This is a genomic window from Citrobacter sp. Ce129 (assembly GCF_030334545.1).
In the GTDB taxonomy this organism is placed as follows: domain Bacteria; phylum Pseudomonadota; class Gammaproteobacteria; order Enterobacterales; family Enterobacteriaceae; genus Citrobacter; species Citrobacter europaeus.
The window spans coordinates 1-46,919 of sequence record NZ_JAOWDS010000066.1 but is presented as its reverse complement, the minus strand read 5'-3'; the positions used below and the strand labels follow the sequence as shown (position 1 = coordinate 46,919).

General features: G+C 52.4%; 36 protein-coding genes, 1 other RNA gene, 2 pseudogenes and 1 other annotated feature. Of the genes and pseudogenes, 21 read left to right on the top strand and 18 right to left on the bottom strand.

The window, feature by feature from the left end:
* Positions 1 to 193: 193 nt before the first annotated feature.
* From clpB to rluD, 3 genes are all read right to left on the bottom strand, one after another.
* Positions 194 to 2,767 carry an ATP-dependent chaperone ClpB gene (gene clpB / locus OGV77_RS17245; RefSeq protein WP_043017231.1) on the bottom strand — a complete coding sequence of 858 codons (2,574 nt, stop codon included), beginning with the start codon at positions 2,765 to 2,767 and terminating at the stop codon, positions 194 to 196.
* Positions 2,768 to 2,896: 129 nt separating this feature from the next.
* Complete coding sequence (yfiH, locus tag OGV77_RS17240; protein ID WP_080626219.1) at positions 2,897 to 3,628, bottom strand: purine nucleoside phosphorylase YfiH; 732 nt, start codon at positions 3,626 to 3,628, stop codon at positions 2,897 to 2,899.
* Entirely contained in the window at positions 3,625 to 4,605 is a 981-nt protein-coding gene (gene rluD / locus OGV77_RS17235) for a 23S rRNA pseudouridine(1911/1915/1917) synthase RluD (RefSeq protein ID WP_043017233.1), read from the bottom strand. Before rluD ends, yfiH begins: the two co-directional genes overlap by 4 nt.
* A gap of 131 nt (positions 4,606 to 4,736) precedes the next feature.
* On the opposite strand from rluD, the gene bamD reads away from it, so the two are divergent.
* The 4 genes from bamD to pheA all read left to right on the top strand — a co-directional run bounded on the left by bamD (position 4,737) and on the right by pheA (position 7,493).
* Positions 4,737 to 5,474, top strand: coding sequence for an outer membrane protein assembly factor BamD (gene bamD, locus OGV77_RS17230; RefSeq protein ID WP_043017234.1), 738 nt, complete (start codon positions 4,737 to 4,739; stop codon positions 5,472 to 5,474).
* Positions 5,475 to 5,743: 269 nt separating this feature from the next.
* On the top strand, positions 5,744 to 6,082 hold the full coding sequence (gene raiA, locus OGV77_RS17225; RefSeq protein WP_003031244.1) for a ribosome-associated translation inhibitor RaiA: 339 nt from the start codon (positions 5,744 to 5,746) through the stop codon (positions 6,080 to 6,082).
* Between the two features lie 102 nt (positions 6,083 to 6,184).
* Positions 6,185 to 6,310: a sequence feature (Phe leader region), on the top strand.
* On the top strand, positions 6,186 to 6,233 hold the full coding sequence (gene pheL, locus OGV77_RS17220) for a pheA operon leader peptide PheL (protein ID WP_101706155.1): 48 nt from the start codon (positions 6,186 to 6,188) through the stop codon (positions 6,231 to 6,233). (Overlaps the previous feature by 48 nt.)
* 22 nt (positions 6,311 to 6,332) lie before the next feature.
* Positions 6,333 to 7,493, top strand: coding sequence for a bifunctional chorismate mutase/prephenate dehydratase (gene pheA, locus OGV77_RS17215; protein WP_075145815.1), 1,161 nt, complete (start codon positions 6,333 to 6,335; stop codon positions 7,491 to 7,493).
* A 97-nt stretch (positions 7,494 to 7,590) separates the two neighbouring features.
* Here pheA and tyrA read toward each other — a convergent pair whose 3' ends face one another.
* Together tyrA and aroF are read right to left on the bottom strand one after the other, a co-directional pair.
* The gene (gene tyrA, locus OGV77_RS17210; protein ID WP_003826456.1) at positions 7,591 to 8,712 is read right to left on the bottom strand and encodes a bifunctional chorismate mutase/prephenate dehydrogenase; all 1,122 of its coding nucleotides are present in this window, start codon (positions 8,710 to 8,712) and stop codon (positions 7,591 to 7,593) included.
* A gap of 10 nt (positions 8,713 to 8,722) precedes the next feature.
* The gene (gene aroF / locus OGV77_RS17205) at positions 8,723 to 9,793 is read right to left on the bottom strand and encodes a 3-deoxy-7-phosphoheptulonate synthase AroF (RefSeq protein ID WP_016154067.1); all 1,071 of its coding nucleotides are present in this window, start codon (positions 9,791 to 9,793) and stop codon (positions 8,723 to 8,725) included.
* Positions 9,794 to 10,008: 215 nt separating this feature from the next.
* Between aroF and OGV77_RS17200 the strand changes: the two genes are divergently transcribed.
* The 4 genes from OGV77_RS17200 (at position 10,009) to OGV77_RS17185 (ending at position 12,774) form a co-directional block, all read left to right on the top strand.
* Positions 10,009 to 10,383 (top strand): DUF2799 domain-containing protein, encoded by a 375-nt coding sequence (locus tag OGV77_RS17200; RefSeq protein ID WP_043017971.1) that lies wholly within the window; start codon positions 10,009 to 10,011, stop codon positions 10,381 to 10,383.
* A 158-nt stretch (positions 10,384 to 10,541) separates the two neighbouring features.
* Positions 10,542 to 11,060 (top strand): regulatory sequestration protein YfiR, encoded by a 519-nt coding sequence (yfiR, locus tag OGV77_RS17195; protein ID WP_047409405.1) that lies wholly within the window; start codon positions 10,542 to 10,544, stop codon positions 11,058 to 11,060.
* Positions 11,053 to 12,279, top strand: coding sequence for a diguanylate cyclase DgcN/YfiN (gene dgcN, locus OGV77_RS17190; RefSeq protein ID WP_087050830.1), 1,227 nt, complete (start codon positions 11,053 to 11,055; stop codon positions 12,277 to 12,279). Before yfiR ends, dgcN begins: the two co-directional genes overlap by 8 nt.
* 12 nt (positions 12,280 to 12,291) lie before the next feature.
* Entirely contained in the window at positions 12,292 to 12,774 is a 483-nt protein-coding gene (locus OGV77_RS17185; protein WP_075145813.1) for an OmpA family protein, read from the top strand.
* A gap of 130 nt (positions 12,775 to 12,904) precedes the next feature.
* Here OGV77_RS17185 and rplS read toward each other — a convergent pair whose 3' ends face one another.
* From rplS to ffh, 5 genes are all read right to left on the bottom strand, one after another.
* Positions 12,905 to 13,252 (bottom strand): 50S ribosomal protein L19, encoded by a 348-nt coding sequence (gene rplS / locus OGV77_RS17180; RefSeq protein WP_002914145.1) that lies wholly within the window; start codon positions 13,250 to 13,252, stop codon positions 12,905 to 12,907.
* Positions 13,253 to 13,291: 39 nt separating this feature from the next.
* Positions 13,292 to 14,059, bottom strand: coding sequence for a tRNA (guanosine(37)-N1)-methyltransferase TrmD (gene trmD / locus OGV77_RS17175; protein WP_003031232.1), 768 nt, complete (start codon positions 14,057 to 14,059; stop codon positions 13,292 to 13,294).
* Positions 14,060 to 14,103: 44 nt separating this feature from the next.
* Positions 14,104 to 14,652: a ribosome maturation factor RimM gene (rimM, locus tag OGV77_RS17170; RefSeq protein WP_003031230.1), complete on the bottom strand. Its 549-nt coding sequence runs from the start codon at positions 14,650 to 14,652 to the stop codon at positions 14,104 to 14,106.
* A gap of 18 nt (positions 14,653 to 14,670) precedes the next feature.
* The gene (gene rpsP / locus OGV77_RS17165) at positions 14,671 to 14,919 is read right to left on the bottom strand and encodes a 30S ribosomal protein S16 (protein ID WP_003031228.1); all 249 of its coding nucleotides are present in this window, start codon (positions 14,917 to 14,919) and stop codon (positions 14,671 to 14,673) included.
* Between the two features lie 253 nt (positions 14,920 to 15,172).
* A complete protein-coding gene (gene ffh, locus OGV77_RS17160; RefSeq protein ID WP_003031226.1) occupies positions 15,173 to 16,534 on the bottom strand; it encodes a signal recognition particle protein in 1,362 nt (453 codons plus the stop codon).
* A 165-nt stretch (positions 16,535 to 16,699) separates the two neighbouring features.
* On the opposite strand from ffh, the gene OGV77_RS17155 reads away from it, so the two are divergent.
* Together OGV77_RS17155 and OGV77_RS17150 are read left to right on the top strand one after the other, a co-directional pair.
* A complete protein-coding gene (locus tag OGV77_RS17155; protein WP_043017239.1) occupies positions 16,700 to 17,491 on the top strand; it encodes a cytochrome C assembly family protein in 792 nt (263 codons plus the stop codon).
* An 18-nt stretch (positions 17,492 to 17,509) separates the two neighbouring features.
* Positions 17,510 to 18,799 carry an HlyC/CorC family transporter gene (locus tag OGV77_RS17150; protein ID WP_008324538.1) on the top strand — a complete coding sequence of 430 codons (1,290 nt, stop codon included), beginning with the start codon at positions 17,510 to 17,512 and terminating at the stop codon, positions 18,797 to 18,799.
* 50 nt (positions 18,800 to 18,849) lie between these two features.
* Here OGV77_RS17150 and grpE read toward each other — a convergent pair whose 3' ends face one another.
* A complete protein-coding gene (gene grpE / locus OGV77_RS17145; RefSeq protein WP_043017972.1) occupies positions 18,850 to 19,443 on the bottom strand; it encodes a nucleotide exchange factor GrpE in 594 nt (197 codons plus the stop codon).
* A 123-nt stretch (positions 19,444 to 19,566) separates the two neighbouring features.
* Here grpE and nadK point away from each other — a divergent pair, with 123 nt between their 5' ends.
* From nadK to bamE, 3 genes are all read left to right on the top strand, one after another.
* Positions 19,567 to 20,445, top strand: a complete 879-nt coding sequence (gene nadK, locus OGV77_RS17140) for an NAD(+) kinase (protein ID WP_032944608.1) — start codon at positions 19,567 to 19,569, stop codon at positions 20,443 to 20,445.
* Between the two features lie 85 nt (positions 20,446 to 20,530).
* The gene (gene recN, locus OGV77_RS17135; RefSeq protein ID WP_043017240.1) at positions 20,531 to 22,192 is read left to right on the top strand and encodes a DNA repair protein RecN; all 1,662 of its coding nucleotides are present in this window, start codon (positions 20,531 to 20,533) and stop codon (positions 22,190 to 22,192) included.
* 149 nt (positions 22,193 to 22,341) lie between these two features.
* On the top strand, positions 22,342 to 22,686 hold the full coding sequence (gene bamE / locus OGV77_RS17130) for an outer membrane protein assembly factor BamE (protein WP_003826401.1): 345 nt from the start codon (positions 22,342 to 22,344) through the stop codon (positions 22,684 to 22,686).
* 49 nt (positions 22,687 to 22,735) lie between these two features.
* On the opposite strand, the gene OGV77_RS17125 is transcribed toward bamE, so the two are convergent.
* Positions 22,736 to 23,032 carry an RnfH family protein gene (locus OGV77_RS17125; RefSeq protein ID WP_003839823.1) on the bottom strand — a complete coding sequence of 99 codons (297 nt, stop codon included), beginning with the start codon at positions 23,030 to 23,032 and terminating at the stop codon, positions 22,736 to 22,738.
* Positions 23,016 to 23,459 (bottom strand): type II toxin-antitoxin system toxin RatA, encoded by a 444-nt coding sequence (gene ratA, locus OGV77_RS17120; RefSeq protein WP_003031213.1) that lies wholly within the window; start codon positions 23,457 to 23,459, stop codon positions 23,016 to 23,018. The genes OGV77_RS17125 and ratA overlap by 17 nt, the downstream gene beginning before the upstream one ends.
* A gap of 154 nt (positions 23,460 to 23,613) precedes the next feature.
* Here ratA and smpB point away from each other — a divergent pair, with 154 nt between their 5' ends.
* The 6 genes from smpB to ssrA all read left to right on the top strand — a co-directional run bounded on the left by smpB (position 23,614) and on the right by ssrA (position 41,236).
* Positions 23,614 to 24,096 (top strand): SsrA-binding protein SmpB, encoded by a 483-nt coding sequence (gene smpB / locus OGV77_RS17115; protein ID WP_043017973.1) that lies wholly within the window; start codon positions 23,614 to 23,616, stop codon positions 24,094 to 24,096.
* Positions 24,097 to 24,677: 581 nt separating this feature from the next.
* The gene (locus OGV77_RS17110) at positions 24,678 to 35,936 is read left to right on the top strand and encodes a BapA/Bap/LapF family large adhesin (protein WP_087050831.1); all 11,259 of its coding nucleotides are present in this window, start codon (positions 24,678 to 24,680) and stop codon (positions 35,934 to 35,936) included.
* 100 nt (positions 35,937 to 36,036) lie between these two features.
* Positions 36,037 to 37,446: a TolC family outer membrane protein gene (locus OGV77_RS17105; RefSeq protein WP_043017242.1), complete on the top strand. Its 1,410-nt coding sequence runs from the start codon at positions 36,037 to 36,039 to the stop codon at positions 37,444 to 37,446.
* Positions 37,443 to 39,629 (top strand): type I secretion system permease/ATPase, encoded by a 2,187-nt coding sequence (locus tag OGV77_RS17100; protein ID WP_043017243.1) that lies wholly within the window; start codon positions 37,443 to 37,445, stop codon positions 39,627 to 39,629. The genes OGV77_RS17105 and OGV77_RS17100 overlap by 4 nt, the downstream gene beginning before the upstream one ends.
* Positions 39,630 to 39,636: 7 nt before the next feature.
* Complete coding sequence (locus OGV77_RS17095) at positions 39,637 to 40,800, top strand: beta-barrel domain-containing protein (RefSeq protein WP_087050841.1); 1,164 nt, start codon at positions 39,637 to 39,639, stop codon at positions 40,798 to 40,800.
* Positions 40,801 to 40,872: 72 nt separating this feature from the next.
* Positions 40,873 to 41,236, top strand: a transfer-messenger RNA (tmRNA) gene (ssrA, locus tag OGV77_RS17090).
* 116 nt (positions 41,237 to 41,352) lie between these two features.
* Here the strand turns inward: ssrA and OGV77_RS17085 are convergent.
* Entirely contained in the window at positions 41,353 to 41,571 is a 219-nt protein-coding gene (locus OGV77_RS17085) for an ogr/Delta-like zinc finger family protein (RefSeq protein ID WP_072033358.1), read from the bottom strand.
* A gap of 68 nt (positions 41,572 to 41,639) precedes the next feature.
* Positions 41,640 to 41,729: pseudogene (locus OGV77_RS17080) on the bottom strand (hypothetical protein); the annotation flags it as partial.
* A 175-nt stretch (positions 41,730 to 41,904) separates the two neighbouring features.
* Between OGV77_RS17080 and OGV77_RS17075 the strand changes: the two are divergent.
* Positions 41,905 to 43,044, top strand: coding sequence for an acyltransferase family protein (locus OGV77_RS17075; protein ID WP_170928012.1), 1,140 nt, complete (start codon positions 41,905 to 41,907; stop codon positions 43,042 to 43,044).
* A 42-nt stretch (positions 43,045 to 43,086) separates the two neighbouring features.
* Here OGV77_RS17075 and OGV77_RS17070 read toward each other — a convergent pair.
* Positions 43,087 to 43,282, bottom strand: a pseudogene (locus OGV77_RS17070) (tail fiber assembly protein); the annotation flags it as partial.
* A 456-nt stretch (positions 43,283 to 43,738) separates the two neighbouring features.
* On the opposite strand from OGV77_RS17070, the gene OGV77_RS17065 reads away from it, so the two are divergent.
* Positions 43,739 to 44,095, top strand: coding sequence for a KPN_00521 family repetitive protein (locus OGV77_RS17065; RefSeq protein WP_213733806.1), 357 nt, complete (start codon positions 43,739 to 43,741; stop codon positions 44,093 to 44,095).
* 58 nt (positions 44,096 to 44,153) lie between these two features.
* Here the strand turns inward: OGV77_RS17065 and OGV77_RS17060 are convergent, their stop codons facing one another.
* Together OGV77_RS17060 and OGV77_RS17055 are read right to left on the bottom strand one after the other, a co-directional pair.
* Positions 44,154 to 45,587 (bottom strand): EAL domain-containing protein, encoded by a 1,434-nt coding sequence (locus OGV77_RS17060; RefSeq protein WP_170928013.1) that lies wholly within the window; start codon positions 45,585 to 45,587, stop codon positions 44,154 to 44,156.
* 117 nt (positions 45,588 to 45,704) lie between these two features.
* On the bottom strand, positions 45,705 to 46,919 hold a 1,215-nt coding region (locus OGV77_RS17055), incomplete at its 5' end, for an autotransporter outer membrane beta-barrel domain-containing protein (protein ID WP_286502807.1).

The window sequence follows — 46,919 nt, the reverse complement described above, 5'->3', positions numbered from 1 at the left end:
CCCCGCTGACCCGGCGGCTTGTAATCCGTTGTTCCGTGTCAGTGGAGGCGCATTATAGGGAGTTATTTCAGGCTGACAAGTTAAAAATACAAAAAACTTATCAAGCGATTACTTTTCAATCAATAGTTCAATTTTCGCCTGGTTTTTAAACAAAAACGAGCCCCGTAGGGCTCGTTTATTGTCGTTTTGTGACTTACTGCACTGCCACAATACGATCGTCATTCACTTCCAGGCGAATCGTTTTGCCTGGAATCAGCTCACCAGACAGGATTTGCTGCGCCAGAGGGTTTTCGATCTGTTGTTGGATAGCGCGTTTTAATGGACGTGCGCCATACACCGGATCGTAACCATTCGCACTCAGTAGCTTAAGCGCCTCGTCAGAGATATGGATTTCATAGCCACGCTCTTCCAGACGTTTGTACAGACGCTGCAGTTGGATCTGAGCGATAGAAGCAATGTGCTGCTCACCCAACGGATGGAATACAACAACCTCATCTATACGGTTGATGAATTCCGGGCGGAAGTTATGGCTCACGACGCCCAGCACCATATCCTTCATGTGGCCGTAATCCAGCTCACCAAAGCGTTCCTGAATCAGATCCGACCCCAGGTTCGAGGTCATGATGACAACCGTATTACGGAAATCGACCGTTCTCCCCTGCCCGTCAGTCAGACGACCATCGTCAAGCACCTGCAACAGAATGTTGAATACATCCGGGTGCGCTTTCTCCACTTCATCCAGCAGGATGACAGAGTAAGGACGACGACGTACCGCTTCCGTCAGGTACCCCCCCTCTTCATAACCGACATATCCCGGAGGCGCGCCAACCAGACGAGACACCGAGTGTTTCTCCATAAACTCGGACATATCGATACGCACCATTGCATCATCACTGTCGAACATAAAGTTTGCCAGCGCTTTGCACAGCTCAGTTTTACCGACACCGGTTGGGCCAAGGAACAGGAATGAGCCAATCGGACGATTCGGATCGGACAAGCCCGCGCGGCTACGACGGATGGCGTTAGAAACGGCTTCCACCGCTTCATTCTGGCCAATCACGCGGCTGTGCAGCTCCTGCTCCATACGCAACAGTTTTTCCCGTTCGCCTTCCAGCATGCGAGCAACAGGGATCCCGGTCCAGCGCGCCAGCACTTCCGCAATTTCTGCGTCCGTGACTTTGTTACGCAGCAGACGCATGGTTTTGCCTTCAGACTGGGTGGCTGCTTCCAGCTGTTTTTCCAGTTCAGGAATTTTGCCGTACTGCAATTCAGACATCCGCGCCAGGTCGCCGACGCGACGCGCCTGTTCGATGGCAATTTTTGCCTGCTCCAGCTCAGCCTTGATAGTTTGCGTTCCCGAGAGGGATGCTTTTTCAGCTTTCCACTCTTCTTCCAACTCAGAATACTGGCGCTCTTTGTCGTCCAGCTCTTCGTTGAGCATATCGAGACGTTTTTTACTCGCCTCATCAGACTCTTTCATTAATGCCTGCTGTTCCAGTTTGAGCTGGATAATACGGCGGTCGAGCCTGTCGAGTTCCTCCGGCTTGGAGTCAATCTGCATACGAATGCTGGATGCCGCCTCATCAATAAGGTCGATAGCTTTATCCGGCAACTGACGATCGGCAATGTAGCGGTGAGACAGCGTTGCTGCCGCAACAATCGCCGGGTCAGTAATCTGCACATGGTGGTGCAGCTCATAACGCTCTTTCAGGCCGCGCAGAATCGCGATGGTATCTTCAACGCTTGGCTCAGCCACAAACACTTTCTGGAAACGACGTTCCAGCGCCGCATCTTTTTCGATGTACTGGCGATATTCATCAAGCGTTGTTGCGCCTACGCAGTGCAGTTCCCCACGCGCCAGCGCCGGTTTCAGCATGTTCCCGGCATCCATGGCGCCATCGGCTTTACCTGCACCTACCATGGTATGCAGCTCATCAATAAACAGAATGACATTGCCTTCCTGTTTCGAGAGATCGTTCAGCACACCTTTTAAGCGTTCTTCAAACTCACCACGATATTTAGCCCCAGCCACCAGCGCGCCCATATCCAACGCCAGCACGCGGCGGCCTTTTAAGCCTTCCGGCACTTCACCATTGATGATACGTTGGGCCAGACCTTCCACGATAGCGGTTTTACCGACACCGGGTTCCCCGATTAACACCGGGTTATTTTTAGTACGACGTTGCAGCACCTGAATGGTGCGGCGAATTTCTTCATCACGCCCGATTACCGGATCGAGTTTGCCCTGTTCGGCACGTTCGGTCAGATCGACGGTATATTTTTTCAAGGCCTGACGTTGGTCTTCAGCCCCCTGATCATTCACGCTTTCACCTCCACGCATTTGTTCAATTGCCTGAGTGATATTGGCGGTCGAAGCACCTGCTGATTTTAATAAGTCGGTCAGCGTACCGCGTGACTCAAGCGCCGCCAGAACGAACAGTTCTGACGAAATAAAGTTGTCCCCACGTTTTTGCGCCAGCTTGTCGCAAAGATTCAGTACACGCACCAGATCCTGAGAAGGCTGAACGTCACCGCCGGTACCTTCTACCTGCGGCAACCGGCTCAACGCCTGGTCTATGGCTGTACGTAACTGGCCAGCATTAATGCCGGCAGACGTTAATAAAGGACGTACCGATCCCCCTTCCTGATTCAGCAAGGCGCTCATTAGATGAAGTGGTTCGATGAATTGATTGTCGTGCCCCAATGCGAGTGACTGGGCATCGGCAAGAGCAAGCTGGAATTTATTAGTAAGACGATCCAGACGCATAACTCCTCCCATAACAGGCCAAAATTGCTACTGGAGATTAAATGAGGTCATCCCTCAATTATTCAAGGTGAATGACCTGAATTATGTGAAAAGAAAATTACGCGTACCGGATCGTCTTGATTCTTTAGGTTATATCAGCCAAATAAAACTTGCCATACGACCCGTGGTATTGTCGCGACGATAAGAGAAGAACGTCTCACTTTCGCTGAAGGTGCAGCGGTCGCCGCCGTGGACGTTCTCTACGCCGACATTTGCCAGCCGCTGGCGCGCAAGCTGATAAATATTCGCCAGGTATTTGTCGCCATGCGGTACAAATGCAAGGTCCGCTTGCGGATCTTTCGCCATGAACGCTGCGCGAACTTCTGGCCCCACTTCAAACGCGTTCGGGCCAATCGCCGGGCCTAACCAGGCAATAATGTTTTCAGGTTTATCGGCAAAACACGCTACCGTCTCTTCCAGTACGCCGGCGCATAATCCGCGCCAACCCGCATGTGCCGCCGCGACTTCCGTTCCCGCGCGATTACAAAACAGCACCGGCAGACAATCGGCCGTCATCACCGCACAGACGGTGCCCGGCGTGTTGCTGTATGAAGCATCTGCACGTTTGGAGGCGTAAGGCCCGCCGGTCAGTTTCAGGACATCCTTACCGTGGACCTGCTCCAGCCAGACAGGCTTTGACGGCAGATTGCCCGCAGCAAACAGTCGTTTGCGGTTCTCTTCAACATGCTCCGGGTTATCGCCGCAATGGGCGCCCAGATTCAGCGAATCGTAAGGCGGCATACTGACACCGCCAATACGGGTAGAACTACACGCCGCAACACCTTGCGGTATCGGCCACTGCGGGACAATTAGCTTACTCATAGCCAGGCAATATCATCCTTATGTTCTTCGAAATCAGCGCGCATCACTGCAATCAATTGCACCATATCTTGTGGTATAGGCGCGTGCCATTCCATTTCGATACCGGAAATTGGGTGATACAGGCGCAGCATAGTCGCGTGCAGCGCCTGGCGGTCAAATTTACGCAGCACGGAGATAAATTCGTCTGAAGCGCCTTTCGGTGGACGCGGACGGCCGCCGTAGACCTGATCGCCTACCAGCGGATGGGTGATATGCGCCATATGCACGCGGATCTGGTGCGTACGTCCGGTTTCCAGACGCAACCGCAGACGCGTGTGCACACGGAAGTGTTCCATAATGCGATAGTGCGTCACCGCCGGTTTACCCATTGGATGCACCGCCATGTGCGTACGTTTGGTCGGGTGACGGCTAATCGGTTCCTCAACGGTTCCGCCTGCCGTCATGTGACCAATCGCCACGGCTTCGTACTCACGAGTGATTTCACGCAGCTGCAGCGACTCCACCAGACGTGTTTGCGCCGGAACGGTCTTTGCCACCACCATTAATCCGGTCGTGTCTTTATCCAGACGATGTACGATACCCGCACGAGGAACATCCGCGATTGGCGGATAGTAATGCAGCAACGCATTCAATACCGTACCATCAGGATTCCCGGCGCCCGGATGCACTACGAGGTCACGGGGTTTGTTGATGACAAGAATATCGTCATCTTCATAAACGATATCCAGTGGGATATCCTGAGGCTCAAAACGAACCTCTTCATCAATTTCTGCATTGATGGAGACGCGCTCTCCGCCCAACACTTTTTCTTTCGGTTTATCGCAAAGATTGCCATTTACCAGTACGCGCTGGTCGAGGATCCATTCTTTTATGCGCGATCGCGAATAATCAGGGAACAATTCGGCCAAAGCCTGATCTAAGCGTTGACCGAGCTGATTTTCGGAGACTGTTGCGGTGAGTTCTACTCGTTGTGCCATAAACTGCTTCTTCGTTTAACGTTGGGTTTTACGGCTTTGCCGTTTAATATAGTGTGCTATTGTAGCTGGTCTTAACCGGGAGCAGGAACAGAGAATCTCCCGTAAAACATTTTGAGGAAAGTCAAAACGTCATGACGCGCATGAAATATCTGGTGGCAGCAGCCACGTTGAGCCTGTTTTTGGCGGGTTGCTCTGGTTCAAAGGAAGAGGTGCCCGATAATCCGCCAAATGAAATCTACGCGACTGCTCAGCAAAAGCTGCAGGACGGTAACTGGAAACAGGCAATAACGCAATTGGAAGCGTTGGATAACCGTTATCCATTTGGACCGTATTCTCAGCAGGTGCAATTAGATCTCATCTACGCCTACTACAAAAACGCCGATCTGCCACTTGCTCAGGCTGCCATCGATCGTTTTATCCGTCTTAACCCGACACACCCTAACATTGATTATGTCATGTATATGCGTGGCCTGACCAATATGGCGTTGGATGATAGCGCACTGCAAGGATTCTTTGGTGTTGATCGCAGCGATCGCGATCCGCAACATGCCCGAGCTGCGTTTAATGACTTTTCCAAGCTGGTACGTGGCTATCCGAACAGCCAGTACACCACTGACGCCACTAAACGTCTGGTGTTCCTGAAAGATCGTCTGGCGAAGTATGAATATTCCGTTGCGGAATATTACACTGCCCGCGGTGCATGGGTTGCCGTGGTAAACCGTGTGGAAGGCATGCTGCGTGACTTCCCTGATACTCAGGCAACACGTAATGCTCTGCCGTTGATGGAAAACGCTTATCGCCAGATGCAGATGAATGCGCAGGCAGAAAAAGTAGCAAAAATTATTGCCGCCAACAGCAGCAACACCTGATTTACCTCAGAATGCAAAACGGCAGCCCAACGGCTGCCGTTTTTTTATCCATTAACGTCATCACTGAAGCGGTTTAGCTTCGACGCATCTCATCAAATATGGCCTGCTTTCAGGTATTCCTCAAGTAAAAAATCGCTTGTTCCTGCGATGCCTCACAAAAAGGTTTTCTTGACAAAAAGCGACAAAATAATGTGATTTAGATCACACATTTTGACATTAGGAACGGTATGCTGGAATCACCAAGACGGGAAAGACAAGAGGTAAAATTTATGACAATGAACATTACCAGTAAACAAATGGAAATTACTCCGGCAATTCGCCAGCATGTCGCAGACCGTCTCGCCAAACTAGAAAAATGGCAAACTCATCTGATTAATCCACATATCATTCTGTCTAAGGAGCCACAGGGTTTCATTGCTGATGCCACCATCAATACACCGAACGGACATCTGGTCGCCAGCGCAAAACACGAGGATATGTACACCGCAATTAACGATTTGATCAACAAGCTGGAACGGCAGCTCAATAAAGTGCAGCACAAAGGCGAAGCCCGTCGTGCCACAACTTCAGTCAAAGACGCCAACTTCGTCGAAGCAGAAGAAGAGTAGTCCCTTACATTGAGTGTATCGCCAACGCGCCTTCGGGCGCGTTTTTTGTTGACAGGGTGAAAACAGTACGGGTACTTTACTGACGTAGCCAAAGGAAAATTACATGAAACTTATCCCGTTCTTCTTCGCATTCTTTTTTACCTTCCCCTGAATGGGAGGCGTTTCGTCGTGTGATAAAGAATGCGAAGACGAACAATAAGGCCTCCCAAAACGGGGGGCCTTTTTTATTGATAACAAGAAAGGCAACACTATGACATCGGAAAACCCATTGCTGGCGCTGCGCGATAAGATCAGCACGCTGGATGAAAAATTACTGGCCCTGCTGGCTGAGCGACGTGGACTGGCCGTAGAAGTTGGCAAAGCTAAACTGCTTTCTCATCGTCCGGTTCGTGATATCGACCGTGAACGTGATCTGTTGGACCGACTCATTCAGCTTGGCAAAGCACATCATCTCGATGCTCACTACATTACTCGCCTGTTCCAGCTCATCATCGAAGACTCCGTCCTGACTCAACAGGCACTGCTGCAGCAGCATCTGAACAAAATTAACCCGCACTCGGCGCGCGTAGCTTTCCTCGGACCAAAAGGGTCATATTCCCATCTCGCCGCACGTCAGTATGCTGCCCGTCATTTTGAGCAATTTATTGAAAGCGGCTGCGCGAAATTTGCCGATATCTTTAATCAGGTTGAAACCGGACAAGCTGACTACGCAGTGGTTCCGATTGAAAACACCAGTTCCGGTGGGATTAACGACGTTTACGACCTGCTACAGCACACCAGCCTGTCTATCGTTGGCGAAATGACCATTACGATAGACCACTGTGTCCTGGTGTCTGGCACGACGGATCTCGAGACCATTGAAACGGTATATAGCCATCCGCAGCCGTTCCAGCAGTGCAGCAAGTTCCTGGGTCGTTACCCACACTGGAAGATTGAGTACACCGAAAGCACCTCTGCGGCGATGGAAAAAGTTGCGCAGGCTAACTCACCCCGCGTGGCGGCGCTGGGGAGCGAAGCCGGAGGCGTACTGTATGGTTTGCAGGTGCTTGAACACATTGAAGCTAACCAGACGCAAAACATCACCCGCTTCGTGGTACTGGCGCGCAAAGCAATCAATGTTTCCGACCAGGTTCCGGCGAAAACAACGCTGCTGATGGCGACAGGACAACAAGCCGGTGCACTGGTTGAAGCGCTGCTGGTACTGCGTAACCATAATCTGATTATGACTAAACTGGAGTCACGCCCAATTCACGGCAATCCGTGGGAAGAGATGTTTTATCTTGATATCCAGGCCAACCTGGAATCCCCGCAGATGCAAAAAGCGTTGAAGGAGTTGGGTGAGATTACGCGTTCGATGAAAGTACTGGGCTGCTATCCGAGCGAGAACGTGGTGCCGGTGGATCCGAGCTGACAATCTTAATTTTCCGGATGGCGCTACGCTTATCCGGCCTACAATTCATGCGACTTTTGTAGGCCAGAAAAGGCGAAGCCGCCATCCGACATCTTACTTAAGGACGGCTGTCATTCGCCTGGCGCAACAAAGTACGGCTTTCACTCTGGAAGCGTTTGGCATAATCGCCGAACCAGTGCTCCACCTTACGGAAGCTGTCGATAAACGCTTGCTTATCGCCCTGCTCCAGTAAACCGATCGCCTCGCCAAAACGTTGGTAGTAGCGTTTGATCAGCGCAAGGTTGCTCTCAGACGACATAATGATATCGGCATAGAGCTGCGGATCCTGGGCAAACAAACGTCCGACCATCGCCAGCTCAAGGCGGTAAATCGGAGAAGATAGCGCCAGCAACTGCTCAAGCTGAACATTCTCTTCCGCTAAATGCAGACCATAAGCAAAGGTCGCAAAGTGACGCAATGCCTGAATAAACGCCATATTCTGGTCATGTTCAACGGCGCTGATCCGATGCAGACGCGCGCCCCACACCTGAATCTGTTCCAGAAACCACTGATAAGCTTCCGGCTGGCGTCCGTCACACCAGACAACGACCTGCTTGGCCAGACTGCCGCTATCCGGACCAAACATTGGGTGTAATCCCACCACCGGGCCGTCGTGCGCCGCCAGCATCGCCTGCAAAGGACCGTTTTTCACCGAAGCCAGATCCACCAGAATACAGTCGGACGGCAGACGCGGTAATTTGGCGATCACCTGCTCGGTGACGTGGATCGGCACACTGACGATCACCATGCCGGCATCAGAGACGATCTCCGGCGCGCGATCCCAGTCCTGCTGTTCCAGGATCCGTACCTGATAACCTGACAGGGTGAGCATTTTTTCAAACAGACGCCCCATCTGACCGCCGCCGCCGACAATCACCACCGGTCGCAGAGAAGGACAGAGCGTTTTAAACCCTTTATCGTTCTCACTGGAATAAGATTCGCGCATAACACGGCGCAGCACATCTTCAATCAGGTCCGGCGGCACGCCAAGTGCTTCCGCTTCCGCCCGGCGGGAGGCCAGCATAGAGGCTTCCCGTTCCGGCACGTAGATTGGCAGTCCAAAGCGGCTTTTTACTTCACCGACTTCGGCAACCAGCTCCAGGCGGCGTGCCAGTAAATCCAGCAGCGCCTTGTCGACTTCATCAATTTGATCGCGTAATGCGGTCAATTCAGCAACCATAACCAACCTCTTATGCTACACGCGCCGACAGCTGGCCGTTTAAATCCTGGCTAATTTCACGCAGTAGCGCATCCGTCATTTCCCAGCTAATGCAGGCATCGGTTACGGACACGCCGTATTTCATTTCGCTGCGCGGCTGTTCAGAGGACTGGTTGCCTTCGTGAATATTACTTTCAATCATCAACCCAATGATCGAGCGATTGCCATCTTTGATTTGTGCAATCACGGATTCAGCCACGGCAGGCTGACGGCGGTAATCTTTATTGGAATTACCATGACTGCAATCTACCATCAGAGAAGGTCGTAGTCCCGCCTGCTCCATCTCTTTTTCGCACTGGGCGACATCTGCCGGGCTGTAGTTCGGCGCTTTACCCCCGCGCAGGATCACGTGACCGTCTGGATTTCCCTGAGTTTGCAGCAGCGCAACCTGCCCGGCCTGGTTAATACCAACAAAGCGGTGTGACTGTGCCGCCGCGCGCATGGCGTTAATAGCGGTCGCCAGGCTACCGTCGGTACCGTTCTTAAAGCCAACCGGCATCGAAAGACCGGAAGCCATTTCGCGGTGGGTTTGCGATTCCGTGGTTCGGGCACCGATTGCAGACCAGCTAAACAGATCGCCCAGGTATTGCGGGCTATTTGGATCAAGCGCTTCAGTTGCCAGCGGTAGTCCCATATTCACCAGTTCAAGCAGCAGCTGACGCGCAATTTTCAGGCCTGCTTCAACATCAAAAGAGCCATCCATATGAGGATCGTTAATTAACCCTTTCCAGCCGACGGTGGTACGGGGTTTTTCAAAATAGACGCGCATCACCAGGTAGAGGCTATCGCTGACCTCTGCGGCAAGGGCTTTAAATCGACGAGCGTACTCAATAGCCATTTCAGGATCGTGAATGGAGCACGGGCCACATACCACCAACAGACGCGGATCGCGACCGGAGATAATATCTGAAATGGTTTTACGCGACTGGGAGATTTGCGCTTCTTGCGCCTGGCTCAACGGGAATTCAGCTTTCAGCTGCTCCGGAGTCATCAGAACCTGTTCGTCGGTAATATGTACGTTGTTCAGCGCGTCTTTTTGCATGATGGTGATCCTGTTTAGCTCGTTTGCGATAGTTGATCCTCAGCGAGGAGGAGATAACGATAACATAATGGGTAAAGATTTCAATCCACAATCCGTAAATTTTAATTTACAACATGCAATTTAAAGCCAAAATCAGCCATCACGAATGTACACTTAAATTTACACCAACCAATATTCAGATCCGCTATGCTTACAAAAACGAAGGAGTACAGGCAATGAAGCAATTCATCAGCACCTTATTTCTATTATTTATTAGCGGATGCCAGATAGATCCCTATACCCACGCCCCAACCTGGACGGGTACCGACTGGTACGATGCTGGGATACAAGATGCCATTTCGGGGTATGCCGTTAAAGATAATGAAACTCTTGCCGACAACTACAATGACCCTGAAGTCGATCGTACGAAATATCTTAAGGGTTACGCCGAGGGACAACGTAAAACCTGCCAGCAGGATTTTGTTTATGCCAGGGGTTTGACCGGGAAAACCTTTCCCGCAAGTTGTGATACGGTCGAAAATGTTGACCAGTTACACAGCGCCTGGCAAAAAGGGGCAACCGAAGGTGCTGCCTCAATAAGATTAAACTAAACAATAGGTTATATTTTATTAATCACTAAGATTTTACTTAAATCATCTGTAGCTTTATCCCTGGCATAATGACGGCTTAGGAAAATAATGTTATTTTGTCCTAAACAATCTTGAATGTATTTCGACGTTTTACGGCAAACGCTGGTAGGTAACTATTCATGAGCTATTCTTACCGACTCATACTTCTACTGGCACTGCTCCTGACCGGATTACCGCTGTACGCCCAAAGCGTTACGGAAGAAGCGAAATCTGTACGCGCTATGGTTTCCGGCATCGTCAGTTATACACGTTGGCCCGCACTGTCCGGGCCCCCCAAACTGTGTATTTTCTCTTCATCGCGTTTTTCCAGTGTACTGAAAGATACCAGTGCTGGTGCATTACCCTATCTTCCCGTCATCATTCGTACGGAACAAGAAATATTAGTTTCGCAGTGTGACGGTTTTTATTTTGGAAAAGAATCCCCTACTTATCAGGTGGAATTAAAGAATAAATATCCGTCTAAGGCATTGCTATTAATTGCTGAACAGAATCCCGAATGCGTTATTGGCAGCGCTTTTTGCCTCATAATTAAAGATGAAGATGTGAGATTTTCCGTAAATATGGATTCCCTTTCACGCAGCGGCGTAAGGGTCAGTCCAGACGTATTGATGCTTGCACGGAATAATAAGCATGGATAAGGACCATTCTCCCATAACACGCCCGACGTTTAAGCGGACATTGCGGCGTATCAGCATAATCAGCGTTCTGGTAACCATGACGCTGATCTGGCTGCTGCTCAGCATATCTTCCGTGCTGGCATTGAGGCAGTATGCGCAAAAGAACCTGGATCTGACCGCAGCAACCATGACCCGCACGCTTGAAGCAGCGCTCGTCTTTTCTGATAGTGTCGCGGCAACTGAAACGCTGGCGGCGCTGGGCCAACAGGGGCAATTTTCCGTTGCAGAAGTACGTAATAAAAACCAGAAGGTAATCGCCACCTGGCGCTATAACGCGCAGGATACGACCGAAAAAATCAGCGGTATGATCAGCCACTGGCTGTTCCCACAACCGGTTACTCAGCCGATCTTGCATAATGGCAACGTCATCGGCGAAGTACGATTGACTGCGCGCGATAGCGTTATCAGTCATTTCATTTATTTGTCACTGGCCGTTCTTACCGGGTGCATTCTGTTAGCGTCTGGCATTGCATTAATGCTCACTCGCTATTTACATAATGGCGTCGTGGAAGCTCTGCAAAATATCACCGAGGTGGTACATGATGTTCGTACCAACCGTAATTTTTCACGACGCGTTTCAGAAGAGCGCATTGAAGAGTTTCATCTTTTTGCCCAGGACTTTAATAGTCTGCTGGACGAGATGGAAGAGTGGCAGCTGCGACTGCAGGCAAAAAACGCCCAGCTTTTGCGTACCGCTCTACACGATCCTCTGACGGGTCTGGCGAATCGTGCCGCATTTCGTAGCAGTATTAACGCCCTGATGAATGACGATGCCGCGCACAGCAGTTCCGCATTGTTATTTCTTGATGGTGATAATTTTAAATTTATAAATGATACCTGGGGCCACGCAGCGGGGGATCGGGTCCTGATTGAAGTGGCAAAAAGGCTGTCCGAGTTTGGTGGAACTCGACATCACCCATACAGGCTTGGCGGCGATGAGTTCGCTATGGTGCTGTACAGCGTTCACTCTGAATACGAAGTTCAGCGGATCTGCGCGGCACTGTCACAAGAGTTTAACCGACCTTTTGACCTGCATAATGGTCATCTGGCAAGCATGACACTCAGCATTGGTTTTGCGCTGACGTGGGAACACGCCTCTGCCGAGAAATTACAAGAACTTGCCGATCAAAATATGTATCAGGCCAAAAATTTGCGTGCTGAACGCATTATTAAAAAATAAGGAATTACACACATGCTAAAACGTCTATTGTCGCCGCTTCTTCTGCTTTTACTGGTTTTGGCAGGCTGTCAGGCACCTCAGGGAAAATTTACCCCAGAGCAAATTGCAGCCATGAAATCGTACGGATTTACTGAAGCTTCCGGAGACTGGTCTCTTGGCCTGTCTGACAACATTCTGTTTGACAAAAACGACTATAAGCTCCGTCCTGAAAGCGAAAAGCAGATCCAGGAAATGGCATCCAAACTGGCTGCTACCGGGCTTAACCATGCGCGCCTGGATGGTCATACCGATAACTACGGCGAAGACAGCTACAACGAAGCGCTGTCGCTCAAACGCGCGAATGTGGTTGCCGATGCCTGGGCAAAGGGCGCCAACATCCCCCGCACCAACCTGACAACCCAGGGCCTCGGGAAGAAATACCCGATCGCCAGTAACCAGACCTCAAAAGGTCGTGCTGAAAACCGCCGCGTTGCGGTCGTGATCGCGACACCATAATCACTCCCCACTGGCTGCGCACCGCGCAGTCATTCCATTGCCATAAAGAACAAAAGAGTAAATGTCGGGATAAAAAAAGGGCCAGCCTTTCGGCCAGCCCTTTTCTAACAGGATGTCGCTTGCGCGAATCTTAGTTAAGACGCTCTTTGATACGAGCAGACTTACCAGTGCGCTCACGCAGGTAGTACAGTTTAGCTTTACGAACAGCACCACGACGTTTAACAGCAATGCTGTCAACTACCGGAGAGTGAGTCTGGAAGACACGCTCAACGCCTTCGCCGTTGGAAATTTTACGAACAGTGAATGCAGAGTGCAGACCGCGGTTACGAATAGCGATAACCACGCCCTCGAATGCCTGCAGACGTTTTTTGGAACCTTCAACAACCCATACTTTCACTTCCACGGTATCACCCGGACGGAAGGAAGGTACGTCCTGCTTCATCTGTTCTTGTTCAAGTTGCTTAATAATGTTGCTCATAATTTAATCTCTTATCCTGGGTAAACTGATATTGGGGGCTTACGCCTGCCCATCATGTTTATGTTGCTGTTGCGCGTGTTCCTTTTTGAACTCCGCCAGCAACCTTGCTTGCTCTTCAGTCAGAGCCAGGTTTTCCAGAAGTTCAGGTCTTCTAAGCCAGGTCCGGCCCAACGACTGCTTCAAACGCCAGCGACGTATCTCAGCGTGGTTCCCCGACAGTAACACCGCCGGTACTTCCATCTGCTCTAACACTTCAGGTCGGGTATAGTGCGGGCAATCCAGCAACCCATCAGCAAACGAATCTTCGATTGCCGAAGCCTCATGACCCAGAACTCCCGGAATAAACCGGGAAACGGAGTCGATCAGCGTCATTGCCGGTAACTCACCACCGCTGAGTACGTAATCGCCGATTGACCATTCTTCGTCAATTTCGGTTTGAATCACGCGCTCATCTATTCCTTCATAGCGACCACATACCAGAATCAGCTTTTGATTCGTGGCCAGTTCGCTAACGCCCGCTTGATCAAGCTTGCGTCCCTGAGGTGACAGATAAATCACCTTTGCGCCTTCACCAGCCGCAGCTTTTGCTGCATGAATGGCGTCCCGTAAAGGTTGCACCATCATTAACATCCCCGGTCCGCCGCCGTAAGGACGATCGTCCACGGTACGGTGCCGGTCATGAGTAAAGTCACGAGGACTCCAGCTCTGGATGTTCAGCAGGCCATTTTTTACTGCCCGGCCAGTTACCCCGTAATCGGTAATTGCGCGGAACATTTCTGGAAACAGGCTAACGATACCTATAAACACAAGCCAATCCCCATAACGCCGACTTTTACCGTTTATCCGGTGGTTTAAAAACCAGGATCCCAATCTACTTCGATAGTACGAGTAGCGAGATCGACTTTCTTGATAACCTGCCCATCGAGGAACGGTACAAGACGTTCCTTGATACCAAACGCATCTTTCAGGTTTGCCTTGATGACGATGACGTCATTCGAACCGGTTTCCATCATATCGACAACTTTACCGAGATCGTAGCCTTCAGTGGTCACTACCTGGCAGCCCATAAGGTCTTTCCAGTAATAGGAACCATCTTCCAGCGCTGGCAACTGCGAGGAATCCACGACAATTTCGCAATTAGTCAGTAGATTCGCCGAATCACGATCGTCAACGCCTTTCAGCTTGATGATCAGATCCTGATTGTGGTGCTTCCAGCTTTCCAGCTGTACTTGCTGCCACTGACCCGCCTTCTGGATAAACCAGGGCTGATAGTCAAAAATGCTTTCGGCGTCTTCAGTGGAAGAAAACACTCTGAGCCAACCACGGATACCGTAAGAAGACCCCATTTTCCCCAAAACGATGGGTTCTACAGGAGCCTGTGCGGCGAGTTGCTTGCTCATCATGACCACCGTGACAGATTAAGCTGCTTTGTTTGCTGCTTTGATCAGCGTAGCTACGCGATCAGAAATAGTCGCGCCCTGGCCAACCCAGTGAGCGATGCGATCCAGATCCAGGCGAGTGCCTTCTTCTTTTTCGCTAGCGATTGGGTTAAAGAAGCCAACGCGCTCGATGAAGCGACCGTTGCGTGCATTACGGCTGTCGGTAACAACAACCTGGTAGAACGGACGCTTTTTAGCGCCGTGACGAGCTAAACGAATAGTAACCATAACATCCTCTTGTGTGAATAAAACACCCAGGCCCCATCGAGGAACGGAGCCCGGGTGTCATATTAAAAGCCCGAAAATTTTACTGATTTCTGGGAAAAAAGCAATCAACATGTGATGAAGCTTTATACCAGGGCGTTACCGTTGCAGCCAGTTTGGCGTCGGCGCGCGCGCAGAAAGCGGAGCGTACACACAGTACGTGAGCATTTCGAGCACACTCCGGCGTCAAAATGGCAAATAAGGTAGCCCGATATATTTATCTACCGGGGAAGCCTGGTGGCATCATCCCCTTCATACCACGCATCATCTTCGCCATTCCGCCTTTCTTCATTTTCTTCATCATGCGCTGCATGTCGTCGAACTGTTTCAGAAGGCGGTTTACGTCCTGTACCTGCATACCGCAACCGGCAGCAATACGGCGTTTACGGGAACCTTTGATGATTTCCGGCTTAGCGCGTTCTTTCATCGTCATCGAGTTGATGATGGCTTCCATACGCACCAACACTTTATCGTCCATCTGCGATTTCACGTTGTCAGGAATCTGACCCATGCCCGGCAGCTTGCCCATCAGGCTTGCCATGCCGCCCATGTTTTTCATCTGGTTGAGCTGCTCAAGGAAATCGTTGAGATCGAAGCCATCGCCTTTTTTCAGCTTGCTGGCTAATTTCTCTGCCTGCGCGCGGTCAACCTTGCTTTCGATATCTTCGATCAGCGACAGCACGTCGCCCATGCCGAGAATACGTGAAGCAATCCTGTCCGGGTGGAACGGCTCCAGCGCTTCGGTTTTCTCGCCGACGCCGAGGAATTTAATCGGCTTGCCAGTGATATGACGAATAGAGAGCGCCGCACCGCCACGAGCATCACCATCAACTTTAGTCAGCACCACACCGGTTAACGGCAGCGCTTCGTTAAAGGCTTTTGCCGTATTCGCGGCATCCTGACCGGTCATCGCGTCGACCACAAACAGCGTTTCTACCGGCTTGATCGAAGCGTGGACCTGTTTGATTTCGTCCATCATCGCTTCATCAACGTGCAGACGACCGGCGGTATCCACCAGCAGCACATCGTAGAATTTGAGTTTGGCTTCTTTCAGCGCGGCGTTAACGATATCGACCGGCTTCTGACCGACATCTGACGGGAAGAAGTCGACACCAACCTGCTCGGCCAGCGTTTCCAGCTGTTTGATCGCCGCCGGGCGATACACGTCCGCGGAGACCACCAGCACTTTCTTCTTGTGCTTCTCGCGCAGGAATTTACCCAGCTTACCGACGCTGGTCGTTTTACCCGCACCCTGCAGGCCCGCCATCAGTACCACGGCTGGTGGCTGCGCTGCCAGATTCAGGGTCTGGTTTTCTTCGCCCATTGCCGCAACCAGTTCGTTACGGACAATCTTGACGAACTCCTGACCCGGCGTCAGGCTTTTGTTAACTTCATGACCAACCGCTTTCTCTTTTACGCGATTGATAAACTCACGCACTACTGGCAGCGCTACGTCAGCCTCCAGCAGCGCCATGCGCACTTCGCGCAGCGTCTCTTTAACGTTGTCTTCAGTAAGGCGTCCACGGCCACTGATATTGCGCAGCGTGCGCGACAAACGGTCGGTTAAATTATCAAACATTGTCTCTCGCCTGGGGTGGAAACGGTCGGTCGCGACAGCGACACATCAACAGAAATTTGTCGCAGTATAACATGAAGCCGCCTTTGTTGTTATGCAACGGTTGGAGCAGCGGTCACGTAACGCTATACTGCTTTTCTTTATCACTGGCCAACTGTCGACACCTATATGCCCGTTTTTGCTCTGCTTGCCCTTGTCGCCTACTCAGTCAGCCTCGCGCTGATTATTCCCGCTCTGCTGCAAAAAAACAGCGGCTGGCGGCGTATGGCTATTTTCTCTGCGGCCGTCGCGCTGGTAAGCCATGCTATCGCCCTGGAAGCGCGTATTCTGCCCGGCGGTGAAAGCGGACAAAACCTGAGTCTGTTGAACGTCGGCTCGCTGGTTAGCCTGATGATTTGTACGGTAATGACCATCGTCGCTTCCCGTAATCGTGGCTGGCTATTGCTGCCCATTGTCTACGCCTTTGCGCTGATAAACCTTGCCTTCGCCACGTTTATGCCTAACGAGTTCATCACTCATCTCGAGGCTACGCCGGGCATGATGATTCACATCGGGCTATCGTTGTTCGCTTACGCCACGCTGATTATCGCCGCGCTCTATGCGCTACAGCTGGCATGGATCGATTACCAACTGAAAAACAAAAAACTGGCCTTCAGCAATGAGATGCCGCCGCTGATGAGTATTGAGCGGAAAATGTTTCATATCACCCAAATTGGCGTGGTTCTGCTGACGCTCACCCTGTGCACTGGCCTGTTTTACATGCATAACCTGTTCAGTACCGAGAACATTGATAAAGCCGTTCTCTCTATCGTGGCATGGTTTGTCTATATCGTTCTGTTGTGGGGGCATTACCATGAAGGCTGGCGCGGACGTCGCGTCGTATGGTTTAACGTCGCAGGCGCAGTCATTCTGACGCTGGCCTATTTCGGCAGCCGTATACTGCAGCAGTTCGTGAGTTAAATCTTTAAGGAACCCTACGTGGAACACATCTCCACCACCACGCTCATTGTCACGCTTCTCATCATGGTGGTCATTTCCGCCTATTTTTCCGGTTCTGAAACCGGAATGATGACCCTGAATCGCTACCGTCTACGTCATCGGGCCAAGCAGGGAAATCGTCAGGCAAAACGCGTTGAAAAGTTACTTCGCAAGCCGGATCGCCTGATAAGCCTGGTGCTCATCGGTAATAATCTGGTGAATATTCTGGCCTCCGCGCTCGGCACCATTGTCGGTATGCGCCTGTATGGCGATGCAGGCGTCGCCATTGCCACCGGGGTACTGACGTTTGTAGTACTGGTTTTTGCCGAAGTATTACCAAAGACCATCGCCGCGCTGTATCCGGAAAAAGTCGCCTATCCAAGCAGCGTCCTGCTGGCTCCCCTGCAGATTCTGATGATGCCCTTGGTATGGCTACTCAACACCATCACGCGGCTGCTGATGCGCATGATGGGCATCAAAACGGATATCGTAGTGAGCGGTTCGCTGAGTAAAGATGAGCTACGAACGCTGGTGAATGAATCGCGCTCGCAAATCTCACGCCGTAACCAGGATATGCTGCTGTCAGTGCTGGATCTGGAAAAAGTCAGCGTCGATGACATCATGATCCCGCGTAACGAAATCATCGGCATTGATATTAACGATGACTGGAAGTCAATCGTGCGTCAGCTTTCGCACTCCCCGCACGGCCGTATTGTGCTTTATCGCGACTCGCTGGACGACGCCATCAGCATGCTGCGCGTACGTGAAGCCTGGCGATTGATGGCCGAGAAAAAAGAGTTCACTAAAGAGACCATGTTACGCGCCGCCGACGAGATATATTACGTACCGGAAGGCACGCCGCTCAGCACCCAGCTCATTAAGTTTCAGCGAAATAAGAAGAAAGTGGGATTGGTCGTCAATGAATATGGCGATATTCAGGGGCTGGTCACGGTCGAGGATATTCTGGAAGAAATTGTCGGCGATTTCACCACCTCAATGTCACCCACGCTTGCCGAAGAGGTAACGCCACAGAATGATGGCTCGGTGATCATTGACGGCAGCGCCAACGTTCGTGAAATCAATAAGGCGTTTAACTGGCATCTGCCGGAAGATGACGCACGTACCGTAAACGGTATTATTCTTGAAGCGCTGGAAGAGATCCCGGTGGCCGGCACGCGTGTGCGTATTGGGCAGTACGATATCGATATTCTCGACGTGCAGGACAATATGATTAAACAGGTGCAGGTATTGCCGGTCAAGCCGCTACGAGAAAGCGTGTCGGACCAGTGAGCGTAATTCAGGCCGGGTAGCGCGTGAGCATTACCCGACCTGAAGGCTGATTAGCCTTTGGCTTTCGCCACAGAGACCATCGCGGCGCGGATGGTACGTCCGTTCAGGGTATAGCCTTTTTGCATTACCATCAGCACATTCCCGGCAGCAACCTCGTCAGACTCTACCATTGCAATTGCCTGGTGCACATTCGGGTCCATCGGCACATCGATATCCGCAACCACCTGTACGCCAAACTTCGCCACGACATCCAGCATTGACTTACGGGTCAGCTCAATACCTTCAACCATCGCCGCCATAGCGTCATTATCTTTGTCCGCCACTTCCAGCGCACGGTCCAGACTATCCAGCACCGGCAGCAATTCGTTGACGAATTTTTCCAGCGCAAACTTATGCGCTTTTTCTACGTCAAGTTCGGTACGACGACGCAGGTTTTCCATTTCCGCTTTGATACGCAACACGCTGTCGCGCTCGCGAGTTTCGGCTTCAGCAAGCTGAGCTTCAAGATTCGCAATTTTTTCATCGCGCGGATCCACCTGCTCAGCAGAAGCGTCCGATTCAACCGCCTCAACTTCTTCGTGCTGATCCATGATAATTTCTTCCGGGGCTTGCCCCTCAGGCGTTTTCTGTTCTTTACTACTCATGAATTTCTCCGCGTTTTTTTTCGCATTCATCTCGCTAACTTGGCTTATTATGGGGATCAGATTCAGGGATTCAAGGGAAGTACTCACATTGTCACTAATCTTCGTTACAAGGACCTCGAGAAAATGAACAAACATTTCAAGTGTATTGGCATTGTGGGGCATCCACGTCACCCCACTGCACTGACCACACATGAAATGCTCTACCGCTGGCTGTGCGCCAAAGGTTATGAGGTTATCGTTGAGCAACAAATCGCCCACGAGCTACAGCTGAAAAATGTGAAAACCGGTACGCTCGCAGAGATTGGCCAGCAGGCAGACCTCGCCGTGGTCGTCGGCGGCGACGGCAATATGCTGGGCGCCGCACGCACTCTGGCACGTTATGACATCAAGGTTATTGGCATTAACCGCGGCAACCTTGGTTTCCTGACCGATCTTGACCCAGACAATGCCCAACAGCAGCTAGCTGACGTGCTGGAAGGCCACTACATCAGCGAAAAGCGCTTTTTACTCGAAGCCCAGGTATGCCAACAGGATTGCCAGAAGCGCATTAGCACTGCGATCAATGAAGTTGTGCTGCACCCCGGGAAAGTGGCGCACATGATTGAATTCGAAGTCTATATCGATGAAATCTTTGCCTTCTCTCAACGTTCAGATGGGTTGATTATCTCCACACCAACTGGTTCTACCGCCTACTCGCTCTCTGCCGGAGGCCCAATTCTGACACCTTCTCTGGATGCCATTACGCTGGTTCCGATGTTTCCGCATACGCTTTCCGCGCGACCGCTGGTGATCAACAGTAGCAGCACTATACGCCTGCGTTTTTCTCATCGCCGGAACGATCTCGAGATCAGCTGTGACAGCCAAATAGCCCTGCCTATACAGGAAGGTGAAGACGTATTGATTCGCCGCTGTGATTATCATCTGAACCTGATACATCCAAAAGATTACAGCTATTTCAACACATTAAGTACAAAACTAGGCTGGTCAAAAAAATTATTCTAATTTAACGCTAACCTCTTTACTGTATAAAAAACCAGTTTATACTGTATGTAATTACAGTTATGGTTTTTCATACAGGAAAACAGCTATGTTGGCACAACTGACCATCAGCAATTTCGCTATCGTTCGTGAACTTGAGATCGATTTCCAGAACGGAATGACCGTTATTACCGGTGAGACCGGTGCGGGTAAATCCATTGCCATTGATGCTCTCGGTTTATGTCTGGGCGGACGCGCAGACGCCGACATGGTGCGTGCAGGCGCCACGCGAGCCGACCTCTGCGCCCGTTTTGCCTTAAAAGATACCCCCGCAGCTCTGCGCTGGCTGGAAGAGAACCAGCTTGAGGAAGGCCGTGAGTGTCTACTGCGTCGCGTTATCAGCAGCGACGGCCGCTCTCGTGGCTTTATTAACGGTACCGCCGTTCCATTGTCGCAGTTGCGCGAACTGGGCCAGTTACTTATTCAAATCCACGGTCAGCATGCACATCAGCTCCTGACTAAATCAGAACACCAAAAATCCCTGCTGGACGGTTACGCCAATGAAGCGTCCCTGACTCAAGAAATGGCTGCGCGCTACCAGTTGTGGCACCAAAGCTGTCGTGACCTGGCGCATCATCAACAACAAAGTCAGGAACGCGCAGCCCGGGCGGAACTATTGCAATACCAGTTAAAGGAACTGAACGAATTCAACCCGCAGCCGGGCGAATTTGAGCAAATTGATGAAGAGTACAAGCGTCTGGCTAACAGCGGGCAATTGCTCACCACCAGCCAGCAGGCGCTGGCTATCCTGGCGGATGGTGAAGACATCAATTTGCAAAGCCAACTGTACACCGCAAAGCACCTGGTTACTGAACTGGCAGGCATGGACGGCAAGCTTTCCGGTATTCTGGATATGCTGGAAGAGGCCACTATCCAGCTCAGCGAAGCCAGTGACGAGCTGCGCCACTATTGCGATCGTCTGGATTTAGACCCTAATCGTTTGTTCGAACTTGAGCAGCGCATTTCCAAACAAATCTCGCTGGCGCGTAAGCATCATGTTGCCCCTGAAGCGCTGCCACAGTTCTATCAGTCATTGCTGGATGAACAACAGCAACTGGACGATCAGGCCGACTCGCTCGAAACTTTAACCCTGGCGGTGAACAATCACCATTTGCAGGCGTTGGAAACGGCAAAAATGCTGCACCAGCAGCGCCAGCATTATGCTCAGGAGCTGGGACAACTTATTACAGAGAGCATGCATGCTCTCTCGATGCCGCACGGTGTCTTTTGCATTGATGTGAAATTTGAGGAGCACCATCTGAGCGCAGACGGAGCCGATCGCGTTGAGTTTAAAGTGACGACTAACCCGGGTCAGCCGTTACAGCCAATTGCGAAAGTGGCTTCCGGCGGGGAGCTGTCGCGTATTGCGCTGGCGATTCAGGTCATTACCGCACGTAAAATGGAAACTCCGGCGCTGATTTTCGATGAAGTGGACGTGGGTATCAGCGGCCCAACTGCTGCGGTGGTGGGCAAAATGCTGCGTCAGTTAGGCGAGTCAACTCAGGTAATGTGTGTGACTCACCTGCCGCAGGTTGCTGGCTGTGGTCATCAACACTTCTACGTCAGTAAAGAAACGGATGGCGCGATGACCGAAACACACATGCAGCCGCTTGATAAACGCGCTCGCCTGCAGGAATTAGCCCGTCTGCTTGGCGGTAGCGAAGTGACGCGCAATACCCTCGCAAATGCAAAAGAACTGCTGGCGGCATAAACTTTTTTACCTTGTGAAGGTCTGAGTTCAACATAAAATCGCCGACCGACCCGACAGCAAAAGGTTTTAAAGTGGTGAAAGGTCTATTATCATCGGCATATTACATATGAGCCGCGTACTGCTCGGGCCCGAAAAGGAATCAAATCACTATGCGCTGTAAAACGCTGACTGCTGCTGCAGCAGTACTACTGATGTTGACTGCAGGCTGTTCCACTCTGGAGCGAGTGGTTTACCGCCCTGACATCAACCAGGGGAATTATCTGACACCGACCGATGTCGCCAAAGTGCGCACGGGTATGACGCAACAACAGGTTGCTTATGCTCTGGGTACGCCAATGATGTCCGATCCTTTTGGCACTAACACCTGGTTTTATGTGTTCCGTCAGCAGCCTGGACATGAAGGCGTAACCCAGCAAACGCTGACGCTGACCTTTAACAGCAGCGGCGTATTGACCAACATTGATAACAAACCCGCTCTGACCGACAACAAGTAGGTTTGAAGATCAAAAAAAGGTGCTCAATGAGCACCTTTTTTATTGTCTGTTATTTTTTGGCGGATTTCTCTGCTCGCTGTCTGCGCAGCTCTTTTGGATCAGCAATCAGTGGCCGGTAAATTTCCACCCGATCGCCGTCATGCAGAACATCAGCAAGCTTTACCGGACGGCTGTAGATGCCCACTTTATTTTTACTGAGATCGATATCGGTTCGTAACTCCAGCAGCCCGGAAGCGCGGATAGCCTCTTCCACTGTTGCACCCTGCTGCAGCGTTACGCGCTGTAAATACTGTTTCTCAGGCAGCGCGTACGCCACTTCAACGACAATTTTAGCCGACGCTGACACTGTAAACCTCTTTCGCGCGAACCGTGAAGGCTTGCACCATATTTGAAGCCAGTTCTTTAAAGATACGGCCAAACGCCAGCTCGATTAACTTATTGGTAAACTCAAAATCGAGATGAAATTCAATACGACACGCTTCATGACTCAGTGGCGTAAACTTCCAGCCGCCAATCAGTTTCTTGAACGGTCCATCGACCAGATGCATCAGGATGCTCTGGTTACTGGTCAGTTGATTGCGCGTGGTGAATGTTTTGCTAATCCCGGCTTTCGAAACATCCACAGCGGCCGTCATTTGTCCCGGAGTCGACTCCAGGACGCGGCTACCAGTGCAACCCGGCAAAAACTGGGGATAGGATTTAACATCATTCACTAACTGATACATCTGTTCCGCACTGTAAGGTACTAAAGCGGTCCGGCTAATCTGAGGCATAACAATTCCCATCAATATCAATCACACAAATAATACCATTTATCACCTGCTAAAAAAAACGCTATAGCCTAACTCGTGCTAAGATAGCGCCTTGCGCCCCGCTGGATGAAATGGGGTGTTTTTCGATTCCAGATTACCTATACTGAGCGGCATTATGACGAAGAAAAAAGCACACAAACCTGGCTCAGCCACAATCGCGCTGAACAAGCGCGCACGACACGAATACTTTATTGAAGAAGAGTTCGAAGCTGGACTCGCCCTGCAAGGTTGGGAAGTCAAATCCCTGCGCGCGGGTAAAGCTAACATCGGCGACAGCTATGTCATTCTCAAAGACGGCGAAGCGTTCCTGTTTGGCGCCAACTTCACGCCGATGGCGGTGGCCTCAACACACGTGGTCTGCGATCCCACCCGTACCCGTAAGCTGTTGTTAAACCAGCGTGAGCTCGACTCTCTGTATGGTCGTATGAATCGTGATGGTTATACCGTCGTTGCGCTTTCGCTGTACTGGAAAAACGCCTGGTGCAAAGTGAAAATTGGCGTCGCGAAAGGTAAGAAACAGCACGATAAGCGTTCCGATGTGAAAGAACGCGAATGGCAGGTAGATAAAGCGCGTATTATGAAAAATGCTGGCCGCTAAACGAAACTTCCCTGTGACCAGTCTCTCATTCTGAGGCTGGTTCTTATTTTTTAGTTATTGAAACCCACCCAATACATTCACCAGGTTTATAGTTTATTTGTGCTGAATCGTTCAGGTATGAAATAAACCTCCCTGACGTTACGATAGCAGTCCATAGTCTAATAAAATAAAAGTTCAAGACCATTACGCTCATATTTTTACTTATTTAATAACACTATTATTACTGGTGTTTATTATATTAATGCGTATCCACACTAAAATAAAAACCATAAAATACAATGTGTTATAATAACAGCGATCGTTAAAAGCATACTGGAAAGTATCCTTTTCAAATCACTAAATACTTTTCTAATATGGATAAGTTGCAGAATACTATCTTTCTGACTATATCATCTAATACGAAAGAACTATTCAACCCAAAGGGCCCGAACGTAATTAATCAATAAAATAACATCTGCTTGACCTAATCAATGAAATTACATGTGTAAATTCATCTTTATGATGAACGGGCCCCTGTCTGCTCATTTTCCCAACGCGCTGTTGCGGATTAATACTCCCGGCATGCCATCAGGAGTGAACATATGCGTCTACTCGCCGTTGTATCAAAATTAACTGGCGTTTCCACAAATGTTGAATCCTCTGAAGTTACGCTCAGTTCGCCTTCTATCGTGAAACTGTCGGTGTCACGTGAGGAGGTGAGCCAACTGACACGCGTTAATCAGGACTTGGTTGTCACACTCCGCTCAGGTGAAACCATCACCATTAAAAACTTCTATGTCGGAAAAGGTGATGCGCAAAACCAGCTTGTTCTGGAAGACAGCAATGGCGCGCTATGGTGGGTTCAGGATACTGACGGGGCATTCCATTTCCAGCATCTGGACGATCTCACTCCGTTGATGACGGCCGAAGGTAGCCATGAAGGCGGCGCCGTCTGGCCGTGGGTTCTTGGCGGGATCGCGGTCGCGGGCGGAATTGGCCTTGCTGTGGGTGGCGGTGGCGGCGGTGGAGGAAGTGATAATAACGCCGGGAACGGTAGTGGTGGGAACGGCAATGGCAATGGCAATGGCAATGGCAATGGCAATGGCAACGGTGAAGGTAACGGCAACGGTGAAGGTAACGGTGGGAACGGTAGTGGCGACGGCGATGGCGGCACACCGCCAACGACAACCCCTAACATGCCTGACGTACCCGTTATTACCAGCGTAATCGATAACCAGGAGCTGATTACTGGTCCTGTTAATCAGCAGGAATCCACCAACGATAATACGCCCACTCTGCAGGGCACCGGTCCCGCAAATGCCACATTGCATATTTTTGATAACGGCGTCGAAATAGGCCAGGTCACTATCGATGCCAACGGCAACTGGTCGTTTACGCCATCATCTCCGCTCGCAGACGGTACCCACCAGTTTACCGTCAGTGCATCAGACGGTACGGGCAGCAGCGGCATGTCGGACAGTTGGGAGATTATTGTCGATACGCTTGCCCCTGACGCCCCTGTGGTCACTCAGGAAATCGATAATGTTGGTTCCATCACCGGACTTATCGCCAATAACGGCATAACCGACGATGCCACGCCAACTCTCACAGGCACAGGCGAGGCAGGTAATTTTATCAGCATTTCTGATAATGGCATTCTGATTGGCATGGTTCAGGTGGATGACGATGGTAACTGGACGTTTACACCGGACACGCCGCTCAGCGACGGCGTTCACAATCTGACGCTGACGCAAACTGACGCCGCGGGTAACGTCAGCGCGGAAACGAGCGTGCCGACATTCACAGTTGATACTACCCCGCCTGCCGCCGCGGTCATTACTTCCGTTAATCCGGAAGGTACAACGGTGACCGGGAGCGCGGAAGCGGGAAGCCTGGTCATTATTATCGACAGCAATAATCAGGTTTTAGGTTCAACCACCGTTGATCAAACCGGTAATTTCTCGATCGCGATTTCTCCCTCACAGACGCACGGTGAAGCCCTGATCGCGAAGATTCAGGACCCGGCAGGCAACGTCGGGCCAGACACGTCCTTCAATGCCACCAACTCTGGCTACCCGGGCGTACCCGTTATCGTCAGCATTATGGATGATGTTGCCCCTTCAACCGGACCATTGAACAATAATCAGGCCACTAACGACCCAACGCCTACGCTCTCGGGTACTGCGGATGCCAACAGCACGGTTAATATTTATAACAACGGGGTGTTTGTTGTAAGCGTGCTTGCCGATACCAGCGGCAACTGGACCTGGACCTCCGCTACGCTCTTGCCTGACGGCCCACACGCCTTCAGCGCCACGGCGACAAACCAGTCAGGGACAGGAGGCATGTCGGCGGCATTTAATATCAGCATTGACACTCTGCCACCGCCAGCGCCGGACGATGTCAGCGTTTCCGCTGATGGTAGCGTCGTCACCGGGACAACTGAGCCGGGCAATACCGTAGTTATTACCGACGGCAATAATGTTCAGATCGGCAGCGGCGTCGCCGGAACGGATGGCGCATTTACCATTACCATTAACCCGCCACTGACCAATGGCGAAACCATTACCGCTATCGCCACCGATCCAGCCGGAAACCCAAGCCCACCGGAAACTGCACTTGCGCCAGACATCACGGCCCCGCAGCCGCCGGCTAACTTGCTGATAAATCCCACTGGCGATCAGGTTACCGGCACCGCAGAACCCAATAGCACGGTACATATTCTGGACCCAGATGGCACAATCATTGGAACGACAACCGCCGGCCCGAACGGAAGTTTCACCGCCACGCTGCTTCCGCCGCAGACCAACGGAGAACATCTTGTCGCCAACGCGACAGATGCGGCTGGCAATACCAGCGACAACAGCGCGATTACCGCACCGGATACCACGGCTCCTGATGCGCCTACTGGCGTTATCGTCGCCGGTGACGGCGGGTCTGTGAGTGGACAAGCTGAAGCGGGAAGCACCGTCACCGTCAAAGACAGCAACGGTAATCAGATTGGCGTAGGCCAGGCTGACAGCGGCGGCAACTTCGCCGTGTCGATTACGCCATCGCAAAAGAACGGCGAAACGGTAAACGTCACCGCAACGGACAGCAGCAATAACGAGAGTCAGCCGACTTCCGCGCTGGCGCCGGATATCACAGCCCCCGGAACGCCCATCATTACCGCCGTGACGGATGACCAGCCCATGTACCAGGGCCCTCTCGATAACGGCGACGTCACTAACGACAGCAAACCTAAACTGGAAGGCACCGCCGAAGCAGGTTCTCAGGTCAAAATTTACGATAACGGCACCCTGCTGACGACCGTTACCGCTGATATCAACGGTAACTGGGACTATACGCCAGCCTCGGCGCTGGGCGAGGGCGCTCACATCTTCACGGTGACCGCCACAGACGCCGCGAATAACGCCAGCAGCGCGGCAAGCTGGAAAATTATTGTCGATACCATTGCACCCACTGCGCCCGCGATCACGCTGGTGAACGACAACGTCGGTACCATAACCGGCGATGTCGCCAACAACGGCGGCATCACCAACGACAACACGCCGACGATTTCAGGCACCGGTGAGCCCGGCTCGTTGGTTAGCCTGTTTGACAATGGCACTTTACTGGACACTATCCTCGTCACCAGTTCCGGGACCTGGAGCTATACGGTGCCCGATGGCGCTCCGCTCACTGACCGGGTGCATAATTTCACGGTATTGGCTTCGGATATGGCAGGTAACGTCACCACCTCGCCAACGGTTGTGGCTATCACGGTTGATACGCAAGCACCTGCCGCGCCAGTCATTCTCAGCATGACGGATAATGTCGGCAGCATCCAAAGCGATCTACCAGCCAACCAGCGTACGGACGATACGCTACCAAAACTGAACGGTACGGGCGCTGCAGGTTCAACCGTCACGCTGTATGACGGCACGACGCCTGTTGGCAGCGTGCTGGTACCGGCGAACGGTAACTGGAGCATCCAGGTGACTCAACCGCTAAGCGAAGGGCCGCACACGCTGACCGCCGTGGCGACAGATGCTGCTGGGAATGCCAGCCAACCTGGAAGCTTTACGTTAACCATCGATACCACGCCACCTGCCGCACCGGTTATCGTCGCCGGGGAGGGACTGATAGGCAGCGCCACTCTCCCCCTGGCAAACGGCGGCAGTACGAAAAGTACCACCCCTGTTCTTTCGGGGACTGGCGAGCCGGGAGCTACCATCACCATTGCAGATAACGGCACAACGTTGGGTAACACCATCGTCCAACCTGATGGTACATGGACATTTACGCCGCCAAATGCGCTTCCTGAAGGACCGCATCAATTCACCGCCACAGCGACTGACGTTGCGGGCAACACCGGGATCCCGTCGGCAAGCTTTACCCTGACGGTAGACAATACGCCTCCCGCACAGCCTGGCGCGCCCATCATTACCGACGATGTGGCTCCAGTTACGGGTGTCGTGACGAATGGCAACACGAATGACACCACGCCAACCTTTAGCGGTACCGGTACGGCAGGTGATGTTATTTCGGTGTATCTCGATGGCAACGCTACGCCGCTGGGTACCACCAAGGTTGGTGCGGACGGCACATGGAGCTTTACGCCGACCACGGCTATTAACCCGGACAGTTATCAGGTCACCATCACCGCAACCGATCCGGCAGGCAACGTCAGCCAGCCGTCGACTGCAGTCACCCTGAACATTGATATTACGCCTCCGGCAACACCTACGATCTCTGCTGCAAATGACAACGCAGGCACTGTTCTGGGAGATATCCCAGCAAACGGCACAACCGATGACAGTACGCCAACCGTGCGCGGAACCGGGGAGAGCGGCTCGATCATTACGCTGTATAACGGCACTACCGTCATAGGCACTACTACCGTAGTAAATGGTTTGTGGAGCATCACACCGACGACGGCGCTGCCCAACGGCACCTACACGCTGACGGCAGTCGCCACCGATGCTGCAGGCAACCCCAGCGGCACCTCAAACAGCATTTCGTTTACGGTGAATTCGACACCGCTTACCGCCCCGCAGGTGACGGATATTGCAGATAACGTCGGCGTGATTACCGGTACACTCGGCAATGGAAGCGTGACGGACGATCTCTCCCCCACCGTCAGCGGAACGGGAACTCCGGGCAGTACGATCCTAATCTATGATAATGGCAATCTCATCCCGCTAAACATCACGGTAGGAGCCGATGGTAAATGGAGCGTGGACGTTCCGCTTTCTGCAAATGTGCAACATACGCTGACCTTTGGCGCACAGGATGCGGCAGGTAATAGCCTCCCGGCGGGCAACCCGGTAATTATAACAACCGATACACAAGCGCCACCTGCCCCCATCGTAACCATCATAGATAATAACGGTACGCTGGTGAACGGGACAGCCGAACCGGGCAGCACCGTCATCATCAGAAATGGCACCACGGTCCTCGGCCAGGCCGTTGCTGACAGCATTACCGGCGCTTACACCGTCACGATTTCACCGGCTCAGACGGCGGGTGAAACATTGAACGCGATCGCTCAGGATCCGGCGGGCAACCAAAGCGGAGAAACATCGTTTACCGCCTCAATCTCGGGCCTTCCACACCCACCGACTCTGCAAATCATCGACGATGTTCCTTCCGGTTTAACTGAAATTGGTAACGGAAAAACGACCAATGACACGCAGCCAACCTTACAAGGCGTGGCAACAGCCGGCGCTGATGTACATATCTACCAAAATGGAATCCTGCTGATCACCGTCCCGGCTGACGCGAGTACCGGTGCCTGGAGCTACACCATCCCCAGCGCGCTGGCGGACGGCACGACCTGGAACTACGCGGTCTCTCAAACGGTGGGCGCTGACACCAGCGGCCTGTCGCCAAACTATGCCATTACCATCGATACCACCGCGCCGCTCGCGCCAGACATCACCGCCGTTACTGATGACGTGGCTCCGGTGACGGGCAATGTCGGCAGTGGACAAAGCACCAACGACACGCGTCCTACGTTGAGTGGTACTGGCGAAATTGGGGCGACCATTACGGTTTATGACGGCGGCGTGTCCATCGGAACCACGACCGTAAACAGCAGCGGAAACTGGAGCTTTACCCCGCAGAATGCCCTGAGCGACGGTACTCACACCTTTACCGTGCGCGCCACCGACGCCGCCGGGAACCAGGGAGTTGCATCTGCCCCCTACCCGATTACGGTTGATACGGGCCTGCCTTCGGCGCCGATCATTGTGTCAGTAACCGATGATGTAGGTGTAACGTCCACGCTCATTTCCGGGCAGGCAACCAACGATAATACGCCAACCCTGGCAGGTACCACCGAAGCCAATAGCGTAGTCACCATCCGCGATAACGGCACGGTGATTGGCACAACCACCAGCGACGGAAGCGGCATCTGGAGTTTTACGCCTTCTCCGGCGCTCGGCGAGGGCAATCACGCGTTGACCGCCACGGTCACGGACGCTGCTGGTAACGTCAGTCCGGCAACAGCGCCATTCTCACTGTTGGTCGACACACTCCCACCAGTAGTGCCAACGATTGAGTCAGTTATCGACGATCAACCGGGAAGCACTCTGCTGACCAACGGCCAACTGACCAATGATGCCCAACCCACGCTGAATGGCATTACCGAACCCAACGCCATTGTCACTATTCGCAGTAATGGTACGATCATCGGCACCGCAAATGCCGATGGCTCCGGTAGCTGGAGCTTCACCCCTACCAGCGCGCTGGCTCAGGGCGAAAATATCTTTACCGTGACGGCGACGGACGCGGCTGGCAACACCAGCGGAGCCTCCGCCTCGTTCAGCGTTCTGGTCGATTCAATTGCCCCATCAGCACCGGTAATTCTGACCGTTCAGGACAATACCGCGCCGACAACCGGGCCTATCTCCAACGGGCAAATCAGCAACGAAAGTCGCCCGGCGCTCAGCGGTACCGGTGAAATTGGCGCGACCATTACCGTGCTAAGCGATGGTCAGCCCATTGGCACCACCATCGTCGGCGCAGGCGGAACCTGGAGTTTTACGCCCTCCGCGGCATTAGGTAACGGCCTGCATACTCTGACCGTCACGGCTACAGATAGCGCTGGCAATACCAGTCTGCCTTCTGGCGGCTTTACCTACACCGTCGATACTTTGGCACCGACAGCACCGGTGATTACTCAGGTTGCAGATGATGTCGGTCCGCTGATCGGTAATCTGAACAACGGTCAGGCCACGAACGATCCACTTCCGACGCTTAGCGGTACGGCGGAAGCCAATTCCACGGTGAGAATTTACGATAACGGATCGTTAATCGGCTTTACTTCCGCGGATGGTACGGGCGCCTGGAGCTTCACACCTGGAACCCAACTTGGCAACGGTAACCACGCGCTGACGGTAACAGCCACCGACGCGGCCGGAAATATCAGCCCAACGTCTGCAGGATTTAACATCGTTGTTGATACCGTCGCCCCGCTTGCGCCAACGATTATCCAGGCTTTTGATGACGTGTTGCCGGGAACCGGAACGCTGTCGAACGGAGCCTTTACCAACGACACCCGCCCCGTACTCAACGGCTCAGCGGAAGCCGGTGCCCGGGTAGCCATCTACGATAATGGCACGCTGCTGGCAACGGTGACTGCGACGATAGACGGCACCTGGGAATATCTGACCACCACACTTGGCAACGGCCAGCATGTGTTTACCGCCATCGCCACCGACGCTGCCGGGAACATGAGTCCTGTCTCAGGCGGGTTTACTATTAATGTCGACACCATTGCGCCATCCGTCCCACTGCTGGTCTCTGTGGTGGATGATATCGCAGGCGGCGTGTTCAATGCGGCGCTCAGCAACGGACAGTTGACCAACGATGCGCGCCCGACGCTGAACGGCACCGCCGAGGCAGGCAGCACCGTCAGCATCTACGACGGAAGCACCCTGCTGGGTACCGCTGTGGTGCAAAGCAATAACAGTTGGTCGTTTACCCCAACCACACCGCTGGCGAATGGATCGCACACCTTCACCGTCACCGCCACCGATGCGGCGGGCAACACCAGCGGCGCGACGCCAGGCTTTAGCGTGGTGGTCGACACCACAGCGCCGACGCAGCCTTCGATCAGCAGCATTATTGATGATATTGGGCCAAATACCGGGCCGATTGGCAGCAATCAGCCAACTAACGACGCGCGCCCAACGTTAAACGGCATCACGGAAGCCAACGCGCGGGTTGATATTTATGATAACGGCAGTTTTGTCGCCAGCGTGACGGCGGATGGTAGCGGCAACTGGAACTACACCCCGGCTACCGCGCTGGCGCAAGGCACCCATTCCTTTACCATCACCGCAACTGACAGTGCGGGTAATACCAGTGGCATATCGTCTGCGGCCGCGATCGTGGTCGATACCGTTGCCCCGGGGATCCCAACCGGGCTGGCGGTAAACGCCAACGGCACCGCGCTCACCGGCGTTGCCGAGCCAAACAGCACGGTCATTATTACCTCCAGCGGCGGAACGGTGCTCGGCACGGCAACCGCCAACGCCTCCGGTAATTTCACCTTCACGCTGAACCCACCGCAAATCAGTGGGCAAACGCTGCTGGTTAGCGCACAAGATGCTGCAGGCAACATCGGCACGGCGGGTAACGTGCTGGCACCGTTTACCGGCGTACCGCCTGCGCCTGTTATTGCCAGCGTGTTCGATGACGTCGGCACGATCACGGGGCCGGTCGCGACGGGCAAAACCACCAATGACACCCTGCCAACCCTTAGCGGAACGGCGCAGGCTAACGCCATCGTCAGCCTGTTCAACAACGGCGTACTAATGGGCACCACGACCGCAGACGGTAACGGGCTGTGGAGCTTTACCCCATCCGGCGCGCTCAGTGAAGGTAACCACGCGTTTACCGCCACTGCAACCAACGCCAACGGCGCAAGTGGCTTGTCCGGTTCGTTCAGCGTGATTGTGGACACCACGCCACCGCTCGCGCCAACAATACTGATCAGCGCCGATGGCGGTACCGTCAGCGGCGTCGCCGAAGCGGGAAGCACGGTCACCATTTCTCTGCCCGGCGGCACCAGCGTGACGGCAATCGCCAACAGCAGCGGGGTCTACAGCGTAAACCTGCCGGTTCGCCAGATTGAAGGACAGTCGCTGTCCGCCACGGCGACCGATGCGGCGGGAAATACTTCATCGCCGACAAGCGCTCTCGCACCGGTATTGCCGCTGCTGGCGGAAGACAATGTCACCAGCCTGCCGCTACAAACCGATGTGACCGTCAGCACCGAGCACCAAAGCGATTATGGTTTCCTGTTGGTCAATGCGCTGGGGAATGTCGCCAACGTACTGGGGAACGATACGGCAAGCGTGAATTTCAGCATCGCTTCTGGCGGCAGCGGATCCATTACAATCAATGCCGCTGCGACCGGCGTGGTGCTGTCACTGCTGAACACGCTTGAAGTCGTTATCCAGCGCTTTGACACCGGGCTGAATGCCTGGGTGACAGTGGTGGATACCGGGAAACCAGACTTCGCCAGCCTGCTCACCCTGGGTGCCTCGGGCGTAACGCTCAATTACAGCGGGCTGACTGGCGGTGATTACCGCGTGGTCAGCTACAACACCAACCTGCTGGCGACCGGGGCATACACCAGCCTTGATGTCTCAGTGGTAAAAGCCAGCGCAGGGACCATCATCGGTGGTACCACGGAATCCGGGAATATCATCACCGATACCGATCCCGCCAACGGGCAGGATAACGCGCCTTCCGGCACGCTGGTCACCGCCATCACCGACGGTAACGGCAACGTTGTGAACATCCCGGCAGGCGGCATTGATGTGCAAGGGAAATACGGTATTCTGCATATCAATCAGAACGGTAGCTACACCTATACCCTGACCAATACGTCAATCTCGGTGTATGGTCGTTCTGAAAGTTTCACCTACACGCTGACGCATGGCAGCGATCACTCCTCGGCAAAACTGGTGGTAACGCTCGGCCAGGCTCCAACCACCAGTACGGTAACCGCGGCAGACGATGTAGCTGCGCTGACTTACGGGACGCAGGTCATCGCAGTTGATCATGGCACATCACAGCAAACCGGGTTCACGCTCGCCAACGTCGGACTGGGTAATGTGCTGGATGTCAGCCTGGTTAACGGTTTAACCAATCCGATCAAATTTAACGTAGATGACGGCGCAACCCGCACGCTAACCGTCAAGGCCAGCGTGCTCGGCGTCACGGTGGGCGGTTTTGATCTCTATGTTTATCGCTTCAACGAGTCTATTCAGCAGTATGAACAGTTCCGCGTGAAACCTAACTGGGTCACGGCGCTGTTAGGTGGTAGCTCAACGGACTACACCATCACCCTGCCGGGCGGTGACTATCTGTTCCTGCTTAACGCCTCCGGCGGTCTGACGCTGCTGACCGGTTACACCCTGGATATTAAGGCGGATCACACCTACGCCGTCGACAGTCTGACAGCGACAACCAATGGAAACCTGCTGGTCAACGATTCGGCTCCGGCCAATACCGTTATTACCGAAGTGAATGGTGTCGCCGTTAGCGGCTCCGGCACTACCACCATTAACGGGCAGTACGGCACGCTGACTATCGATGCGAGAGGGAACTACACCTACACGCTGAGAAGCGGACTGGGCGCAGACGGTATCAACACGCCGGACAGCTTCGTGTATAAGGTCAGAGCGCCAAATGGCGATACCGGCAGCGCATCGCTGAACATTACGGCAACCCCACAGGCGCTGGATGCCGTAAACGACATCAGCAGCCAGATGGCGGTCACCACCCAGGCCGATACATCCAGGTCGTTTACCGACAACAGCGTTGGGAACGCCAGTTGGAGCGCCCAACTCCTTTCACCCACCTCACAAAATGGTACTGGCGTCATTGAAGTCGCGACGGGAACGGCGGTGCAAAACGCCATACTGCATTTTAACGTCGCTTCAGGTCTGACGCTGGGCGGACTGACCGTCACCTGGGCGCTGTATGACAGCAACAACGTCAAGATTGCCGGTAACTCATTCAATGGCGGATTGCTGATTGGCGGCAATATCGATATTGCCCTCAGCGGGGTAGTACTGCACCCCGGCAACTATCGCCTCGACTATACCGGCAGCGTCGGGGCTCTGGGGCTGGGGAATATCACCATCACCCCCAGCGTGAAAGGCACGATAATCGACCTGCAAAACTTCGAGACTTCCACAGCGAACAGCGTCACCGGCAATATTTATGATGGAGACCATATTGCCAGCGTGCATACCTTGCTAACGGTGAATGGCACCGGCGGCAGCGCCGCCACGCTGGATCCGCTGAGCAGCACGACCAGCGCCATCATTAACGGGTTGTACGGCAAACTGACCATTGGCATTGATGGTCATTACACCTATGCCCTCAACAGCGATGTCTCGCTCTCCACCATCGTCACCAAAGAGACATTTACCTACACCCTTAACGACCAGAATGGCCATACCGATACCGCTACGCTGACCATCAATATGAATCCGCAAGTGGTGAGTACCGTCGATGCCGATCGCCTGACTGGCAGCGCCTACGGCGATACGCTGATTTATCACCTGCTCAATGCCAACGACGCTACCGGCGGTAACGGAACAGCGGACACCTGGACCAACTTCTCGCTGGCCCAGGGCGACAAAATCGATATCGGCGACCTGCTGGTGGGCTGGAACGGGCAGAACGCTACGCTCGGCAACTACCTCACCGTGACCACCAGCGGTAACAACACGGTGATTGCTATCGACCGCGACGGTACGGGCAACACTTATCACTCAACCAATCTCATAACGCTGGAGAACGTACACACCACGCTCGATGAGCTGGTGCAACAAAATCACATTGTACCCTGACGTTAACGCAATGCGTTAAAGCGCCATAACTACAGCCCCGGATGCCATGACGTCCGGGGCAATAACAGTCGTCGCTGCCGTATTTTGTAAGGGATAAACTATGAGAAATGTCGCGCCTGTTGCCCTGCTGCTGGCATTAACGCTCTGTACCCTGCGGGTGAATGCCGAAGATGAACCGCAAATTATTACGCCGGAAGGACTGGCTACCAGCCAGATGCTTCCCTCGCTGGACGGCGCGGTTGCCGATCTGCCGCTGAGCACTGCCGCCCCCGGCAGCCTGACGCTCAACGACGCGGTAAGTCGCGCCGTGAGCTGGCATCCTTCCATTCGTGAATCGATCGGCAAACTGCTTTCGCAAAACGAGCAGATAGACGTGGCGAAATCGAAATATTATCCGCAGGTTTCTGCCGGAATGAACAACGGTTACAGCAATACCTACACCGACCACGGCTTTAGCCCGGCGCTGGTTATTTCGGTGTCACAAATGCTGTACGACTTCGGCAAAGTGGCAAGCCAGGTTCGCGCCGAAACCGCCGGAGCTGCGCAACAGCAGGCGAATGTATTACTCAGTATTGATACCATCGCCCACGCAACCGCCAATGCGATAGTCCAGGTGCAGACGTGGCAGCAAATGGTGGATGCCGCCGAAGAGCAGCTCACTGCCTTAAACGGCATTGGTCGACTGACCCGACAACGCAATGATGAAGGGGCAACCTCGCTGTCCGACGTGGTGCAAACCGATGCGCGCATCGAGTCCGCGCGTTCTCAGTTGGCGCAGTATCAGGCCAATCTCGACAGCAGCAAGGCCACTCTGATGAGTTACCTCGGCTGGAACTCGCTTAACGGCATCAGCAACGAATTTCCGGTCAAACTGGACAGCAGCTGCGATGTGGTCAAACCGGAAGATAAACTGGTTCCTGCGGTGCTGGCGGCCTGGGCGCAGGCAAATGTGGCGCAGGCAAACCTCGATTACGCCAACGCGCAGATGACGCCCACTATCTCTCTGGAACCGTCGGTTCAGCACTATCTCAACGACAAATACCCCAGCCATGAGGTGCTCGACAAAACCCAGTACTCCACGTGGGTAAAGGTCGAGATGCCGCTGTATCAGGGGGGCGGACTCACCGCCAGGCGCAACGCCGCCAGTCACGCGGTAGAGTCTGCACAGTACTCCATCCAGCGCACCCGACTCGAAGTACGGCAGAAATTACTGGAGTCCCGCAGCCAGGCGTTGAGCCTCGCCACCGCTCTGCAGATTCTGCGTCGCCAGCAGCGGCTGAGTGAACAAACGCGTGAGCTTTATCAGCAGCAGTATCTGGACCTTGGCTCGCGCCCGCTGCTCGACGTGCTTAACGCCGAGCAGGAGGTATATCAGGCCCGTTTTGCTGAACTCCAGACCCAAAACCAGTTGCGCCAGCTCCAGTTGAACTGCCTCTATAACACGGGCTCTCTTCGCCAGGCGTTCGCCTTAAATAACCGCAGTATTCAATCGGTGGAGATCAAGCTATGAGCGACCTCGATTCACATGCGGAAGATGCGATTGGCGAACACGCCCTGAGCCAGTGGGCACAGGCGATGACGCATATTGCCAATCACTATCGCGTTACCTGTTCGCCCGGCGCAATCCAGGCCAACGCCCCATGGTTTGCGGGAAAAAGTCGGGCCACGGCCCTGTCGCAACTGGCACGTCAGGCGGGACTATCATTTCATGCGCTGGATACCGCCACGCAGGCGTTCGGTCAGTGGCGTCTGCCGGTAGTCGCGGAGCTACGCGACGGCCAACTGATGGTGATAGAACATTTCAACGGTGAAGATACGTTAGATGTTTTTATCATCGCCGAAGAAGGCCAGCGTAACCGGTTAACGATTGCAGAACTTCTGCCGGAGATCGTGAGCATTACCGCGCTGCGCCCGCTGTCGGCGCTGAAGGACAGTCGGGTCGACCGCTATATTTCGCGCTTCAAGCCCGACTGGATGCGCGAACTGGTGTTAAAGGACATCCGCCCTTACCTGCCGGTCATGATTGCCGCCTTTTTGATTAACGTTCTGTCGCTCGCCGGGATTATCTTCTCCATGCAGGTCTATGACCGGGTGATCCCTGCCCAGTCTTATCCAACGCTGTATGTTCTCTCCACCGGCGTTCTGGTCGCGGTGCTGTTTGGCTTTTTGCTGCGCGAAGCGCGTACCCACATAATGGACCTGCTCGGCAAACGCGCCGATATGCGCATTTCCGATCGCGTGTTCAGCCACGCGCTGAGGCTGCGCAACAGCGCCGTTCCCCGTTCGACGGGGAGCTTCATTTCTCAACTGCGCGAGCTGGAACAGGTTCGCGAGATGATCACCTCTTCGACCATGTCGACCATTGTCGATCTGCCGTTTTTCTTTTTGTTTATCGTGGTGCTGGCCTTTATCGCCCCGCCGCTGGCATGGATAGCTCCCGTCGCAGCCCTGCTGATGATCCTGCCCGGTTTGCTATTACAGAAGAAGCTGGCGGTGCTCGCCAACCAGGCTGCCCATGAATCCACCCTGCGCAACGCAGTGTTGGTCGAAAGCGTTCAGGGGCTGGAAGACATCAAGCTGATGCAGGCGGAAAACCGCTTTTTACAGCAGTGGAACAGCTACATCCGCATTACCGGAGAGTCCGGGCTGCGCACGCGCAGGCTGACTCAGGGGCTGATTGGTTGGGGTATGTCGGTACAAAGCCTGGTCTACGCCGCCATCATTATGTTCGGCGCGCCGATGGTCATTGAAGGCACCATGACCACCGGGGCTGTGGTGGCCGCTTCGATGCTCGGTTCCAGAATGATTGCCCCGATGGCTAATCTGTGCGGCGTGCTGGCGCGCTGGCAACAGGTCAAGGCCGCGAAGATGGGGTTAGACAGCATCATGCAGCTTCCCACCGAAACGCAGTACGATGAAGACCGGGTGCATCAGGAGATTTTTCACGGTCATTATCTGTTTGAAAACGCGCACTTTCGCTACCACAGCGACGATCAGCGCGTTCCACTGCGCATCTCGCGTCTGGAGGTCATGCCCGGCGAACGGGTGGCGATCCTCGGGCGTAACGGTGCCGGAAAATCAACCCTGCTACAGGCCATGGCGGGCGGAGTGGAGATTATCCAGGGCGATGTCCGACTCGACAACCTCAGTCTGGCGCAGATCGATATGGCTGATTTACGCCGCAACATCGGCTTTCTTAGCCAGAACGCACGGCTGTTTTTCGGCACCCTGCGCGAGAATCTGACCCTCGGCGCACCGCACGCCAGCGACGCGCAGATCTTCGAAGCACTGGAGGTCAGCGGCGCGGCGGCTTTCGTTAAACAACTCGCCAAAGGGCTGGCACATCCCATTATGGAGGGCGGCAACGGTTTGTCCGGTGGACAACGGCAGTCGATCCTGCTGGCAAGAATGCTGCTGCGATCGCCCAATATCGTGCTGCTCGATGAACCCAGCGCCTCGCTGGATGAACATACCGAGCGGGAGTTTATTCAGCGCCTGAACCAGTGGCTGGGCAACCGCACACTGATTGTCGCCACCCATCGCGTACCGGTCCTGGAACTGGTCGAGCGCGTGGTGGTGTTAAAAGAAGGCCAACTGGTCATGGATGCCCCGAAAGCGCAGGCGTTGAATGCGAGCCGGGCACCCGCCCCAACTCACGGTCGGGAGTGGAAAAATGAAAACCAATCCGCATGACGCCGCCATGGATGACCTTGATATCCGTCGCGAGCACCGTTTTTCCGGGGCCAGCCGCATTATTCTGCTCAGCACGCTGCTGTTTGCCGTCCTGGGTATCTGGGCATATTTCGGCAAGCTGGATGAAGTCTCAACCGGCAGCGGGAAAGTAATACCCAGCTCGCGAGAGCAGATCTTGCAGTCGCTGGATGGCGGCATTCTCGCCGAGCTTACGGTTCGCGAGGGCGATAAAGTGCAGGCCAATCAAATTGTGGCGCGCCTCGACCCCACCCGCTCTGAGTCCAACGTTGGGGAGAGCGCCGCCCGTTATCGCGCCTCACTGGCTTCCAGCGCAAGGCTTAATGCCGAAGTTAACGATCTGCCGCTGGTCTTTCCCGATTCGCTGCGCGCCTGGCCGGATCTCATCGCCTCCGAAACTCGCCTGTATAAAAGCCGCCGCGCGCAGCTTGCGGATTCAATGGCGGAACTGCAGGATGCGCTGGTCTCGGTCAATAAAGAGCTGGCCATCACCCAACGGCTGGAGAAAAGCGGCGCGGCCAGCCACGTAGAAGTGCTGCGCCTGCAACGACAAAAAAGCGATCTGGGATTAAAAATCACCGACCTGCGCTCGCAATATTTCGTGCAGGCGCGGGAAGCGCTGTCAAAAGCTAACGCCGAAGTGGACATGCTGGCGGCTATTTTGAAAGGACGCGAGGATTCCGTCACCCGTCTGACCGTTCGCGCGCCGATGCGCGGTATCGTGAAAAACATCCAGGTCACCACCATTGGCGGCGTAATCCCGCCTAATGGCGAGATGATGGAGATTGTGCCGCTTGACGACCATCTGCTGATAGAAACCCGCCTGTCGCCGCGCGATATCGCGTTCATCCACCCCGGTCAGCGGGCGCTGGTAAAGATAACCGCCTATGACTACGCCATTTACGGCGGTCTGGAAGGGGTAGTCGAAACCATCTCCCCGGACACCATTCAGGACAAAGTGAAACCGGAAATCTTCTACTACCGCGTGTTTATCCGCACCCATCAGGACTTCTTGCAGAACAAACTGGGACGCCATTTCTCCATCGTACCAGGCATGATTGCCACAGTGGATATAAAAACAGGTGAAAAAACCATCGTCGACTATTTAATCAAACCGTTTAATCGCGCAAAAGAAGCGCTGCGCGAACGATAAATCCTTGAGGATTAGGGGTTGCGGGGGCTGGTCACGCGTGTCACAAGTCTGTTATACTTGCTCTAACACATTGGGGCTGATTCTGGATTCGACGGGATTCGCGAAACCCAAGGTGCATGCCGAGGGGCGGTTGGCCTCGTAAAAAGCCGCAAAAAAATAGTCGCAAACGACGAAAACTACGCTTTAGCAGCTTAATAACCTGCTCTTAGCCCTCTCTCCCTAGCTTCCGCTCTTAAGACGGGGATCAAAGAGAGGTCAAACCCAAAAGAGATCGCGTGGAGGCCCTGCCTGGGGTTGAAGCGTTAAAACTAATCAGGCTAGTCTGGTAGTGGCGTGTCTGTCCGCAGGTGCCAGGCGAATGTAAAGACTGACTAAGCATGTAGTACCGAGGATGTAGGAATTTCGGACGCGGGTTCAACTCCCGCCAGCTCCACCAAATAAAACAAGGGGTTACGTGAAAACGTGGCCCCTTTTTCTTTGGTAATGGCGGCAAAATGGCGGCAGAGTGTCGGACTGGCGGCAACAAAAACCCGCCATTAAAGCGGGTTCTGTTCAGAAACTCATGTGGCCTTGACCACCTTTTCCAGGATGTGGCGGCGCAGAAGAAATTAGATTCGGTTTTATAATGTGCCGTACAAACGTTTCATGAGTAACGAACGTACAGCCACGATTTATATTTTGGCACTGGTTGTAACGTTCTTTTGTCGTAGCTGATACCTGAAAGCTGCTTCTGGTATGTGCTGCATGACCGCACTCTGGACAGTTCATCATTACTGTTATCCAACCACTCTTGCCGTAGTCGCAATAATGATACAGAATTATTCAATATTGAGAACCAATTATTCATTTTCAAGATCACCAATCTTTACTACAAGCTTCATGCTGGTCGTAAATCCATTATCCGGGCTGACAGAATGCTTCAGGGTGGTAGATGCTAACTGCGTTGATACTTAGCGAGAAACAGATGCGACGATTCCAGCTAGATTGGATCTGAAAGCATAATGGTATCTTGATTAGCCTCAGGCTAGAATGGCCTCAAAGGTATCCGCCTATTTTTTGATTAGGCGTTTTAGGCTACATTACTCTAAACATAGGTTAATTTTCATGAGTGTTGCTCAAGAACACAATAGTAATGCGGACGGTCTCAGAGGCATCGCCTGTCTTGCTGTGTTTTTCTCACATCTTGCATATACTTTCTACCCATATATGCATGCAGCAGAGTCCGTGAGGTATTCTTTTGAGAGTTATATAATGAACTCTCCTTTCTCTTTTTTTTACTCTGGCTCTGCGGGGGTCTACGTATTCTTTGTATTAAGTGGTTTTGTTTTATCTTCAAGTTTCTCTAAGCGATTTGATTCAATTCTTTTCTTTGCATTCCTTTTAAAAAGATATATAAGATTAATGGTGCCAGTATTTTTCTCTTGTTTGATTGGATGGGCTGTATACTCACACATAGATATTAATAGGACTGGCATTTCCGAATGGGCCTCAAATCTAGGAACCTTTGATTACAGCTTACGTGGTGCCATATTCACAGGACTAATAGGTGCTTTTGGTGGGGATGGCGTTAAGACCTATAACTGGGTATTATGGACCATGAAAATTGAACTCATCGGATCATATATTCTGGCTTTACTATTTATATCCAAGAAAACAAACTCCGCATTTTTCCCAGCGGTTGCATTTCTTATATTCCTATCATTAGGCTATTACAATGGTGGCGACGCACTATATTATGGATTGGCTTGTTTTATGTCTGGTTCCGTAATATACAAGACGAATATTAAACTATCAAAAAAATCATCAGTCGCAATCCTAATTCTTGGATTATACTTTGCTGGATATAAAGTACAATCGTATTCCTATTCAAGTATTTTCTCCGATATTAATAATTACTTAACTGAGTACACCCTATTTTTATTCTCTGGCATTCTTATTGTTTTATTTGCATTAAAGAGCAATGGGATTAACAATATACTATCTACAAAATCAGCAATATTTTTAGGCAAGATATCTTTCTCATTATATTTATTACAAATGGTTTTAATTTACGCAGTAGCAATACCATCATTTAACTACTTGTCATTGCGCATTGATGAATTAGCAGCAAGCCTCATATCAATAATAATTTGCGTAGCTATAAGCTTACCAGTGTCCTGGGGTTTCTATCTTCTTTTCGATAAACCAGCTGTATTACTGTCGGGAAGAATTAGTAAAGTGCTTTTACAGTTCAAAACAGCATAATCTTTTAGGGGGGATATCCCCCCTAATACGTATTGAAAATACTCAAACAGGCACTTTGGGCAAATCAATATTGGGGGCTAGTGATGTATCAACACGCGTCAACAAGACACGGTATTTCTTCCATTCAGTTAACCTCTTTCGTCGCTATCCCTGCATCAACGGCATCCTGTCGCCAGCTAATTTCAGCATCGGCTATCGAACGAAGTTTCGCTTTCTTCTGCTCCATAATGGCAAATAATTACTCTGTTGAAAGAGGCAGAATATCCAACCGGGCGCTGATAGCCGCTTAACATGAACTGTCCAACCTTATGGGTCAGTCCAAAGCTGAGGGCTTTTTTGTGTCTGTATTGCCAGTAGCACTGGTCAAATCCAGAGAAATGGGTACACGTATAGTTTCACGTGTGAACGTGTGATTAAAATTCAACCTCACTTCTGATAAGCAAATTGCAGCGCCAAATAAATATCAGGCAGCATCATGATGCAGGCCCATGCTAAATAATGATGATAACTCGTTATTTAACCCAATATTAAATGTGGTTTTCCCCCCAAGACAAAGTAACCGTATTAATTGCTCACACTGCAAAAGTGGAAAAAATAGCGTTATCCGCACTTACAGTTTTTTCCTAAAGCCAGCGCTTCGTTTGTATGCCATGCTTAACCACGCTAATAACTTATAACGCTAAGCGAGGATATTATGAAAAAGACAATTATCGCATTATCTGCAATTCTGCTGGCTTCTCCCGTTATTGCCGCCACGACACACGCAACTGATAATGATGTAGCTGCCGCACACGAAAACGCCAATACCGCAAAAGAAAAACTGCATCAGGTGCAGAATCAGGGCGAAGAGCAAAAATTAAAAGCCAAACATGCTGCTGAAGGCAAACAAGATGACCTGAGCAGCAAAGTAAGTGAAGGTTCACAAAAAGCCTGGAATACAACCAAAGAAGGTACTGAAAAAGGCTGGAATGCAACGAAAGAGGGTACCGAGAAAGGCTGGAATAAGACCAAAGAAGGTGCTGCCTCCGTTGAGAAAAAAGTCAGCGAGTAATCTTCTAAACATTGAATAATAAAAAACCGCGAAAGCGGTTTTTTATTATCAGCTATTCTTATAATAAATGCAGAAACGCATTAAAGGGTACTGGTTTACTGAACAGGTATCCTTGACCAAAGTTAACGTCCATCCGTCGCAGCCTCTCCATCTGCTCTTCACTTTCTATCCCTTCCGCTACCAATGGGATCCTGACCAGTTCAGAGAGGTGAACAATGTTGCTGATAATGCTATCACTCACGCCACCTTTACCCAATGAATCGATAAACATCTTATCAACTTTCAAAAATCGCGGCGAAATACGTTGCAGCGCAGCATAGTTAGAATACCCGGTCCCAAAGTCATCCAGGGCTAGCGCCGCTCCCGCCTCCTTCAAGCGCTTCAGCACGCTTTCACGAATCAGATTCTGCTGTCGCTCGGTGATTTCCAGCATCACGCCAATATGAAACAAGTTCATCCGCCGAATAAAGGCGATAGTGGCATCGGTAAATTCATTATCTTCCAGTGACAGTGGAGGTATGTTAATACCGATGTGAAAGGATATATCGCAATGATCCCTGAGGCACCGCATATCAGTCTCTACCTGCGTCAAAAGTTTCAGCGTCAGCGCATTGATCAAGCCGCTATGTTCAGCCGTGTGGATAAATTCGTTAGGGGGAATAATTCCCTGCTCAGGGTGATCCCAGCGAGCGAGAACTTCAGCCCCGACGATTTTTCCGGAAGCGAGTTCGACGACGGGCTGATAAAATGGAACAAATTCATCATTATGAATCGCACGCTGCAGTATTTTTATCGGTGAAATCCGCTGCACCCGGCGTAAGTGGAAATATAACAGCAACGACAGTAGAACAAATAAAATAAGAAGATAATGGTTATCTCGCACATAATCTGCAATGCCATCCTGTGAATCCGTCACAATCCAGAAAGGATAGTTTTGTGAGGCCATCTGCACGAAAGGATGTTTTGCTGGATACAATAAAAAATGCACATCAATTTTTGCTTTACGGGCAAAATCCATGAGAATTTTATCGATCGCCGCTTTATATACCGCAACCGCCACCACCTGCCCCTGAAACGGAAAATAGAGGATATACATCTCCGTCTTCAGCCGATAAATCTGTTCAATCATCAGTGAGTGTGTGGTCGTTCCTCTGGAAACAATCCCCGGCGATTCTCTGCCTTCGAGAGAAGAACAGTTCCACTCACCATTCCTGATAATACTGACTGAACGAATCTTCTCGCCAGATGCCGTAAGAAGACGCAATTTTCGTAGCAGATCGTCGGTGCAATTTTCCTGGATATTTGCGCTGGCCAACACAGCCAGCGTATTTACGTCGTCAAATATCGTGTCGATTTCTTCGATCAGGCTATTTATCGCGTGTTCCCTGACAAGTTGTCCCTCTCTATCCCATTGCTGCCATGACGTCAGCACACCGGCCAGAAGAAAAAGCAACACCAGCATGATGGGTGTGATTTTCTTGGTTACAGACATGATTAACTCGTGTTGTTGAACAAAGCGCCCTGAAGGACGCTTTTTAGATGTTATTTCAGGAGGAAATAACCAGACTGACATATGCCAGTCTGGCTGAACTTGCCCGGCAGAATCAGCTTAGAAGTTCCATTTCACACCGACCATCGCAGCGCTGTCGTTATAGCCTTTGTCGCCAGCCTGGACCCCGATGTTGCCCCACAGATTAAGACGCGGACTCACCTGTCCTTCCACACCCACTTTTACCTCGGCGATATTTTTCGCCCCGTCCTGACGAACATTCACGCCGTCCATGGTCGTACTGAAATCACGTGAATTGTGCAGCCAGTTCAGTTCGGCAAACGGCTGGAATTCACGCTCTTTACCGTTATCCATCTGATGATGGCTCTTAATCCAGGTTTTCAGGCCCAGCCGGGTCTGTACATTGCCGTTACCGTTGCTGGTGATACGGGTGCCGTTGCTTTCCTGATGATCGTCCGCCTTCACGCCCATCCAGACCGCCTGCGCCTGAGGCTGGATGTACCATTCATTCAGCGTGCCATGACTGCCGGCAAATTCGCCCATTTTCTGGGCATATCCCATTTCCAGCGAGGCGGTCACCCCTTTCGATTTATATGACTCGCCCTGCAGGTCATCGCCTTTAACATTGTTATCAAACCAGCTGTACTGAGCCCAGCTGTCCAGCCAGGCGCCGTTATGCGACGCATCATTGGCATACCATGTGGCATACACGCCGGTACTGTAGCCATTGACTGAACCCCGGGAACGATAACCCGTGCGTGATGACCGGGTGTTACTGTGGTCGTTCCCGTAGCCCGCCATCATGCCCAGGTGCCAGCGGTCAAGTCCGTTCTGGCTCCATTGCGCAATGTCACCTCCCAGCTGCAATACATAACGGTTGCTCTGGGTTTTCAGCTGGCCGCTGCCGTCACGCCAGTTGTTGTGCCCGCCAACGTGGCGCATCCACATACTGGTGACTTTCTGCTCGCCGGTCAGGGCATCGGTATACTGCGTTTCGCCCAGGCGATCGTACAAACGGGTGACGAACATGTTGTTGGCTGCCGCCAGGTTAGCCGTGTAGCTGCCGCCTTCCGGGCGCAGATCTTTATCGGGATCCGGATTTGGTTCGGGATCCGGATTGGTTTTGCCGCTGGTCAGATACCAGTTGCCACTGTTCTCATCCTGACCGCGCCCAAGGCTGTAGTCATATGCCCCTGCCACAATACGGCCAGCCTGGGTGAACTCACCGTCCGATGCGCCATCAACATGAATAACTTCGATCCCATCAATCGTGGCGGCCCCTTTCCCACCGGCGTTGGTGACGCTGACGGAGGT

What these genes read in the sequence shown, in the direction of transcription:
- clpB (WP_043017231.1), bottom strand. Translation starts at nt 2,767, where the DNA reads ATGCGTCTGGATCGTCTTACTAATAAATTCCAGCTTGCTCTTGCCGAT.
- yfiH (WP_080626219.1), bottom strand. Translation starts at nt 3,628, where the DNA reads ATGAGTAAGCTAATTGTCCCGCAGTGGCCGATACCGCAAGGTGTTGCG.
- rluD (WP_043017233.1), bottom strand. Translation starts at nt 4,605, where the DNA reads ATGGCACAACGAGTAGAACTCACCGCAACAGTCTCCGAAAATCAGCTC.
- bamD (WP_043017234.1), top strand. Translation starts at nt 4,737, where the DNA reads ATGACGCGCATGAAATATCTGGTGGCAGCAGCCACGTTGAGCCTGTTT.
- raiA (WP_003031244.1), top strand. Translation starts at nt 5,744, where the DNA reads ATGACAATGAACATTACCAGTAAACAAATGGAAATTACTCCGGCAATT.
- pheA (WP_075145815.1), top strand. Translation starts at nt 6,333, where the DNA reads ATGACATCGGAAAACCCATTGCTGGCGCTGCGCGATAAGATCAGCACG.
- tyrA (WP_003826456.1), bottom strand. Translation starts at nt 8,712, where the DNA reads ATGGTTGCTGAATTGACCGCATTACGCGATCAAATTGATGAAGTCGAC.
- aroF (WP_016154067.1), bottom strand. Translation starts at nt 9,793, where the DNA reads ATGCAAAAAGACGCGCTGAACAACGTACATATTACCGACGAACAGGTT.
- OGV77_RS17200 (WP_043017971.1), top strand. Translation starts at nt 10,009, where the DNA reads ATGAAGCAATTCATCAGCACCTTATTTCTATTATTTATTAGCGGATGC.
- yfiR (WP_047409405.1), top strand. Translation starts at nt 10,542, where the DNA reads ATGAGCTATTCTTACCGACTCATACTTCTACTGGCACTGCTCCTGACC.
- dgcN (WP_087050830.1), top strand. Translation starts at nt 11,053, where the DNA reads ATGGATAAGGACCATTCTCCCATAACACGCCCGACGTTTAAGCGGACA.
- OGV77_RS17185 (WP_075145813.1), top strand. Translation starts at nt 12,292, where the DNA reads ATGCTAAAACGTCTATTGTCGCCGCTTCTTCTGCTTTTACTGGTTTTG.
- rplS (WP_002914145.1), bottom strand. Translation starts at nt 13,252, where the DNA reads ATGAGCAACATTATTAAGCAACTTGAACAAGAACAGATGAAGCAGGAC.
- rimM (WP_003031230.1), bottom strand. Translation starts at nt 14,652, where the DNA reads ATGAGCAAGCAACTCGCCGCACAGGCTCCTGTAGAACCCATCGTTTTG.
- rpsP (WP_003031228.1), bottom strand. Translation starts at nt 14,919, where the DNA reads ATGGTTACTATTCGTTTAGCTCGTCACGGCGCTAAAAAGCGTCCGTTC.
- ffh (WP_003031226.1), bottom strand. Translation starts at nt 16,534, where the DNA reads ATGTTTGATAATTTAACCGACCGTTTGTCGCGCACGCTGCGCAATATC.
- OGV77_RS17155 (WP_043017239.1), top strand. Translation starts at nt 16,700, where the DNA reads ATGCCCGTTTTTGCTCTGCTTGCCCTTGTCGCCTACTCAGTCAGCCTC.
- grpE (WP_043017972.1), bottom strand. Translation starts at nt 19,443, where the DNA reads ATGAGTAGTAAAGAACAGAAAACGCCTGAGGGGCAAGCCCCGGAAGAA.
- nadK (WP_032944608.1), top strand. Translation starts at nt 19,567, where the DNA reads ATGAACAAACATTTCAAGTGTATTGGCATTGTGGGGCATCCACGTCAC.
- recN (WP_043017240.1), top strand. Translation starts at nt 20,531, where the DNA reads ATGTTGGCACAACTGACCATCAGCAATTTCGCTATCGTTCGTGAACTT.
- bamE (WP_003826401.1), top strand. Translation starts at nt 22,342, where the DNA reads ATGCGCTGTAAAACGCTGACTGCTGCTGCAGCAGTACTACTGATGTTG.
- ratA (WP_003031213.1), bottom strand. Translation starts at nt 23,459, where the DNA reads ATGCCTCAGATTAGCCGGACCGCTTTAGTACCTTACAGTGCGGAACAG.
- smpB (WP_043017973.1), top strand. Translation starts at nt 23,614, where the DNA reads ATGACGAAGAAAAAAGCACACAAACCTGGCTCAGCCACAATCGCGCTG.
- OGV77_RS17110 (WP_087050831.1), top strand. Translation starts at nt 24,678, where the DNA reads ATGCGTCTACTCGCCGTTGTATCAAAATTAACTGGCGTTTCCACAAAT.
- OGV77_RS17105 (WP_043017242.1), top strand. Translation starts at nt 36,037, where the DNA reads ATGAGAAATGTCGCGCCTGTTGCCCTGCTGCTGGCATTAACGCTCTGT.
- OGV77_RS17100 (WP_043017243.1), top strand. Translation starts at nt 37,443, where the DNA reads ATGAGCGACCTCGATTCACATGCGGAAGATGCGATTGGCGAACACGCC.
- OGV77_RS17095 (WP_087050841.1), top strand. Translation starts at nt 39,637, where the DNA reads ATGGATGACCTTGATATCCGTCGCGAGCACCGTTTTTCCGGGGCCAGC.
- OGV77_RS17085 (WP_072033358.1), bottom strand. Translation starts at nt 41,571, where the DNA reads ATGATGAACTGTCCAGAGTGCGGTCATGCAGCACATACCAGAAGCAGC.
- OGV77_RS17075 (WP_170928012.1), top strand. Translation starts at nt 41,905, where the DNA reads ATGAGTGTTGCTCAAGAACACAATAGTAATGCGGACGGTCTCAGAGGC.
- OGV77_RS17065 (WP_213733806.1), top strand. Translation starts at nt 43,739, where the DNA reads ATGAAAAAGACAATTATCGCATTATCTGCAATTCTGCTGGCTTCTCCC.
- OGV77_RS17060 (WP_170928013.1), bottom strand. Translation starts at nt 45,587, where the DNA reads ATGTCTGTAACCAAGAAAATCACACCCATCATGCTGGTGTTGCTTTTT.